General features: G+C 45.8%; 56 protein-coding genes and 1 tRNA gene (2 of these 57 running past the window's edge). 23 read left to right on the top strand and 34 right to left on the bottom strand.

The window, feature by feature from the left end; genetic code table 11:
- The 5 genes from QUA42_RS03620 to gcvH all read right to left on the bottom strand — a co-directional run.
- Positions 1-218, bottom strand: partial view of a hypothetical protein gene (locus QUA42_RS03620; RefSeq protein ID WP_333135191.1) — the 5' portion only. It extends 94 nt beyond the left edge of the window; 218 of the gene's 312 nt are visible here — the first part of the coding sequence; the start codon lies at positions 216-218; its stop codon lies off the left edge, out of view.
- Positions 219-781: 563 nt separating this feature from the next.
- On the bottom strand, positions 782-1,219 hold the full coding sequence (locus tag QUA42_RS03615) for a transposase (protein WP_333135189.1): 438 nt from the start codon (positions 1,217-1,219) through the stop codon (positions 782-784).
- 146 nt (positions 1,220-1,365) lie between these two features.
- Positions 1,366-1,704 carry a hypothetical protein gene (locus QUA42_RS03610; protein ID WP_333135186.1) on the bottom strand — a complete coding sequence of 113 codons (339 nt, stop codon included), beginning with the start codon at positions 1,702-1,704 and terminating at the stop codon, positions 1,366-1,368.
- Between the two features lie 390 nt (positions 1,705-2,094).
- Entirely contained in the window at positions 2,095-5,046 is a 2,952-nt protein-coding gene (gcvP, locus tag QUA42_RS03605; protein WP_333135185.1) for an aminomethyl-transferring glycine dehydrogenase, read from the bottom strand.
- Positions 5,047-5,443: 397 nt separating this feature from the next.
- Positions 5,444-5,833, bottom strand: coding sequence for a glycine cleavage system protein GcvH (gene gcvH, locus QUA42_RS03600; protein ID WP_333042492.1), 390 nt, complete (start codon positions 5,831-5,833; stop codon positions 5,444-5,446).
- Positions 5,834-5,892: 59 nt separating this feature from the next.
- On the opposite strand from gcvH, the gene QUA42_RS03595 reads away from it, so the two are divergent.
- The gene (locus QUA42_RS03595) at positions 5,893-6,726 is read left to right on the top strand and encodes an alpha/beta hydrolase (protein ID WP_333135183.1); all 834 of its coding nucleotides are present in this window, start codon (positions 5,893-5,895) and stop codon (positions 6,724-6,726) included.
- 111 nt (positions 6,727-6,837) lie between these two features.
- On the opposite strand, the gene gcvT is transcribed toward QUA42_RS03595, so the two are convergent.
- The 3 genes from gcvT to QUA42_RS03580 all read right to left on the bottom strand — a co-directional run bounded on the left by gcvT (position 6,838) and on the right by QUA42_RS03580 (position 8,611).
- Entirely contained in the window at positions 6,838-7,989 is a 1,152-nt protein-coding gene (gene gcvT, locus QUA42_RS03590) for a glycine cleavage system aminomethyltransferase GcvT (RefSeq protein ID WP_333135181.1), read from the bottom strand.
- A gap of 192 nt (positions 7,990-8,181) precedes the next feature.
- A tRNA-Ala gene (locus QUA42_RS03585) sits at positions 8,182-8,254 on the bottom strand.
- Between the two features lie 153 nt (positions 8,255-8,407).
- Positions 8,408-8,611: a hypothetical protein gene (locus QUA42_RS03580; RefSeq protein WP_190659577.1), complete on the bottom strand. Its 204-nt coding sequence runs from the start codon at positions 8,609-8,611 to the stop codon at positions 8,408-8,410.
- Between the two features lie 1,020 nt (positions 8,612-9,631).
- Here QUA42_RS03580 and QUA42_RS03575 point away from each other — a divergent pair.
- The gene (locus QUA42_RS03575; protein WP_333135180.1) at positions 9,632-9,967 is read left to right on the top strand and encodes a hypothetical protein; all 336 of its coding nucleotides are present in this window, start codon (positions 9,632-9,634) and stop codon (positions 9,965-9,967) included.
- A gap of 385 nt (positions 9,968-10,352) precedes the next feature.
- The gene (locus QUA42_RS03570; RefSeq protein ID WP_333135178.1) at positions 10,353-10,700 is read left to right on the top strand and encodes a transposase; all 348 of its coding nucleotides are present in this window, start codon (positions 10,353-10,355) and stop codon (positions 10,698-10,700) included.
- A gap of 175 nt (positions 10,701-10,875) precedes the next feature.
- On the opposite strand, the gene QUA42_RS03565 is transcribed toward QUA42_RS03570, so the two are convergent.
- Complete coding sequence (locus QUA42_RS03565) at positions 10,876-11,337, bottom strand: cupin domain-containing protein (protein ID WP_333135176.1); 462 nt, start codon at positions 11,335-11,337, stop codon at positions 10,876-10,878.
- A gap of 261 nt (positions 11,338-11,598) precedes the next feature.
- Here QUA42_RS03565 and QUA42_RS03560 point away from each other — a divergent pair, with 261 nt between their 5' ends.
- The 3 genes from QUA42_RS03560 to QUA42_RS03550 all read left to right on the top strand — a co-directional run bounded on the left by QUA42_RS03560 (position 11,599) and on the right by QUA42_RS03550 (position 15,804).
- Positions 11,599-13,053 carry a folate/biopterin family MFS transporter gene (locus QUA42_RS03560; RefSeq protein WP_333135174.1) on the top strand — a complete coding sequence of 485 codons (1,455 nt, stop codon included), beginning with the start codon at positions 11,599-11,601 and terminating at the stop codon, positions 13,051-13,053.
- 130 nt (positions 13,054-13,183) lie between these two features.
- Positions 13,184-14,680, top strand: a complete 1,497-nt coding sequence (locus QUA42_RS03555) for a carotenoid oxygenase family protein (protein WP_333135172.1) — start codon at positions 13,184-13,186, stop codon at positions 14,678-14,680.
- Positions 14,681-14,904: 224 nt separating this feature from the next.
- Positions 14,905-15,804, top strand: coding sequence for a DUF4436 family protein (locus QUA42_RS03550; RefSeq protein WP_333135170.1), 900 nt, complete (start codon positions 14,905-14,907; stop codon positions 15,802-15,804).
- 112 nt (positions 15,805-15,916) lie between these two features.
- Here QUA42_RS03550 and QUA42_RS03545 read toward each other — a convergent pair whose 3' ends face one another.
- A complete protein-coding gene (locus tag QUA42_RS03545) occupies positions 15,917-16,771 on the bottom strand; it encodes an SGNH/GDSL hydrolase family protein (protein WP_333135168.1) in 855 nt (284 codons plus the stop codon).
- Positions 16,772-17,128: 357 nt separating this feature from the next.
- Here QUA42_RS03545 and QUA42_RS03540 point away from each other — a divergent pair, with 357 nt between their 5' ends.
- From QUA42_RS03540 to QUA42_RS03515, 6 genes are all read left to right on the top strand, one after another.
- Positions 17,129-17,371 (top strand): DUF7219 family protein, encoded by a 243-nt coding sequence (locus QUA42_RS03540; RefSeq protein ID WP_333061297.1) that lies wholly within the window; start codon positions 17,129-17,131, stop codon positions 17,369-17,371.
- 106 nt (positions 17,372-17,477) lie between these two features.
- Positions 17,478-18,011 carry an RDD family protein gene (locus QUA42_RS03535; protein WP_333135166.1) on the top strand — a complete coding sequence of 178 codons (534 nt, stop codon included), beginning with the start codon at positions 17,478-17,480 and terminating at the stop codon, positions 18,009-18,011.
- A 38-nt stretch (positions 18,012-18,049) separates the two neighbouring features.
- A complete protein-coding gene (gene rpmG, locus QUA42_RS03530) occupies positions 18,050-18,238 on the top strand; it encodes a 50S ribosomal protein L33 (RefSeq protein WP_190658616.1) in 189 nt (62 codons plus the stop codon).
- A gap of 168 nt (positions 18,239-18,406) precedes the next feature.
- Positions 18,407-18,622, top strand: coding sequence for a 30S ribosomal protein S18 (gene rpsR, locus QUA42_RS03525; RefSeq protein WP_006631377.1), 216 nt, complete (start codon positions 18,407-18,409; stop codon positions 18,620-18,622).
- Between the two features lie 6 nt (positions 18,623-18,628).
- Positions 18,629-18,823, top strand: a complete 195-nt coding sequence (locus QUA42_RS03520) for a hypothetical protein (RefSeq protein WP_333135164.1) — start codon at positions 18,629-18,631, stop codon at positions 18,821-18,823.
- Positions 18,824-18,934: 111 nt separating this feature from the next.
- Entirely contained in the window at positions 18,935-20,941 is a 2,007-nt protein-coding gene (locus tag QUA42_RS03515; protein WP_333135162.1) for a ribonuclease R family protein, read from the top strand.
- Positions 20,942-21,141: 200 nt separating this feature from the next.
- Here QUA42_RS03515 and QUA42_RS03510 read toward each other — a convergent pair whose 3' ends face one another.
- Positions 21,142-22,347: a transposase gene (locus tag QUA42_RS03510; RefSeq protein WP_333135161.1), complete on the bottom strand. Its 1,206-nt coding sequence runs from the start codon at positions 22,345-22,347 to the stop codon at positions 21,142-21,144.
- Between the two features lie 363 nt (positions 22,348-22,710).
- Between QUA42_RS03510 and QUA42_RS03505 the strand changes: the two genes are divergently transcribed.
- From QUA42_RS03505 to QUA42_RS03495, 3 genes are all read left to right on the top strand, one after another.
- Entirely contained in the window at positions 22,711-24,150 is a 1,440-nt protein-coding gene (locus QUA42_RS03505; RefSeq protein WP_333135159.1) for a 1-acyl-sn-glycerol-3-phosphate acyltransferase, read from the top strand.
- Positions 24,151-24,307: 157 nt separating this feature from the next.
- Entirely contained in the window at positions 24,308-25,192 is an 885-nt protein-coding gene (locus QUA42_RS03500; RefSeq protein WP_333135157.1) for a histidine kinase dimerization/phospho-acceptor domain-containing protein, read from the top strand.
- A gap of 179 nt (positions 25,193-25,371) precedes the next feature.
- The gene (locus QUA42_RS03495; protein WP_333135155.1) at positions 25,372-26,835 is read left to right on the top strand and encodes an IctB family putative bicarbonate transporter; all 1,464 of its coding nucleotides are present in this window, start codon (positions 25,372-25,374) and stop codon (positions 26,833-26,835) included.
- Positions 26,836-26,961: 126 nt separating this feature from the next.
- Here the strand turns inward: QUA42_RS03495 and QUA42_RS03490 are convergent, their stop codons facing one another.
- From QUA42_RS03490 to smpB, 5 genes are all read right to left on the bottom strand, one after another.
- Positions 26,962-27,621, bottom strand: coding sequence for an ISL3 family transposase (locus tag QUA42_RS03490; protein WP_333135153.1), 660 nt, complete (start codon positions 27,619-27,621; stop codon positions 26,962-26,964).
- Positions 27,622-27,647: 26 nt separating this feature from the next.
- Complete coding sequence (locus QUA42_RS03485) at positions 27,648-28,115, bottom strand: transposase family protein (RefSeq protein WP_333135151.1); 468 nt, start codon at positions 28,113-28,115, stop codon at positions 27,648-27,650.
- Positions 28,116-28,361: 246 nt separating this feature from the next.
- Positions 28,362-28,592, bottom strand: a complete 231-nt coding sequence (locus QUA42_RS03480; RefSeq protein WP_333074252.1) for an Osc7112_2153 family protein — start codon at positions 28,590-28,592, stop codon at positions 28,362-28,364.
- Positions 28,589-29,206, bottom strand: coding sequence for a tetratricopeptide repeat protein (locus QUA42_RS03475; protein WP_333135149.1), 618 nt, complete (start codon positions 29,204-29,206; stop codon positions 28,589-28,591). Before QUA42_RS03475 ends, QUA42_RS03480 begins: the two co-directional genes overlap by 4 nt.
- Positions 29,207-30,027: 821 nt before the next feature.
- Positions 30,028-30,495: an SsrA-binding protein SmpB gene (gene smpB, locus QUA42_RS03470; RefSeq protein ID WP_006631384.1), complete on the bottom strand. Its 468-nt coding sequence runs from the start codon at positions 30,493-30,495 to the stop codon at positions 30,028-30,030.
- A 127-nt stretch (positions 30,496-30,622) separates the two neighbouring features.
- Here smpB and xrtO point away from each other — a divergent pair, with 127 nt between their 5' ends.
- Both xrtO and QUA42_RS03460 read left to right on the top strand, forming a co-directional pair.
- Positions 30,623-32,176: an exosortase O gene (gene xrtO / locus QUA42_RS03465; protein WP_333135147.1), complete on the top strand. Its 1,554-nt coding sequence runs from the start codon at positions 30,623-30,625 to the stop codon at positions 32,174-32,176.
- Positions 32,166-35,066, top strand: coding sequence for a TIGR02921 family PEP-CTERM protein (locus tag QUA42_RS03460; protein WP_333135146.1), 2,901 nt, complete (start codon positions 32,166-32,168; stop codon positions 35,064-35,066). The genes xrtO and QUA42_RS03460 overlap by 11 nt, the downstream gene beginning before the upstream one ends.
- Before the next feature lie 205 nt (positions 35,067-35,271).
- Here the strand turns inward: QUA42_RS03460 and QUA42_RS03455 are convergent, their stop codons facing one another.
- The 4 genes from QUA42_RS03455 to QUA42_RS03440 all read right to left on the bottom strand — a co-directional run bounded on the left by QUA42_RS03455 (position 35,272) and on the right by QUA42_RS03440 (position 37,919).
- Positions 35,272-35,574: a Rieske (2Fe-2S) protein gene (locus QUA42_RS03455; protein WP_333135144.1), complete on the bottom strand. Its 303-nt coding sequence runs from the start codon at positions 35,572-35,574 to the stop codon at positions 35,272-35,274.
- 143 nt (positions 35,575-35,717) lie between these two features.
- Positions 35,718-36,386 carry an HAS-barrel domain-containing protein gene (locus QUA42_RS03450; RefSeq protein WP_333040001.1) on the bottom strand — a complete coding sequence of 223 codons (669 nt, stop codon included), beginning with the start codon at positions 36,384-36,386 and terminating at the stop codon, positions 35,718-35,720.
- A gap of 139 nt (positions 36,387-36,525) precedes the next feature.
- Positions 36,526-36,717: an NAD(P)H dehydrogenase subunit NdhS gene (locus QUA42_RS03445; protein WP_015175937.1), complete on the bottom strand. Its 192-nt coding sequence runs from the start codon at positions 36,715-36,717 to the stop codon at positions 36,526-36,528.
- A gap of 131 nt (positions 36,718-36,848) precedes the next feature.
- Complete coding sequence (locus QUA42_RS03440) at positions 36,849-37,919, bottom strand: Mrp/NBP35 family ATP-binding protein (protein WP_333057242.1); 1,071 nt, start codon at positions 37,917-37,919, stop codon at positions 36,849-36,851.
- A 190-nt stretch (positions 37,920-38,109) separates the two neighbouring features.
- Between QUA42_RS03440 and hemF the strand changes: the two genes are divergently transcribed.
- Positions 38,110-39,153 carry an oxygen-dependent coproporphyrinogen oxidase gene (gene hemF, locus QUA42_RS03435; protein ID WP_333135142.1) on the top strand — a complete coding sequence of 348 codons (1,044 nt, stop codon included), beginning with the start codon at positions 38,110-38,112 and terminating at the stop codon, positions 39,151-39,153.
- 57 nt (positions 39,154-39,210) lie between these two features.
- Positions 39,211-39,573 (top strand): STAS domain-containing protein, encoded by a 363-nt coding sequence (locus tag QUA42_RS03430; RefSeq protein ID WP_006631392.1) that lies wholly within the window; start codon positions 39,211-39,213, stop codon positions 39,571-39,573.
- Between the two features lie 245 nt (positions 39,574-39,818).
- Here QUA42_RS03430 and QUA42_RS03425 read toward each other — a convergent pair whose 3' ends face one another.
- Positions 39,819-40,439, bottom strand: a complete 621-nt coding sequence (locus QUA42_RS03425) for a chromophore lyase CpcT/CpeT (RefSeq protein ID WP_333135140.1) — start codon at positions 40,437-40,439, stop codon at positions 39,819-39,821.
- Between the two features lie 338 nt (positions 40,440-40,777).
- Here QUA42_RS03425 and psb29 point away from each other — a divergent pair, with 338 nt between their 5' ends.
- Positions 40,778-41,491 (top strand): photosystem II biogenesis protein Psp29, encoded by a 714-nt coding sequence (gene psb29, locus QUA42_RS03420; RefSeq protein ID WP_333135138.1) that lies wholly within the window; start codon positions 40,778-40,780, stop codon positions 41,489-41,491.
- A 241-nt stretch (positions 41,492-41,732) separates the two neighbouring features.
- Here psb29 and QUA42_RS03415 read toward each other — a convergent pair whose 3' ends face one another.
- The 10 genes from QUA42_RS03415 to QUA42_RS03370 all read right to left on the bottom strand — a co-directional run bounded on the left by QUA42_RS03415 (position 41,733) and on the right by QUA42_RS03370 (position 50,855).
- Positions 41,733-42,269, bottom strand: coding sequence for a late competence development ComFB family protein (locus QUA42_RS03415; protein WP_006631395.1), 537 nt, complete (start codon positions 42,267-42,269; stop codon positions 41,733-41,735).
- A 208-nt stretch (positions 42,270-42,477) separates the two neighbouring features.
- The gene (locus QUA42_RS03410) at positions 42,478-43,419 is read right to left on the bottom strand and encodes a M23 family metallopeptidase (protein WP_333135136.1); all 942 of its coding nucleotides are present in this window, start codon (positions 43,417-43,419) and stop codon (positions 42,478-42,480) included.
- A gap of 489 nt (positions 43,420-43,908) precedes the next feature.
- Positions 43,909-44,136 (bottom strand): hypothetical protein, encoded by a 228-nt coding sequence (locus QUA42_RS03405; protein ID WP_333039991.1) that lies wholly within the window; start codon positions 44,134-44,136, stop codon positions 43,909-43,911.
- Between the two features lie 52 nt (positions 44,137-44,188).
- Positions 44,189-45,715, bottom strand: coding sequence for a phosphomannomutase/phosphoglucomutase (locus QUA42_RS03400; protein WP_333135134.1), 1,527 nt, complete (start codon positions 45,713-45,715; stop codon positions 44,189-44,191).
- 332 nt (positions 45,716-46,047) lie between these two features.
- Positions 46,048-46,953, bottom strand: a complete 906-nt coding sequence (locus QUA42_RS03395; protein ID WP_333135132.1) for a D-hexose-6-phosphate mutarotase — start codon at positions 46,951-46,953, stop codon at positions 46,048-46,050.
- Positions 46,954-46,981: 28 nt separating this feature from the next.
- On the bottom strand, positions 46,982-47,275 hold the full coding sequence (locus tag QUA42_RS03390) for a hypothetical protein (protein WP_333135130.1): 294 nt from the start codon (positions 47,273-47,275) through the stop codon (positions 46,982-46,984).
- Between the two features lie 64 nt (positions 47,276-47,339).
- Positions 47,340-48,077 carry an SDR family oxidoreductase gene (locus tag QUA42_RS03385; RefSeq protein WP_333135128.1) on the bottom strand — a complete coding sequence of 246 codons (738 nt, stop codon included), beginning with the start codon at positions 48,075-48,077 and terminating at the stop codon, positions 47,340-47,342.
- Between the two features lie 59 nt (positions 48,078-48,136).
- Positions 48,137-49,198, bottom strand: coding sequence for an NADH:flavin oxidoreductase/NADH oxidase (locus tag QUA42_RS03380; protein ID WP_333135126.1), 1,062 nt, complete (start codon positions 49,196-49,198; stop codon positions 48,137-48,139).
- Positions 49,199-49,233: 35 nt separating this feature from the next.
- On the bottom strand, positions 49,234-49,470 hold the full coding sequence (locus tag QUA42_RS03375) for a glutathione S-transferase domain-containing protein (RefSeq protein ID WP_333135124.1): 237 nt from the start codon (positions 49,468-49,470) through the stop codon (positions 49,234-49,236).
- Between the two features lie 290 nt (positions 49,471-49,760).
- The gene (locus QUA42_RS03370; RefSeq protein ID WP_333135122.1) at positions 49,761-50,855 is read right to left on the bottom strand and encodes an acyltransferase; all 1,095 of its coding nucleotides are present in this window, start codon (positions 50,853-50,855) and stop codon (positions 49,761-49,763) included.
- 118 nt (positions 50,856-50,973) lie between these two features.
- Between QUA42_RS03370 and QUA42_RS03365 the strand changes: the two genes are divergently transcribed.
- Entirely contained in the window at positions 50,974-53,289 is a 2,316-nt protein-coding gene (locus QUA42_RS03365; protein WP_333135121.1) for a cation:proton antiporter, read from the top strand.
- A 137-nt stretch (positions 53,290-53,426) separates the two neighbouring features.
- Here QUA42_RS03365 and QUA42_RS03360 read toward each other — a convergent pair whose 3' ends face one another.
- Positions 53,427-53,639 (bottom strand): Hfq-related RNA-binding protein, encoded by a 213-nt coding sequence (locus QUA42_RS03360; protein WP_333097600.1) that lies wholly within the window; start codon positions 53,637-53,639, stop codon positions 53,427-53,429.
- 312 nt (positions 53,640-53,951) lie between these two features.
- Here QUA42_RS03360 and dapF point away from each other — a divergent pair, with 312 nt between their 5' ends.
- Together dapF and QUA42_RS03350 are read left to right on the top strand one after the other, a co-directional pair.
- Entirely contained in the window at positions 53,952-54,791 is an 840-nt protein-coding gene (gene dapF / locus QUA42_RS03355) for a diaminopimelate epimerase (protein ID WP_333135119.1), read from the top strand.
- A gap of 319 nt (positions 54,792-55,110) precedes the next feature.
- Positions 55,111-56,253: a hypothetical protein gene (locus tag QUA42_RS03350; RefSeq protein WP_333135117.1), complete on the top strand. Its 1,143-nt coding sequence runs from the start codon at positions 55,111-55,113 to the stop codon at positions 56,251-56,253.
- 98 nt (positions 56,254-56,351) lie between these two features.
- Here the strand turns inward: QUA42_RS03350 and QUA42_RS03345 are convergent, their stop codons facing one another.
- Both QUA42_RS03345 and QUA42_RS03340 read right to left on the bottom strand, forming a co-directional pair.
- Entirely contained in the window at positions 56,352-57,533 is a 1,182-nt protein-coding gene (locus QUA42_RS03345; protein WP_333135115.1) for an aspartate aminotransferase, read from the bottom strand.
- A 99-nt stretch (positions 57,534-57,632) separates the two neighbouring features.
- A protein-coding gene (locus QUA42_RS03340) for an iron-containing alcohol dehydrogenase family protein (RefSeq protein ID WP_333135113.1) crosses the window boundary here: on the bottom strand, positions 57,633-57,671 show its end. It continues 1,107 nt past the right edge of the window; the window shows 39 of its 1,146 coding nt (coding positions 1,108-1,146); its start codon lies beyond the right edge, outside the window; its stop codon occupies positions 57,633-57,635.

Here is a 57,671-nt window from a genome sequence, read left to right as displayed (position 1 = left end):
TGTTGCGCGATAGCTAGTTCATCATTAGGCTTGGCAAAGTGAGTCATACCAATAAACACATAGCCATTTTGTGTCAGTTGGGCGATCGTACTTTGCAGAATTTTCAGCTTTTCCCCTGCAGTCGGCAAAGCAGATTCCGGCATTCGTTTCTGAACCGGTTTGAGCCAGGGAACATAGGCAAAATTAAAGACGGGAATGCGATGGGGATTTAATTGCAAGGTCTTATTTACTGTTTCCTGGAATGTGGCTTGTGTCTGGAAAGCTAAGCCGTAAATCCAATCTACATTGACACTTTCAAACTGTAGTTTAGACTAAAAAATGAGCGCAGCTAAAAGTAGCCACCTTTTAAGCTCAGGCAAGCTGTTACTCAAAAACTCAAAAACTAGAAGATTAAACAGCTAATCTTGAAGACTTTTTACGTCGAGAAACCCGTTTTTTGACAGTGGGATAGCATGGTGCCTGAGTCCGTACCTTTCCTGTTTCCCAACAGGCGTGATTTTCCCCTATGTTTAGGCAATTTCGTAGGAGTACCAATGTCAACTAAAACCGAAAACATTGATTGGGCAACACGTCCAGGGGTTAAATTGATACGCTTCAGATTGCCAAGGTAATATATTCTCGACCACTAAATCCCTAGCTAACCAGAGTTGCCAACTCATCAACGGCATTAAATCACTCCAACGTTCACATTGTTGGCTGAGTTCTCAAGTTAGGCAATGTCCAATGCAATCGTTGCTTAACAAATCGATACCAATGATCCACTCCAAAACGTCGTAAATACTTAAACCAAACAGTTTCGCTTGGGTAGAGTTCGTTCTCCCACCCAAGCCAACCATAAGGGTGGAAACGGCTGACCGTTTGACATGGGCTTCATTCTTTCGACCAGGATTAAATTGACTTTTTGTCCAGGGACACGATAAAAATGCAAGTCAAGCCATTGTCTGACTCGGACTTGTCCCAACTCTGGATGTTCGTCAATTTCGATCGCAGTATCAGCTTCGAGCCATGTGGTTGGGTCGTTGAGTCTCATTTTTTGCCCATGTTTCCGTGGTCTACCGCGACCACTATTGACCGGTGGTGCTGACCACAAGCAGGCATTCTTTCGGACTCTCATTAAACAATCAGCTTGAATGGAAGCTTGCGCTAGCGCTAATACCCAAGTTGCATTGCCATATTCTCGGTCTAAGACTGCTAATACGCTTGTTGATGCTCTGTTCACAGACAAGTTTAAGTTGGGAAGCAGCTTGAAGTATGGGTGAAGACCCACTACTTATTCTTTCATGGAGTAGGGGTAATGCCCAACTTACGCAGAGCCTCAGGTATCCACGCAATGGTACTGTACCCCTGTCCCACAATGCAGCCCCTCTAATATTCATGGGTTCTGTCTTTTAAGGTTTTGGCGAATTGTCTCCCCCATGCAGTATGATAGATCGCCACTAATATATGTTCTGTTGCAGGTACTTGCTGTTCTAATTGCTCTTGATACAACTCCATGAGTTTTTTCCGGTCTGGCCTACAGTCCTGTAAGGCTTCATAGACGCTTGGCCATTGACGCTTGAATAATGGATTGAGTGAAAATTCCGCTAAACATGACGCATTTCTGGTGGTCCACACTGCATCCATCAGCTCGAATATTGCATCCTTGGCTCGTACCAATAACTCGTATGCTGCTTGACGAAAGTCCTTTAATCGTTCACTGTTCATTTAAGGAGTGGATAGGTTTTCTTTTTCACCCTCATTCTCTCCTTAACGGTGGCTCTAGTTCTTCTTTTGCCACCGTTCTCATCTTTGGTTAGTCTAAACTACAGTTTTAATGTAAGCTGTTGTTGCCACTACCCCCAAAGCAACCAAAACACCTAACAATAAACAATAATAGGATAATCCAACGCGATTTATTTTCGGGAGCCAACCACAAAAATCGTCTATTCATTTTTTATTTTACCTGGGGATGTGGGGATTCTTGTATTACATTGTTTTCGGCGCGTTTATCTAGCTTGATAAGCTGTTATACATTTAAATTTTATTTTTTGGGCGGGCTAGAAGCACCCCACAAGAGTATATGTGTAAGGTGCCCATTGCCCCGGAGAGACTTATTTAACCTTGACTGTAAGCCTCCATTGGTAAACAAGAACAGACAAAATTGCGATCGCCAAACGCATTATCTATCCGCCCCACCGCCGGCCAAAACTTATGTTCGCGAGTCCAAGGTGCCGGATAAGCCGCTTGCGCGCGAGTATAAGGACGATTCCACTCATCAACCATCAGAGATTCTGCGGTATGCGGCGCATTTTTCAATACGTTATTTTGCGCGTCAGTCTTACCGTTTTCAATCTCCGCAATTTCCGATCGAATTGCAATCATCGCATCGCAAAAACGGTCTAATTCCTGCTTCGATTCGCTTTCGGTCGGTTCCACCATTACCGTACCAGCAACCGGCCAAGAAACCGTCGGCGCGTGATAGCCGTAATCCATCAATCGTTTAGCGATATCTTCCACTTCAATAGCCGCAGACTTTTTGAGTGCACGCAAATCTAGAATACACTCGTGCGCCACCAAACCAGCTTTCCCTTTGTACAAAACCGGATAGTAAGATTCTAAGCGTTTTGCCATGTAATTAGCATTAAGAATTGCTACTTTTGTCGCTTCAGTTAAACCTACTCCTCCCATCATCCGAATGTACATCCAAGAAATAGGCAAAATGCTAGCACTTCCCCAAGGCGCGGCGGAAACAGCACCAACTGATATTTGTTGACTGTTAACTGTTGACTGTTGACTGTTAAGAATAGAATGACTGGGCAAAAATTCTACTAAATGAGACATTACCCCAATCGGCCCCATTCCCGGCCCGCCGCCGCCGTGAGGAATACAGAAAGTTTTGTGCAAATTCAAGTGACAAACATCAGCACCAAAATCACCGGGGCGGCACAAACCAACTTGAGCATTCATATTCGCGCCGTCCATATAAACTTGTCCGCCGCAGTTGTGAACTATCTCGCAAATCTCTTTAATTTCTTCCTCAAAAACGCCATGCGTAGATGGATATGTCACCATCAAAGCTGCGAGTTCATTTTTATGTTTGTCGGCTTTTTTATGTAAATCTGCGACATCAATATTGCCCTGAGAGTCGCACTCTACAGCAACTACTTTCATCCCTGCCATCACCGCGCTAGCCGGATTTGTACCGTGGGCTGACTGGGGAATCAAACAGATGTTTCGGTGAGATTCGCCTTGGTGTTCGTGGTATTGACGAATAACTAACAAACCCGCGTATTCGCCCTGAGAACCGGCGTTTGGCTGCAAAGAAATTCCCGCAAAACCGGTGATTTCGGCCAGCCACTGTTCTAGCTGCACGAACATCATTTGATAGCCACGAGTTTGATCGCGGGGTGCAAAGGGATGTATCTTGCCAAATTCCGCCCAAGTCACTGGCATCATCTCTGCTGTGGCATTCAATTTCATTGTGCAAGAACCCAAGGGAATCATCGATGTATTTAGCGATAAGTCCTTGGCTTCTAAACGGTGCAAATAGCGCAAAAGTTCTGTTTCTGAATGGTAGCTGTTGAAAACTGGGTGGGCGAGATAGCTGCTGGTGCGATCGCAAAAATCTGGTAATGTCAAATAGCCACTCAATGCGTCGGCATCCAGCGGAATATTGAGAGCATTCTGCCCGTCCGCCCTGATATAATCGTTATCCCGGGCAAAAATTTTCCACAACTCTTGCACATCTTCAACGCTGACAGTTTCATCTAACGTGATTCCCACTGTGGAATTATCGAAAACTCGGAGATTAATTTTGCGAACTTTAGTAGCTTCTAGAATTTCTGACAGCGGTTTATCTCCCAATTCTACCCGCACAGTATCGAAGAAATGTGGAGAACCAATTTTGTATCCGAAACTTCTTAAACCGGATGCCAAAAGTGCCGTTAAACTCCATACTTTCTCAGCAATGTCTTTCAGTCCAGACGGGCCGTGATAAACAGCATACATACTCGCCATCACTGCCAGCAAAACTTGAGCAGTACAAATATTGCTAGTAGCTTTTTCGCGGCGGATGTGCTGTTCGCGAGTTTGCAAGGCCAAACGTAAAGCAGATTTGCCGTTGGCATCTTTAGAAACGCCAACAATTCGCCCCGGAACTTGCCGTTTAAACTCTTCTCGCGTGGCGAAATAGGCTGCGTGGGGCCCTCCGAATCCCATCGGCACTCCGAAGCGCTGAGTGCTTCCTACGGCTATATCCGCGCCGAATTCGCCGGGGGGTGTGAGCAAGCAAAGGCTCAATATGTCGGCGGCGACTGTGACTAATGCGCCGACTTCGTGTGCCGATCGAATAAAATCTGTATAGTCGTAAATTGCGCCGTCTGTGGCGGGGTATTGCAGGAGAGCGCCGAAGATTGTACGATCGAACTCAAAGCTTTGATGGTCGCCGACAATTACCTCAATTCCTAGGGGCTTAGCGCGAGTTTGCACCACTTCCATAGTTTGAGGGTGGCAATCTTGGGAAACAAAAAACGCTTTTGCCCCCTTTTTGCTGGCGCCGTAACTCACCGCCATTGCTTCCGCCGCCGCTGTCCCTTCATCCAGCAAAGAAGCGTTGGCAATTTCCAAACCCGTAAGGTCAATTATCATGGTTTGGAAGTTCAGCAAAGCTTCCAATCGCCCTTGAGCAATTTCGGCTTGGTAGGGAGTGTAAGCTGTATACCAGCCGGGATTTTCTAGGATATTCCGCTGGATGACGGGGGGAGTTATGCAGTCGTGATATCCAGTGCCGATGTACGATCGAAATACCTGATTTTTTGCAGCAATTTCTTTCAATTCTGACAAAGCGCTGTACTCGCTTTGCGCTGCGGGAAGTTGTAAGGGTTGAGAAATACGAATCGCCGCAGGAACCGTTTTGTCAATCAACTCATCGAGGCTGGAAATGCCCAAAACATTGAGCATTTGCTGGATTTCGCTGGGTGTCGGGCCAATGTGCCGGCCCGCAAAACCATTGATGGAGGAAAGGTTTTGCTGCTGACTGGGTTCAAGTTGAGGGCTGTAGAGTACCAAGGCGGATTCTCCTGAATAGACTTTTGCTTCTTTGTTTGTAACATTTTGCTAAGAAAACCAGGAAGATTTTCTGCGTCTATCAAAGTCCGACAGTCTGACAGGGGTTGAAACCCCTGTCTCATAGCTAAAGTCGTCGGTCGCCGACTAAGCAAGATTTTTTGCGTGTATCAAAGTCCGACAGGGGTTTCAACCCCTGTCTCATAGCTAAAGTCGTCGGTCGCCGACTGTAGATTAAGGCGCACTTATCGCAACTCCCCGCCCAACTACTTGGTATTTCAGTCGTCTTTAGACGACTTGTGCTATTAGCCAGAGGTTTCAACCCCTGGCGGATGGTGGAGGAATCGAGGAATCAACCAGTCCTAGCCCCAAATTCCAACTCCCAACCCTAAACTCATAACTACTCCCCTTCCACCATTTTTCGATACTCCGGGGCCGAGAAAGCATCGTCTGCTTCGCTGGTGTTGTCAACGCGCACTTTCAGCAGCCATCCAGCGCCATAGGGATCTTCCGCCAAATTTTCGGGAGACTCTATAATGTCATCATTGCGTTCTACAACTGTACCGGTAACTGGTGCTTTCAAGTCTTCAACGGCTTTCACTGACTCCACTGTACCGAAAGCTTCTCCCTTTTCCAACCCTGCACCGACTTCTGGCAAATCTAGAAATACGATATCGCCGAGTTGGTCAACTGCAAAGGCACTAATGCCAATGGTGGCTATTTCGCCTTCGAGTCGAATGTATTCGTGAGTGTCTAGGTATTTCAAGTCATCGGGGTATGTTAGTGCCATGTCTTTTCTCGCAATAAAAAAGTATTAGTTAAATCTTATTCAACTATGAGCCTTTAGTCATGGCTAACTCGAACAAAAAAAATATTAAACGCTTGCTTTTCGGAGATTTTTCTCTCAAACGACTTATGAAATCTCTAATTTTTATTTACGCATTTCTGTGTTTTTACGGTTTCTTTTTTTCAGAACGACTAATTTTTCAACCTCCCCCATCTAGTCAGAGTGATAGCAGGGAAGTTATCAAAGTTAGCTCAGCTAATGGCGTGAAAATTTCTGCTGTTCATTTTCCTAACCCGCAAGCTCAATATACCATACTTTACAGTCACGGAAATGCGGAAGACTTGGACGGCATTTTGTGGCTGCTCAGAGAGATTCGAGATAGCGGCTTTGCTGTGTTTGGCTATGATTATCAAGGTTACGGCACGAGTCAGGGAAAGCCTTCTGAGTATAATACTTATCGTGATATTGATGCTACTTACAATTATTTAACCCAAAAGTTGCGAGTACCTGCAAAGCAAATTATTCTTTACGGGCGTTCTGTGGGGGGTGGGCCGGCAATTGATTTGGCTTCGCGGCAAAAAGTCGGCGGTTTGGTGGTTGAAAGTTCCTTTGTTTCGGCTTTTCGGGTGTTGACGCGGATTCCGATTTTACCCTTTGATAAGTTTGTGAATCTTGATAAGATTGGCAAAGTTCGATCGCCTGTTTTGGTGATTCATGGTAAGGCTGATGAGGTGGTTCATTTTTGGCATGGACAGCAGTTGTTTGCAGCGGCGAAGCAGCCGAAATTAAATTTTTGGGTTGATGGGGCCGGTCATAATGATTTGATGGATGTGGCGGGCGATCGCTATGCTGCAACTTTGCGACAATTTGCTAAGCTAGTAGATGAGTCTTCTTGACCAAGATGAGCAACGGGCTTCTAGCCCGTTGCACAACAACACATACACTTATACTTTATTGTGAACCGTTGCTATGAGCAACGCCCCTGAATTAAGGCTTATCTGCTTAATTTAACTGGGGCGGTTTGGCGATCGATAAAATGGTTTTTTCACCACACTAGCCTGATAGTTTTTCCCGCGAATTTCGATTTCTAATTGCTGACCGATTTTAGCTAATTTTGCCGGAACAACCGCGAGGCCCACTGCCCGATTCAAAGTAGGCGATAATGTACCGCTAGTCACTTCTCCTACTTTTTCGCCTTCACATATTACGGGATAGCCGTGGCGCGCAATGTGCCGCCCCTGCATTTCTAACCCTACCAACCGCTTGGATACTCCACTCGCTTTTTGCAGTTCCAAAACCTCACGGCCAATAAAATCGCCTTTGGTGTCGAGGTGAACAACCCAACCCAATCCAGCTTCTAAAGGCGTGATATTGTCGTCGATATCTTGACCGTAAAGAGCCATTGCTGCTTCTAAACGCAACGTATCCCTCGCGCCCAAACCGCAGGGCACAACGCCAGCAGCTAACAATTTTTGCCACAGTTGTTTTCCTACTTCGGCATCCACCATGATTTCAAACCCATCTTCGCCGGTGTAACCAGTTCTCGCGATAAAACTCGGCTGTCCCAACAGATTTGTTTCTAAGTGACCGAATGCCTTAATTGGTGAGAGGTTCTCTTCCACAAAAGGCTGGAGATAGTTAAGAGCCTCTGGCCCTTGAATGGCAATTAAAACTTTATCTTCGGAGATGTCTGTAAAACAGAGTTCGCTCAATTCTAAGTGAGTGGTTATCCATGCTTTGTCTGCGATGCGAGTGGCGGCGTTGACAATGATTACTGCACGTTCTTCGCTAGTGATAGGGTCGGGTTCTTGGCAGTAGAAAATAATGTCGTCTAAGATGCAGCCTTTGGCATTTAGCAAGACTGTATATTGAGCTTGACCGGGTTGCAAGCGGCTCAAGTCTGAGGGTACTAAGGGTTGAAATTTTTCTATTACTTGTTTCCCTCTCAAACCAAATTTTCCCATGTGGGAAATGTCGAACATTCCTGCTTGCTGTCGTACTGCTTGGTGTTCGCTGCTGATGCCTCCGTACTGCACCGCCATCTCCCACCCGGAAAATGGCACCATTCGGCCTTTGATTTCTAATGATAGGTCGTACAGAGGCGTGCGGGCAAGTTGGCTCGGACTCTCTGGATTGCTGGGTTCAGTTGACTTTGCCACAGGTAGCGCTTTGGTTGCAGGTAGACTGTTTTGATTTTACGGGAAAATTGGTTTTCGCGGTGTGTGACGCGAGCGAATTTAAGGACACGCCCATGCTGTTTAGGTACAACTCGCGATCAAATTTAACCACGCGCTGGTACTGTTTTGGTACAAATTAGGACACAGCAGTGATGTATCCCTAATCTTGATTTATGGAGAATAGCGGGCTCGAACCGCTGACCCCTACAATGCCATTGTAGTGCTCTACCAACTGAGCTAATTCCCCTTTCTTTTCGCGCTCTCAATCATGCCTTAACTGACCAATATTTGTCAAGCTTTTTGAGGAAATTAGTTTTGAACCCTGGATTGGCAAGGCTTTCGGCTTTTTTTACAAAAAAGTCTCCTCGCTTCTGGACAATGGTCAATCCCCTACTATGATCTAGTAAGTGTGTTGCGATATTTCGGTCAAATGGCTCAAACAAGACCCCATGAGGAAGTAGACGACTAGCAGAGCGGCGGCTGAGACCGCAACTAGGGTGCCGGCTAGCATTAGTGAAAATTCCCGTTGCGCGATCGCCTCCTGCATTAAGTGCAAAGACCAGGCAACGAGGGCAACGTCAATTATTAAAATAGAAACCAGCATAAGTTACGATTTGTAACAGCTTACCTATTGTAACAAAACTTTTCGCTCAGTGCAGATAAGCTCAGGCGTATTTAACTTTTGCTGTAAAACCCGAAGGGAGCAGCGGAAAGCTACTGAGAAAAAATGATAGCTTTTATTGATAATTACAATATGCAAAGTAAATGAGAGCTAGCTCAGCTTTAGATGTGGCGTTTTTGACTCTTGAGCCAGCGATTAAGAGCGGGATAGCTGCACTTCACACGCTGTTTTGAGGGGTCAGGGTGCGATCGCTATTCTCGCCAAACCCTTACTTTGATAGCTTTAGCCTTTATCGACTTGTTTTGATTTCAAATTTTCCACTATTTGAGCAATCAGTGGACGATAAATGGTGTTATCTAAGTGTTCCTTGTACCACTTCTTATAATTCCCACTATTACAGCTTATTCCAGGCTTATGAAGTACACCGCGCTCTCACGGGGCTTCTTTACAGTTCTCGCATCATTAGTGATTCTGTTCAAAAAACCCGGTTGCTCGCGCTCTACATCTATAGGAAATATGCTGTATCCCTCTTCTGTGACTAAGCGGCAGAATAAAATAAGAATTCATTCTCATTTATCACGTAAGAGAAGGGATTTGGGTAAAAATTCATTAACGATCTTAATTGACCCAAGCCTGTAGATAATTGTGGAATAGGAAAAAGTTTTATCCATTTTTGTATCAAGTTAAAGCTAATTAAAGCTTGTAGTATTAATCAATACTCCGGACAGTTTTTAAAGAGGGATGCGCTCGCAATAAAGCACAAAAGCGAAAAAAGTGAGTGCAATCTGAACCCAAAATAAACAGAAAAAACGGCGGTGTTTTAGGTTGAAATATAAAAATACACAAGCTTAATAGATTGCGTTATGAAGATTATTGAATCCATCTTTAGAATAAACCCCAGGGATGAGTCAACCCCCAAAGAAGTTTTTAGTCACTTTATTTTAAACTATTTTACTTGTCTATGACAAGGTCAATTTTACCAATCTCAGTCGTTATAGTTATTTGAGCGAAAGAAACTACCGTCGTCACTTTCTCAAAAGCTTTAAATTTGCACAATTTACTCAATATTTTCTTGAACTTGCTTTGAATCCTGAACACACAGTCATTGCTGTTATTGAGGGTTGTTTTTTGAGCAAACGTGACCCAAAAACTGACGGTAAAGCTTATTTTTATAATGGTGTAGCTGGTAAATCGGAACAGGGGTGGGAAATTGCTGTGATTTCTATTGTCGAAATTGAGAGTCGTTTATATTATAGCTTAAGCGTACAGCAAACTCCATCACGTCCTCAAATAAAGCCCGTGAAAAAACTGCCCGAAAATCAGAATAATTGCTGGTAAAAAGACACTCGCAAACAACAGGAATCTCAAACTTCAAAGCCTGACATCACAAGAGTTAATGACTATGCACAAAGTTTGAAGAATACTCGTTATTTCTTCCCAACTTCTGTAGGTTATTTGGTCGCTGATTGCTATTACTATCGCTCTAAATTATGGGAGGCTGTGCGGGAGTTAAATTTAGACTTTATTAGCAAGCTAAGAGTTGATGGTAACTGACGCTATCTTTATAAAGGCGAAAAAAATAAACTGGGAACTCCTCGTAAATATGATGACAAGGTTGATTCCCATGATTGGAGTCATCTTAATTTTGTTAAATAAATAAAACCGGCAGTTTCAATCTCTACAGTGATTTTAGGCGAGTTGTTGTTTAAATTGCCAAATTAGTTTGGCTTGTATCTATGAAGTTCAAGCCAACGGCAAAATCACAAATGCTTTATTATTTAGCACTGATGTTCACCTACCTCCCGAACAAATTGTTGAATATTATCAGGCTCGTTTCCAGATTGAATTTATTTTTCGTGAGGCCAAGCAATTTACAGGATTGTCTGATTGTCAAGCTGGTCATTTACCACAGCTTGATTTTCATTTTAATGCCAGTCTTATTTCCTTAAATTTAGCCAAACATCCACTCTATAGTGGTCATTCATCTGCCAAGTCGTTTGTGTTTTCAATCTTTTCTTATAAACGGCGGGAATTCAATAAACACTTACTTTCTACTTTTATTGATAAGTGAGATTTAGATCCGGATTTGATTGACAATCATCCTGCTCTTCCTTCAGTCTTATCTTATGCTACTTTAGCTGCTTAAAAACTGTCGTATTGTTATCTCACACCTCATCTTTCTGATAAATGCGATACCACAAAGCGTGTTCCGCCGCAGTCCCAAGATTCACTTAATTCATAAATTTTCAACTCTCATAAACCTCGCCATTTTTGCGAGTAAAAATCCAACTATTCCCGTTAGCTTTCGCAATTAGATCGTCATCGGGATATTCGGCACTATCTCCCGGAGTGCGATCGCCAATTTCGAGATAAACAACATCTGCATTCGAGCGGTTGACTAAATGATGCCCATCTGCATCACCCGCCGGAAAACCCGCCGCCATACCCGGTTCCAGCACTTGCTCACCCGAATTTGTAATCAGAGTAACTTCCCCTTCCAGAACATAGATTAACTCATCTTGCCGGGTATGCCAGTGCCGGAGAGCAGAACAACTTCCCGGCGCAAGTCTCACCAAATTTACCCCAAAATTCTGCAATCCGGCAGCATCGCCCAAGCGTTTTTTAACTCTCCCCGCAACAGCATATTGGAATTGCTGAGGGTACTTGGAACCCGTAATTTCCGGCACATTTTTAGGCTCAATAATCATATAACAAAGCTGACAACAGTTGTGAGTTTTCTCTTCTTTCTCTTGCTTGGCGTCATAGGGTTTACGCGCGGCTTCGCCTAACGCGCCTTCGCGGTTCGTTTTTCTGTTTTTATTATTACAAAACACGCTTCAATTCAAGATAAATACAATTTTATAGCATTTACCATATCCACGCCACTCTCGCCTCCCACCTCCGACAGTTCCCCCAACTCATTAAGAATGTGTTATAAATATTGAGATTCATTAAGAAATATTGCTCAAATGCTCGTTTCCCCCTCCGGCGTCAGCAAACTCAAAGAATATTTAAAAGAAAAAGTATTCTTTGGGAATGAGCCAACCCCCGAACTCATAGCCATATTACTGATTTACTTCGTCCAAGGCATTCTCGGACTAGCCCGCTTAGCCGTCAGCTTCTTTCTCAAAGACGAACTAGGTATGAGTCCGGCAGAAGTCTCCGCCATGCTGGGCGTCGTAGCCCTACCTTGGATTATCAAACCCGTGTTCGGCTTCATGTCCGACGGCTTGCCGATATTCGGCTACCGCAGACGCCCTTACATCGTCCTCTCCGGGCTGCTGGGAACCTTAGCATGGGTGAGCCTCGCAACAATTGTACACACACCGCTGGCAGCTACAGGCGCGATCGCCCTGAGTTCCCTCTCCCTCGCCGTCAGCGACGTAATCGCCGACTCCCTGGTAGTGGAAAGGGCTAGAAAAGAATCCGTTACCGACGCAGGTTCCCTGCAATCGTTATCTTGGGGTGCTGCAGCCCTCGGCGGACTAATTACCGCCTACCTCAGCGGTTCCTTGCTGCAACAATTCAGCACCCACACAATATTTTTAATCACCGCATCTTTCCCGCTAATTGTATCAGCAACAGCTTTCTTAATTGCCGAAGAAAAAACCAACAAAAGAACCGACTTTGAAACAGTCAAAGACCAATTCAAACAACTACGGCAAGCTGTTACCCAAAAAACAATTTGGCTGCCCACCGCCTTTCTCTTCCTCTGGCAAGCCACCCCAAGCTCAGACTCTGCCTTCTTCTTTTTCACCACCAACGAATTAGGCTTTCAACCCGAATTTCTCGGCCGAGTACGCCTCGTTACCAGCATTGCCGCCCTCGCCGGCGTCTGGCTGTTTCAACGATTCCTCAAAACAGTTCCATTTCGAGTAATTTTTGGCTGGTCAACGGTCATTGCGACTGCTTTGGGGATGACTACTTTATTATTAGTAACTCATGCCAACCGAGCTTTAGGAATTGACGATCAATGGTTCAGCATCGGAGACAGCCTGATCCTGACAGTAATCGGACAAATTGCTTATATGCCGGTGCTGGTACTCTCCGCCCGGTTGTGTCCCCGAGGCGTCGAAGCAACTTTATTTGCGCTGCTGATGTCAATCACAAATTTAGCAGGACTTTTGTCCCACGAAGGCGGCGCACTTTTGACCCACTTGCTAGGAATTACAGATCGCAATTTCGATAACCTCTGGCTGCTAGTCGTCATCACAAACCTGTCCACACTTCTGCCCCTACCGTTCTTAAATTGGCTGCCCGCCGACAGTACAGAAAGCAACGATCCAAATTATCAAAATTCTCTTCCCGTATTAGAACCAGAAATGGGCAGTTCCAAACCTGGTGGACAGCATTTCATGCCCGAATACTTTCCCGACTTAGTACCAACAGTAAGGTCACAAAGCCGCACCGCAGACAGCAAATAAAGGAAGGCACACACGGATTTTGATACGGATACATGGATGAATTTAACTGTGTTTCCCAATTCTCCGACTATCCTTGTCTCTGCGCCCTCTGTTTTCTCTGCGGTTAAATCAATAAAAGCTTATTATACCCATGCAAAAATTACAGATTTCCCAACCTCAAACAGCAGCCACAACATCATCCTACGATCGCACAGACTGGCAGCGTGGCTACGAATCTCAACCCAACGAATCAGACTACTGGATTGACGACATAGAAGGCGAAATCCCCCCCGGCTTGCAAGGCACATTCTTTCGCAACGGGCCCGGATTATTGGATGTCAACGGCCAACGAATCCACCACCCATTTGACGGTGACGGGATGGTTTGTGCGATCGCAATATCCGAAGGCCGCGCCCATTTCCGCAACCGATTCGTCCGCACAGAAGGCTATCTCGCCGAACAAGAAGCCGGAAAAATTCTCCACCGAGGCGTTTTCGGCACACAGAAGCCAGGGGGCTGGCTAGCCAACATCTTTGATGTCAAGATCAAAAACATTGCCAACACCAACATCATTTATTGGGGCGACAAACTGCTAGCGCTTTGGGAAGCCGCAGCACCCTACAGACTCGACCCCCGCACCTTAGAAACACTCGGCTTAGACACCCTAGACGGCATTTTACAACCCGGTGAAGCCTTCGCCGCCCACCCCAGAATTGAAAAAGGGAAAAATGGCAAAGGAGACAGATTGGTAAACTTTTCTGTCAAGCCCGGTTTGTCGAGTACCATCACGATTTACGAGTTCGATGAAAGCGGCAAACTTTTGCAGCGTCACGCCCATGCAATACCGGGTTTTGCCTTCCTGCACGACATGGTAATTACCCCGAATTACTGCATATTCTTCCAAAATCCCGTCTCATTTAATCCTCTACCATTCGTGTTAGGATTGCGGAGTGCCTCTCAGTGCATTCAATTTTCGCCAAACAAGCCAACGCAAGCAATTTTAATTCCCCGCAACGGCACTGACGAGGTAAAGATATTAGAAACTGAACCTTGTTTTGTCTTCCACCACTGCAACGCTTGGGAAGAAGGAGACGAAGTTTTTATTGACTCAGTTTGTTACGAATCATTTCCAACTGTAGAAGCGGACGGCGATTTTCGCGAGGTTGATTTTGAGAGCGTTCCAGCGGGCGAATTGTGGCGCTTTAAGTTAAATTTGCAAGACAAAACCGTGCAGCATCAAGTTGTAGAAACTAGGTGCTGCGAGTTTCCCACTTTGCATCCCAATAATGTGGGACAACCTTACCGATATCTTTACATCGGTGCTGCTGATGCTCCGACGGGAAATGCTCCTTTGCAAGCTATCCTCAAAATGGATTTCGTGACTGGTGAAAGGCAAATTTGGAGTGCGGCGCCGCGCGGTTTTGCGGGGGAACCGGTGTTTGTTCTCCGTCCCGATGCTGTTGCTGAGGATGACGGCTGGCTGCTGCTTTTAATGTATGATGCAGCTAATCATCGATCGACCTTAGTGATTTTAGATGCTCGTGACATCACCAAAGGGCCCCTAGCGCGCTTGCATTTAAAACAGCACATTCCCTACGGTTTGCACGGCAGTTTTACACCAAAGGTACTGCTTCCTATCGGTTCGTAGTTGCCCTACTGTGGACCGGCACGATGCCCACCCCACAAGAAAGAAAATTGAACTTTTCAGGAATAGGCTTTCGGGCCTGTTCCTGAAAATGGTACAAGGTGTCAGTTTTCACCGATTTTAGGGATGAGACAGAAGTTTAAAGCCCTGACGGGTTGGCGGAGGGGCGGACTGGGAGACTCTGGTAAATCTTAACAACAAATCAAAAGATAAAATATCCATAATAAATGCAAACTGTCAACAAATTCAATCTCAAAAAAATACTTATTTTAATTGGCAGTCTGACCATAATTTTGGCAATTATCTTATCTATTTACTCTCACAAAGCTAACGCCCAAGAGCCTTACAATTCACCTCCAGAAAGCGCTGTATCGTCCAAAGGCTTGGTTGAAGTCAAAATGACGGTAATTGCAGTAGATCCCATTAAGAACGAATTAGAAGCCCGCTTGCAGTTTGAACTCAAAGGTATCTATAAAAAAGGGCCAACTTACCCAGCTCAAGACTTGTTAATGACAGTTAACGGCGCAAATGTACAGGATTCGGAAATTACCTTTAAAGAAGGCAAACCGATGATTGTGCCTGCATTAAAATTTAATTTGGTAAAGGGAAAGATTAACAATTATCCGTTCGACAAGCACATTGCTAAAGTAGCTATTTCGCTCGATCCGCTGGCTTCGATTGGTAAAAAGTTTGCTCCATTTCAACTAAACCCGGTTCCTCTAAAATTTAATTTTAATGCCGATGTTCCCGGTTTTGACATCAGTTATAAGCCGATGGAAGAAAATTCCTCTATTTTTATTTATATTGATGTTTCTGCAACTCGCTCAATCCCGGTGAAATTTTTTGCCTTAGTGATTATTGTTATTATGTGGGTGCTGTCAATTATGGCGCTTTTGCTAGCATTAAAAGTGATGAAATCTGGCAAGTTGCCGGAAGTGGGAATGCTGAGTTGGACTGCTGTGATGTTGTTTGCTTTTCCCGCTATTCGCAATGCTCAACCGGGGGTGCCCCCGGTGGGAACTGCAAGCGATTTTTTGTCGTTTTTTTGGACAGAAATTATTGTTGTGGTGGCGTTGGTGATTATCGGTAGCTGTTGGTTGAATCGGTATCATCCGCCGATTGAATGATATGAGATTTGAAACTTCAGATTTGAAAGATTTCCCCCAGAGATAAAGGGGCTTGTAGCCTGCATACTTTAAATTAACAATCAACAGTCAACAGCTAACTAAATTCCAAGATTCAATTTTTGACTTCTAAATTCTCAATATCCTTTGCAGGTACGCCCAAACCGCGCAAGATAGTAAAAGCAATAATTCGATATCCCGACGGATTGGGATGAACTCCATCTGCGGCTAACAAATTCAGAGTCTTGCCCGCGTGTTTTTGATACGTGCCGATAACTTCCCGACAAGGCCCATTCAAATCGATAAACAAGCACTGATTCTGCAACGCAATTTCTCGCATCGCGGCAATATACTCTTGCAACCTGCGATTTTCTGGGCCGTCGAGAATTTCGCCGATAGGAGTAGGAGAAAGCAGTACAACTCGAATTCCTGCGGCTTTTGCCGCCAACACCATTTGAGTTATTTTCTCCCGATATTCTGCCAGTGGCACTCCCTTGGGCAATTTGCCTTGCGGATAAAACTGACGGTTTTGGAAGTCGAAGAAAGCGTGCCAAACGTCGTTGACTCCGACATTAATCATCACTAAATCTGGCTTTTGGTCGATCGCATCTTTCTGGAAGCGGGCTTGCATATCCGTCGCCCTGTTACCGGAGATTCCGGCGTTGACGATTTCGATTTTGCGATCGGGATAAAGGGCATTCAGATAGCGTTGCAGCAGCCAAACGTAACCTCCAGGGTATTTCCCAGCCTCGGTGATGCTGTCGCCCACTGTCACAATTTTGCGCTTGCCGGCGAGCACGTTCTGGATTTCTGGTGGCGGCGTTGCTTCGGATACGGGTTCTTTAAACATGGGGATTAAGGAGTAAGGGATGTTGAAGGCGATAATAGCAGTAATTACGGCGATGGCAAGTCTGATTAACACTTGCCTTAGCGGGACTTTGGGACGAGGCGATCGCACATTGGGAGACATTATGCAGTTTCCTACTAAAAGTCTAACTATTTATGTCGGCAATAATATTATCCATTTTTGGTTTTTTTGTCACTTATTTCAATAAGTGACTCCTCGACTAACAAAAACCAGGTTTTTACGCCAAATCCGAAGTTATCAGCCTTAACGCAAAACCGGGTTCTTCACCTTATCTGCGTAAATTGTATACGTGAAATTACTCAATTTTTTATCGCCATCATGTCTCTGTGTAATTCCCATCACAAAAAAAATCGCCAAATGTCACATGATTTTTGCTACTTAGAGCACATCTTTAAAAGGGAAGCACGGTTTATAATATTGATATGTTCAGGGAACAAGTTTTCATGCGAGGTTAAAGCAATGGTAGCCAATTCAAATTTTTTATATCCTCAAAATCGCTATTACGGTGAAGTAAAGCCAGAGAATTTGGTATTTAATGCGAATTTACAAGAGTTTTCTCAGCGAGTGGGTTACATCAGTTCCTTGACATCTAACGGTAAAATCTCTGTGGAACAGGCATTTACTCAAATACAAAAACTTTGGGAAGAGGTGGAAAACTCGAAAAAGCAGTTGGGAATTGGCGAAAATCCCTTTTCAGCTTGAATAATTAGCGGTTGGCTTTGACGTTGAGTTACGCGCCATTGATGCCGATCGATTAATCGAGAGCTTAAAATCAAAAAGTAGCTAGTGGCGATCGACCTTTTTGCCTATGAGTTCCGATTTAGTACCTCTCCTTCCCAAAGTATCCGTCGGCCGCCGCGCCGCGGCCCTCTGCATCGACGGAATCGCAGTTTGGCTGCCCAGTTTGCTTCTTGGCAATAATGCGATCGTCCAAACCATATTTTTTGTCCTGCTGTGGCTGATCCTGCGCGTAGCCATCGTCAGGAAAAACCAAGGTCAAAGTCTGGGGCGCTGGGCCTTGGACATGAAAATTGCCGATACCAGATTCCACCGGACTCCCGGAGTGCAAGAACTTTGCAAGCGCGAAGCCTTACTGGGCTTTTGCGCCGCCTTAGCCTTCGCAGGTATAGCTGGGATCACATCTACCAACGCTGCCGTCTTGCTGCTGATCCTGCCCCTGGCGATCGACTGTAGCGTTGCCCTTACCTCCGCCGAAAGGTTTCCCCAAGCTTTCCACGATCGCATCGGCGGGACGATCGTTATCGGAACCCGCCGCGGCTACTCCCTCGACATCAAAGTTAGAAGATTGCTTGACCAAGTGCAGAGCAATGTGAGAAGATAATAAATTGTGTTTAAATTAGTCGAAATTTATTTAGAATTATGGCTAAAGGCGTCCGCATCATAATTACTCTAGAGTGTACTGAGTGCCGTACAAACGTAAGCAAACGCTCCAAAGGCGTGTCTCGGTACACCACCACCAAGAACCGTCGCAACACGACGGCGCGGCTAGAACTCAAAAAGTTCTGCCCCCACTGCAACCAGCACACTGCCCACAAAGAGATCAAGTAGTGATTAGTCATTAGTCCTTAGTCATCAGTCATCAGTTGTTGGCAATTGATATTGACCCGCGAAAAGCAGATAACTAACAAATGCTTTACTGACGGCTAGCAACTAACGGCTAATAACTAAAAACTCACAGTCAACAGTCAACAAACAACAGTCAAAAAATAACAAACCATGACTTATTTTCGCCGGCGCGTTTCGCCCATCAAACCAGGAGACCCGATCGACTACAAAGATGTTGATTTGCTCAAAAAATACGTCACAGAACGCGGTAAAATTTTGCCCCGCCGGATTACCGGTTTGACTGCAAAACAGCAGCGAGACCTGACCAGAAGCATCAAGAGAGCAAGAATTGTAGCTTTGATGCCCTTCGTAAACCAAGAAGGTTAACAGGATTTGGGATTTTGGGTTTTAGATTTTGGACTGGGAATAAGACTTGCGCAAAAAGAACGTCTTTCTGTCATTAATAGTGCAGCAAGAATGCAGCGAAATAATCGCAAAATAGGGTTAATAGTCGCCGCAGCGCAAGTCTTAATCACAAGTCAAAAGTTAAAAAAAAGCAAGAAGAAAAAACAACTTTTTAGATTTTAACTTTCACAATTGACCAGAAAAATTGCCAATATCCAAAATCTAAAATCGCAAGCTCGAAACTCGATAAGTGGCTACTGTAAAAATCCAAAATCTCAAATATAAAGCTGGCAAGTGGAGAAGGGAACGTTAGTAGAATTTAGAGTGCACGGCGACCGCCGTCTGGCAGTTGCCGATCGCCCCGACGGCAAGAAAAACTGGGTCGTGGTAGACGAAAACGGTCAACCGCACAGCATACCGCCCAAACAAATCACCTACGAAGTAGTCGGAGAAACTTACAAACCCTCCGATATTCCCAAATTTCTCAAAGAAGTAGAAGCATACTCAGATCCGTCGAGTTTGGAAGTCGCTTGGGAACTTTTAGTCGGTGACGGAGAAACAGCAGATCCCGAATCCCTGGCAATGCTGCTATTTTCGGAACGCAGTCCGGCCCAGTGTTACGCGGCTTACTGTTTGCTATCAACAGACAAACTGTATTTCAAACAAAAGGGCGATCGCTACGAACCGCGACCGGCAGCCCAAGTAGCCGAAATCAAACACCAGCAAGAAGTAGAACAGCAGCGACACCAAGAATCCCAAGGATTTTGGGATCGAGTCAAACAGCGGCTGGCAGGGGAAAATGTAGATTGGGAACACAGCGATCGAACTCGCCTTGACGCCCTAGAACGCTTTGCCCTCCTCGGAGAAGAAGCAACGCACCGCACCCCAGCCTTAGAAACTTTAGCCAGCTTACAACGATCCGAAAACCCCGAAGCAGCATTTGGCCTCCTAGTCGATCTCGGCCTGTGGAGTACCCACGAAAACCTGTTTTTGCGGCGCAGCCAAATTCCCCTACAATTCTCCGCAAAGGTATTAGAAGTGGCGCAACGCTGCCTAGACAATCCCCCAACCGACTCGGACACAAATCGTCTCGATTTAACTCACCTCAAGGTTTACACGATCGACGACGAAAGCACCACCGAAATCGACGACGGCCTCAGCTTAGAATTCCTCGAAAACGGCCAGCAGCGCCTGTGGATACACATCGCCGATCCCACCCGCTTGCTTTCCCCCGGAGACGAACTCGACCTCGAAGCCAGAAAGCGCACCACTACGGTTTATCTGCCAACGGGAATGATTCCCATGTTTCCCCCAGCTTTGGCAACCGGGCCGATGAGTTTAATTCAAGGCAAAGAGTGCAGCGCGCTCAGCTTCAGCGTCACCTTAGACGAAATCGGCGCGGCTCAAGATTACAGCATCCACATCAGCACCATAAAACCCACCTACCGCTTGACCTACGATGACGTAGACGAAATGCTGGAGTTGGGAATTGAAGCAGAACCGGAAATAGCAGCGATCGCCTCTGCAGCAAAACTGCGCCAAAAATGGCGGGAAGCCCAAGGCGCAATCAGCATTTTTATGCCAGAATCCGTCATCAAAGTCAACGGCGACGACATCAAAATCCACGTCATCGACGACTCCACAGCCCGGATGCTAGTAGCCGAAATGATGATTTTAGCAGGCGAACTAGCCGCCCGCTACGGTCAAGCTCATAGCCTGCCCATACCCTACCGCTATCAGCCACAGCCCGAACTCCCTCCTGATGAAGAACTGCTAGCTGTACCTGCTGGCCCCGCCCGTGCTTGCGCCGTGCGTCGGTGTATGCCCCGCAGCGAAATGGGCCTTACCCCCGGACGCCACGCCGGCTTGGGTTTGGAATTATACACTCAAGTTACTTCTCCGATCCGCCGCTATACCGATTTGCTGACTCACTTCCAAATCAAAGCCCACCTGCGGGGCGAACCGCTGCCTTTTTCCGCTGAAGAAATACAGGACATTGTGATGTGTCTCGGCACCGCAGTTAAAGAAGCATCCACCGTCGAACGCCAAACTAACCGCTATTGGGGATTGGAATATTTGCGGCGCAACCCCGATGAAGTTTGGGAAGCTTTAATGCTGCGCTGGCTGAGGGAAGACAGCAATCTCGGATTGATTTTATTGGAAGATTTGGGTTTAGAATTGGCAATGCGATTTGGTCGATCGGTCGAAATAGGCGATCGGCTAGAAGTCAAAGTCACCCACTGCGATCCGCGATCGGATGTCATTAACTTTCAGGAAATGATATTTGAAGCCGCACAATAGGAAGGATTTTAGATTTTGGATTGCAAAAATTTGTGTTGAAGGCGGAAACTGAGGATAAATCTCGTTTTTAATCGAGTTTCTGACCCCCTCGCATCCCCCTTGTCAAGGGCAGGGGGGTAAAAAAGATGATGGTTTCATATCTAGTCCTGTAAAATAATCTTGACATCCTCCCCGCAGTAAACGGTCGGGGATTCTAAACATCACTGTTTAGGCTTCCTCTTTCCACGACTCGACTTACATTGAGGAGTTACCTCACCAATGCAGCGGTCGATGTCTCCAGAGGCGTTTAACGTTTCCGTGTGCCCCACGGTACGAAGTCCTAACTCAAGTATGTTGATTGCTGCATTCGAGTCACGGTCTAGTACAACACCGCAGTGCTGACAGCGGTGCGTTCTTTGACTCAAAGACTTTTTAACAACTTCTCCACAGTTAGAACAATTTTGCGAAGTGTAGTGCGGAGGCACAGCGACTGTTACCACTCCAAACACTTTGCCAAAATATTCCAACCATTGCCGGAAATTAGACCATGCAGCGTCAGAAATAGACTTGGCTAACTTTCTATTTTTGACCAAATTTCGCACCTGCAAATCCTCGTAGGCTACCAAGTCGCTAGACTGGATTACGCATCTTGCCAATTTCACGGCAAAATCTTTACGCTGTCTACTTACTTTGAGGTGTTTTCTGCTTAATCGGTTTCTCGCTTTGGCTCTGTTTTTAGAGCCTTTTTTTGTTCTCGAAAAACGGTGGTTCAGTAGTTTGAGTGCTTTCTGGGACTTCCTGAGATGACGCGGGTTCTCAACTGTTCGACCATCTGAATCGGTGTAAAAGTGCGTCAAGCCAACATCCAAACCTAGTGTTTTACCAGTTGGTTTTCTCTTTTCTAACCTCTCTTGGTCTATCAAAAACTGCACATAGTAACCGTCAGCCCTACGAACTACCCGGACTCGCTTAATCTGCTTTAATTGATAGAAGTGTAGGTCGCGAGTTCCCCACAGCTTAAAGCTTCCAGCTTCAAAACCATCAGTGAAACTGATAGTACGTCTATCGAACGACAATTTATAACCTGTTGTTTTATATTCAACAGAGCCGTGGGTCTGATGTTTCTTAAAGCGCGGAAAGCCTTTTTTCCCTGGTTTGCTTTTTTTGCAGTTGTCGTAGAACCGCGCAATTGCAGACCAAGCTCTTTCAGCAGAAGCCTGACGCGCTTGCGAGTTGAGTTTAGCGGCCCAGGGAAATTCTTTGGCTAGGACAGCGCAGTAGGCACTTAACTCGTACTTGCCGATTCCCAAGTTGTCGAGCCAGTATCTGAGACAACTATTGCGAACAAAGCGAGCAGTGCGGATGGCTTCGTCTAGCCTCTCGTACTGCTGCTGCGTTCCTTCAAGTTTTGCCTCAAATACCAACATAGTTACGCCTGTCGTGTTAGCGTAAGTATAGCAAAGAAAGCCGTCCTACAAGGACGGGGCTTTAAACCAAATTATTTTGGTAATTCTTGTGTTGCCGGGTTCACCCCCAAGTTGTAATATAAGCCAGAAATCCCGTAAACCCGCCCCGACCAAAATATTGAGGTCGATCGACTCGACATCATATCCGATCCCACACGGGCAATACTTTTGACGTTAAATTGACACGCTTTGCTATCTCCTCTCTTCCTCCGTGTCCTCTGTGTCCTCTGCGGTTAATAAAAAAACTTCAGCATTCTAAAAATTGGCAGTTTTTACCCTAACCTAGTAATCTAAAATCTAAAATTTAAAATTTAAAATCCCAAAATGCCCAATTCAATTAGCCAAGTTCAGCCACCGCTGGAATTTATACCCCCAGCCTACAACCCGCTAGTGATGCAAGGTTGTAAGCAAATATTCCCCTGGTGGCTGCGATTTCGGACGAGTATCAGCCAGGTTCAAGCCGAAAACGTCGAAACCCTCGCCGAACTATTCCACCAATTTCAAAATCAGAAAGTTCGCTTCTTGCTAGCCTTCCGCCACCCTAACTCAGACGATCCCTACTGTTTGGGACAACTAATTTGGAAACTCGTTCCCCAGGCAGCGCGCGCCAAAGGCATTCCCCTGCAATTCCCGGTACATTCCCACTTTATCTACGATCGCGGCATTCCCCTGTGGGCCGGTGCGGGCGTCGGCTGGTTGTATTCCCAACTCGGTGGCACTCCGATTGTTCGCGGGAAGATCGATCGCGTCGGATTGCGATCGGCCCGCAATTTATTTGCCAACAGCCAATTCCCGATCGCCGCCGCCCCAGAAGGCGCCACCAACGGTCACAATGAAATAGTTAGCCCCCTCGAACCGGGAATTGCTCAAATGGGCTTCTGGTGCGTTGAAGATTTGCTGAAAGCCGGACGCACTGAAAAAGTTTTAATTGTGCCGATCGGCATTCAATACCGCTATGTCAACCCACCTTGGCAACCCCTAGAAAAACTTTTAACTCAATTAGAAATTGATTGCGGACTGCCACCCTTAGAACGCACCGATCTCGCTAATTTAGAGGCGGCAAATCCCGATACCGAAAACCACAATCACAAATTCCAATATCTGCGCCTGATTCGACTGGGCAGCCATTTACTAGCCGTAATGGAAGAGTTTTACAGCCGTTTTTATCATAAAAACTTACCCCCAAAAATATCTATTTTACCATCATCAATTCCCGAAAAACCGACAAATGATTTTGACAATGAAGTAATGATAGCTCGACTGCAAGCCTTGTTAGACGTGGGTTTGCAAGTAGCAGAAGAATATTTTAACTTAAAGCCCAAAGGCAGTTTAATAGACCGCTGCCGCCGTGTGGAACAAGCAGGCTGGGACTATATTTATCGAGAAGATATCAAAGATATTGCAGCACTTTCTCCCTTAGAAAGAGGATTAGCCGATCGCCTTGCTGAAGAAGCAAGTCTTCGGATGTGGCACATGAGACTTGTAGAAAGTTTCGTGTCCGTCACGGGCAGGTACGTCGCAGAACAACTGACAGCAGAACGTTTGGCAGAAACAACTTTACTGCTGTGGGACGTACTGGCTCGCATCAAAGGGGGAAATCCTTTCGGCAGACCGAAGTTGGGCAAACAGCAGGTACAAATGACCGTGGGCGAACCCATATCCGTGAGCGATCGTTGGGATCGATATCAAACCAGCCGCAGGTTAGCAGTTGCCGATCTCACTCAAGACTTGCAATCAGCTTTAGAAGCAATGATTAAATCTTAATTAGTCAGAGAAGGAAGAGCTTCTAGGGAAGAAGGAATATATATTTTTCTTCACTACGTTTTTTTGTGGTGAATTATAAACAGATTGTTATAAACTTTTGGAATAGGTCTAATGAACCGCAAACCCTCGCTCGACAATGAACCAATAAAAATTAGCGATGACTAACAAACCTATCGATTTGTCTACTAACTCAATTAAAGTAAAACTGCTCAATAATTTAGCGCAGGAATTGCTCACACCGCTCACTTCTGTCCTCGGCATGGCAAGCGTGTTGAAACAAGAAATTTATGGCCCCTTAACGAGCAAGCAAAAAGAATATATTGACGTGATCCAAGACAGCAGCCGCTCTTTGCGATCGCTAGTTGAAGAAATTTTGGAACTGGCAGAACTAGATGATTCCGCTTTCACCTTGAAGCGAACCGCAGTCGATATAGAAACTTTGTGCCAGCAGGTGGTGACAATCCTGTCGTCGGCAGCAAGTAGACGAGAGCAAGAAATTAATTTGTCGATGGGGCCCGGGTCGCGCATCTGGTTGGTAGATAAAGATAAGGTTCAGCAAATGCTGCACCACTTAATTTTTAGCATTATTCAATCTGCTGGGGCAGGCAGCGTGATTAGAGTCCACGTTTCTCGGAAAGAAGACGGTATCAACATCGGAGTTTGGGTTTTTCATCCTTGGTTAGGGGAAAGTTTGCCCCATGCGAAACTCTACACCGACTACTTGTTGAAGGCCGGATCTGATAGCGGTTCGCCATCGAGCTCCGAAATCGACTCTCCCGGAGAACCGCAACTCCCGACACAGGGTTCGCAGCGATTAACGCTGGCGTTTTCTGAGTTGGCGGCTTTGGTGGCACAGAATGCAGAGGATACCGCACCGGTGTTAGCTGGTTACGGGGCGCGGGAACGCTTGGGGCTGCTGCTTTGCTGCCAATTGGTGGAAATTCAAGGCGGTCAACTCTCAATTCAAGGAGCCCCGGAATCTGGATATCGCTACGTGCTCTGGCTGCCCTGCACAAATGCTACGGAATTGTTGGAAGGCTAAAGAAGGAAGAAGGAAGAAGGAAGAAGGAAGAAGGAAGAAGCAGTGTACAGGATTTAATGGATGAAAGAAGGAAGAAAAATCACTCAACTTTTTTCAATTATCAATTCCCCATTCCCGATTCCCAATTACCAATTCCCAATTACCAATTACCGATTACAAAGTACAAATCTAAAATAGCAATGAATTCAGTTTGGCAACAGTTAACTCTGGCAAATTTGCCGCTCTCTCAGTGGCAAAGTAGAAGTTATTTATTCAATTTGGCGATCGGCTCTTTACGCAGTTGGCGGCAGAGTAGCTGGCTGATGCAGTGGGCAGAACCCTTGGGTTTTGTTTTGCTGGGCTTGACTTTCGGTTTGGCGCCGTTTGTAAACAATGCCTTGGTGGGGGTGTTGATGGCGGCTAGCGCTGCATTTTGGGTGCTGCTGACTGTTTCGGACGATCGCGAGATCCCCTTCACGCCGATTCATTTGCTGGTTCTGCTGTACTGGGGCATAGCCACTGTCGCAACGGCGATGTCGCCGGTGAAAGTCGCCGCTGCTACTGGTTGGAGCAAGCTAACGCTGTATTTGCTGTTTTTTGCGCTGATGGCTCGGATATTGCGATCGCCCCGTTGGCGATCGTGGTTAATTGCCGTATTTTTGAACGTCTCTTTAATTGTCAGTTTCTACGGCGTGCGGCAGTGGATTGATAAAGTGCCACCATTAGCTACTTGGAACGATCCGACTTCTACTCAAGCCAATGTCACGCGAGTTTACAGCTTTCTGGGAAATCCTAACTTGCTTGGTTCGTATTTGCTGCCGGCCATTGCATTGAGCGCTGCCGCACTTTTTGTGTGGAAAGGATGGGGAACAAAAGTTTTAGCGCTGACAATGCTGGTGGTAAATTGCGCGTGTTTGCGCTACACCGACAGCCGGGGTGCTTGGATTGGTTTTGTGGCTCTACTGGTGGTATTTTTAGTGCTGCTGTGGTACTGGTACAGCCCTTTGATGCCTCGGTTCTGGCGAAATTGGGCGCTGCCGTTAGGGTTAGGAGGTTTGGCGGGAGCCTTAATTTTGGGAGTGGCTTTAGTGGAGCCTCTGCGCGATCGAGTTTCGAGTATGTTTATCGGCCGAGGTGACAGCAGCAACAATTTTCGGATTAATGTTTGGACGGCGGTGATTGACATGATTCGCGATCGACCAATTCTCGGAATTGGGCCGGGAAACACTGCTTTTAATAAAGTTTATCCGCTTTATATGAGGCCGAAATTTACTGCTTTGAGCGCTTATTCCGTGCTGCTGGAAATTGCGGTGGAAACCGGTTTTATCGGTTTAATGTGTTTCCTTTGGCTGATGACTGTCACCGTCAATCAAGGTTTGTTGCAGATCAAACATCTACGGGATTCACAATTTAAAATCTCTAGTTTAGAGGAAGAATCCCAAAATCCCCAATCTCAAATCCAAAATCTCAAATCGAATCAGGGATTTTGGTTGATTGGGGCGATCGCAACTTTAGCCGGCATGATGGCCCACGGTTTTGTCGATACAGTTTGGTACCGGCCGGAAGTTAATATGCTTTGGTGGTTGATGGTGGCGATTATTGCTAGTTTTTACAGAAACTCACACCAGCAGCCGCAAGATTCAGCTTTGACGGAGGGCGAGTAGATAGAATTGCTGGCGGGGATTTTCTCCCCGCACAGTGCGGATTCCAGCAATAGCCGATACAGCAATGATTAGGAGTTATACCAGTTCAAAAAAAGGGTTCTCCTGAACTTATGGTTATAAGTTTATTTAATCAGAAAAGCAAGCTAATACGCGATTCCTAAAATTATTAAAATTAGAAAAACCATACCCTTGTCGCATTATCAACTTAATCCTATTGTTGATTCCTTCCATGACTCCACTTGTGGTGCGATTAAGAAAGTAGTTGCAAATACCCTCAAAATGATTTTCAATTGTTGATGCAGATTCTCTAAAAAATACTTGTGCATGATTGAGCCACTCTTTGATTTTATTCTGCCCTTTTTTGACTGTCAAATTAGTCTCATATATTTCTCTAAATTTTTCTTTCATCTCATACGCAATTCTCAAACATTCTGATTTTGCTAGTGTCAATTCTAATTTATCAATCTGAAGAGGATTCAAATTTACTCGATTACTTAATAATAAATATTTACTTTGTCTATCTGTTATTCCGGCTGCTCTACGTAACTTATTTAAGTCTTTATTAACTACTTTCATTACATGAAAACGATCGATAACAACTAGGGCATTTGGGAATACTTTTTTGATAACTTTAGGGAATCCCCCCCACATATCAACACTCACTTCCTCAACTTGTTTCCGAACCTCAATCGGCTGTTTCATAAAGATTTCAATGATTTCTTCCGAGCGATGAGAATCAATCATCTCAATTAAATTACCCTCACCAATGTCACTAACAACAGTCACGAAATTCCCTTGACCTTTTCGCATACTTATCTCGTCGATAGAAATTCGTTTGGTGATTTTTCCATTAGTTTTTTTTTGCTCTTAATTACCTGCTCAAATATTCCTTTTATTTCGTCATAACTCAGTCCTTCTTCTCGTCCAATTTGCTCCATGCTCGATTGTTTTACACGCTCATAAATATTTTGTTCGTATCGTTGAGTATGCCGTCTTTTAACATCCAAAAAATCTATTCTTTCTGTGGGATACCGTTGGCAACTAGGACAGTAAAACTGCCGCCGTGGGATTTTCAAATACACAGGACGACCAAAAACCGACAAATCTCTTACTAGAATTGGTCGATTTTGATGCAGTTTTTCGGTATAATCTTTACAATGATGACAAACAATTCCTTCTGATAAAATGCTCAGTCCCAAGAAAATTGTTCCCTCAACTTGAGTACAAGTTTCAACCCTGACTCCAGGCAAGGCTAAGAGATAGTCTAGATGGAAGCTCATAACGGTAAATGTATTATTAGGTACATTTTACACCATAAACTCAGGAGAGCCAAAAAAAGAATGCAGCTTTATGCAAGCTGCAAACCATTATAGCCATAAGTTATTTCCAATTCTTCAATTATTAATCTCAAATCTCAAATGCTATAAGGTGCGGAGGGCGCACCCTGCATACTACTAATACATACTACATACCTGTTGCTGTAAAGTGGTGATGGTACACTCTACAAAATTTATTGAAAATAACTCTTATTCTTCGCTCTCCGAAGGCATGATGAATCTGGGACACGGATATTTTCCACCATCTCTATCTCTGCACCCCCTCCTCCTCGCTTGATTAGAGTCGAACGGCGTTTCGACTGATTCATTAACGGTAATTTTAACAGTCGAAGGAGTTGGCAGTGCTGTTGAGGCTTGACTTAGCTCCAGTACCGTTATAATTGCCAGTATGGTTGATGAAAACAAAACTGTGCGTTTCATTTATTTGTTTTTTCCTCGTTTAATCGTTGACGTGCCATCCCTATCCATATATCCTCATCGAATTCTTGAGAATCCGCATACTTTAGACAAATTTTCCACTGCGGTAGCGCTGCCTTAGTATTTTTCATTTTTTCTAGGACTTGCGCTTTTAAGCAGTAAGTTGCTGGTCCTTCACTATCAAGTTTAATCGCTTCATCCAGATGTTGCAATGCCTCTGAATATCGACCCTGTTCCAGGCGAGCCCATCCCAAATTTTTGAGTAAAGAATATTTTACTTGATCGTCCTCAGCTAATTTCAAACCTTGCCACAGGAAGTGAACGGCAGCCGGATAGTTTTTTTGATCAACTATATATAACCGAGCCAGATTGCTGTAAGCAGCAGGCAGACCGAGTTTTGCAGCTTGCAGATATTTTCCTTGGGCGCATTGTAAATCTTGCACCTCTTCGCAAAGCCATCCTAAATTGTAAAGAGCTGTTCGGCTTTTGGGATCTACCCAGAGCGCTAACTCATATGCTTGTTGAGTATCAGCAAATCGATTAGCTTTGTAGTTTTCAAAAGCCCTATTATTAAAAAAAGATGCCAGTTCCGGCAACCCAATTTGCCAGCCGCCCAAGCCTACTGCTAGCATCAGCAATAAGGCTCCCCACTTGGAGTTGTGAGGCTTTTTTGCTGGCTCTTTCATAGCATTGAAAATGTTAGCTAATGGTGTCATTTTTAGCATTTTTTAACTTGAGAGTTAGGCGATATTTTGTTTGCCAGTTTTAATTGCCACCCTAATGGCATCATAATCTTACGAAATGACTCATGATTGAACCCATTTCTCATAAGAGTTTGTTAGTCCACAGCCGAATCCTTGGGGAATGCTCCCACTACCCAGATGTATTCGAGCATAGGTTAATCATTCATGAGGCTCCACAAGCCATCCGGATATTTTCAGGAAAAAGGAAGCGGGAAGCAGGAAGAAGGTAAAACTCTTCCCCTTGCCTAAGTAATAATACTTGGTCAGCGGTCAGTCGATCGACAGTATGCGACTCTATGAGGAGATACAGCGTATTCCAGCTTTATGAAGTGTAGGGACTTACCCTGGACCGTTTCCGTACGGCGATAGAACGAGCTGGGGTTTAGTTCATCAACATAGAATCTGCTGTAAGATGGACTCCAGTCAAATAACTCTAATTAAGTTTGTAGTGACGATAGAAGTCCTCAAAATCCTCAAGGGGGGATTTTGAAAAATATTATGATGAGTAATGAACCGAAATGGATTTAAAATAGCCAATCATTAATCAGCAATCACCAATCATGAATCACTAATGACTCCTGACTAATAAACATCTCCATAAATTAACTTTCAACCTTCGAGTAGCAAAGGTTTGAGTTTATTTTTTGGAGATATTTAATGACTAATGACTAATGAGTGATGACTAATGACTCTGACTAAAATTGCTTCATCGCTCTTTCCATATCCCGCTTATCTTCACGTTTCTTCAAATCTTCGCGCTTGTCGTACAGTTTTTTCCCTTTACCCAAACCGATATCAAGTTTTACCCAGCCGCCTTTCAAATACATTTTTAACGGCACTAAAGTCAAGCCTTTTTCTTCCACTTTGCCGATTAATTTGCGAATTTCCTGCTTGTGCATCAGCAATTTACGGGTGCGGCGGGGTTCGTGATTAAAATAGTTGCTAGCACTTCTCCAAGGCGAAATGTGAACGTTTATCAGCCACAGTTCCCCGTTCCGAACTAAGCCATATCCGTCCCGCAAATTTGCTTTTCCTTCCCGAATAGATTTGACTTCGGTTCCCTTCAACTCGATTCCCACTTGGTATGTCTCTATAATTTCATAGAGATGGCGCGCTTGTCGGTTATCGCTAACAATTTTGTATCCTGGGCTTTTTTCGCTCATTTTTACCTCCGCTAAAATTAATTATTATAACGCTAGCTTCTCTGTAGAGAAAATCGAAGCTTGACAAAACTTAAATAATCGGTCTAGACATTACCAATTTGGCTGAGCTAAGATGTCACCAACGTGAATGTCAAGCGGTATCATGCAGCGCACCAATATCACTGATTCTGCAACTCCAGGTTCTGTTACTCCTCATCCTGCGGTTAATTTGGTTTGGCTGGCTCCTTTTCTGCTGGCGCTTGCTTGGTTTTGGGCCAATATCTTGGCAGTTAAGTGGCTGTTATCCTCGTTTATTGAGATACCCACACTGTACAAAATAGTAATTGGTTTTCTGATTGTAGCATTAGTAGTGCGATCGAGCCGGAACTCCGATCGCCCGCCGGGATTTTCACCCAATTTCGTTTTGAGGCGAGATCCGCTGCTGTTGATGTTGGGTGCGGGTATTTTCTCGATCGCCCTTCAGTACATAATTGATATCAAACAAGTTACTGTCCTGCTATTTATCCTCGGAACTTACGGGCTGTGCGGCTTATTTGGGGAGCCTAACTTTTGGCGAAAAAACTTGCCCGTTGCCGGCTTGCTGGCTTGTATTTTACCATTTAATAGTCAGTTGAATAGCGGCTTAGGTTTGCCGGCACGAGTGCTCACTGCTCAGGTAGTAGAACAGTTGCTTTCTCTGCTGCACATTGGGGCTATTTCTTCTTACGATATTATCGTTTTGGAAAACGGCATCGCTCACGTTGACGTGCCTTGCAGCGGCATTAAAACTCTCTTAGTGGGAACGCTATTTTTGCTTGCTGCTACCTGGCTAGAAGGTCGCAAATTGAGTTTAAAATGGCTTGCAGTATGCGCTGCTAACTTCTTAATGTTGGTGTCTGCTAACGCTTTGCGGGTTGCCGTGCTAGTGCTGGTTGCCCAAGTTTTCCAACAGCCAACTTATGCAGAAATGCTGCACGTACCGCTAGGAATTGTGGGTTTAATCGGCGCTTGCTTCTTAAGTTGGTTGATGCTGCAAAAAGTTCCAAAATTTCACGAAACAAAAGAAATTGATTTTAACTCGCAACGGGATTTAGAAATACTCAAAAATCAGCCTTTGGCAAAACCGGGACTAATTGTGGCGGTGGCTGTTTTGGGTGCAATTTCTCAATTGTATCATGTAGAAAGTGAAAAATTAGCGATCGCCCCCCTGAAATTTCTAGACCCGATTGTCTCCGAATCAATCCCGCTGAATCCCAGCGAAGAAAAATTCTTTGGGAATTACCCCGGCACCCAAACACAAAAAATCAGATTTGTCGCGGGCAACTTGCGCGGTTCCATGCTCACAGTAGCGAGCACATCCTGGCAAACTTACCACGCCCCCGAGTTGTGTTTTGTAGCGAGCGGAATTCCCGTCAATCGCATAGAAAAAAAACAACTAACTCCTTCAGTAACAGCGCGCTGGCTGTCTCTCAAAAACAACCAATTATCAGCAGCATACTGGCTGCAATCTGCACATATAACTACAGATAACTTCATGTCCCGTATCGGCAGCGACCTCACTCACAACAACCACAACTGGGTGCTAGTTTCCATTTTATTTGACAGTTCGCTACAAGCCGAAAACTATGAAGTAAAAAAGTTTGCTAGTAATGTATACGATACCGTTAAAGAAAGCTTACAAGGAGAAATGAATGAAAATTAAACAGGTATTTGATGGAGTTTTTAAAACAATTTTTTGGCTGTGGAATTTGACTTTTTTATCGATTGTTTACTTGGGAATCTTGCCGATTATCGGAGTGCCATTAATTATGGCGACAATCGATGGCAGCATCCCCTTAGAGTTTTCTTTGACGATGGCAGCTACGATTGCAGTACCCACTGTATGTACTGTAATAGGAGCTAGGCGTTTTAGCAAGCAACCCCTACAGCTAATGCGTTGGTTTTACGGCGTAGAAGCACCGCTATTTTTGCTGTGTTTGCTCCGCTTGTTCCTGCTGCGAGAACTAACTCCAGCTAGTTCTCAAATCATCGCTACTATTGCTTTGTGCATTGCAGCATTTTCAGTGGAAATGCTGTACGGCTATCTGGGTAGAAAAGAAAATGTTCAAAATATTTTCGATTCCCAGAATTCCCATAATAAACAGCCTCATTTTTTCAGTTTAATTGGAGAAAAGCGAAGTGCGTGGCTGCAATTAGGATGTCACACTTTAATGGTAGTAGTTGGCATTTTGGCGGCAATATTGCTGATTTATTACGCTTTACCTGTGGCCTTGTATACAGTTTATGGATTCTTATTTTTCGTTCTTCAATTTTTCAAGTTTACATGGGTTTCACCATTTCTGGAGATGTTTAAATACGGGGCGTGGGTCTGGGCTTTAATTTGGATACCGCTATCCTTTATATTGTTTGGTTTAACCTGTAGCTTGTTCGTTGTCATGCCTTCGCTGTACGGCTTTCTCTACATTCATTCCGGGCGGAAAATATGGCATAGTTTTGCTGCACAATACGGGAAAAATAAAGCGCTAATCGGAAGTTTGGGAGTCATAGCAGCTTGGCTGGCTATTTTCTCCGCTTTGCAGCAGCAGCCACAAGTGGCAGCACTAAAAATGCTGGCGACTCCCCCTGCAAACGACACGGTTCGCCAAACTTTATTAGCCAAGTCTGATATGATTCGATCCGGCTTAGTCAATGCTTATTTGTCCCCTTACCGCTACCTCAGCACTGTGGGAGAAAACAACCACATTTATGAGATATACAAAAATAGTTTGAATTTGCCTGACGGAGTGGCTCAAACTGTGCAGAACAGCTATAATGTTTTAATGTCGCCGTTTTTGTATCAAGGCTCTAGTGCTGATGTGGAAAAAGCAGAAAAACTCTACGGAGAATTCTTCGATACGGAACTGCAAAAAGGCGACACCGAAGCAGTAAAACACGCGGTACAGTCAACCTCAAACCAGGAAGAAGCTAAAGCTGGTTTGCTGAATGTCAGTGAGAAAAAAGTGTGGTTGCAGTCGCAAGAAGTGACAGTGAAAGAAAACGGCGACTGGGCTGAGGTTCAACTCTACGAAGTTTACAAAAATCAAACGCCGAACTTGCAAGAAGTATTCTACTACTTTTCGCTGCCGGAAAGCGCCGCAGTTACAGGAGTTTGGCTGGGAGACACTGGCGATTTAAACAAACGTTTTGTATTTACGGTATCGCCTAGAGGTGCCGCCCAGCAAGTCTACAATCAACAGGTAGCAGAAAGAGTAGATCCGGCTTTGTTAGAACAAATTGGCCCCAAACAATACCGCTTGCGGGCTTTTCCAATTCCGGTAAAACGAGAATTCACCCAAACAGACGGGCCAACGGAAATGCACCTGTGGCTTACTTACAAAGTCATGCGGCAGCCGCAGGGTTGGGCTATGCCTGTTTTGGCTGAAAAACGCAACATTTTTTGGAACCAAAATACTCGCCGCACGATCGCCGGAAAAGAGGTAAAATACAGCGGGAAAGAAGCAAGAGAAACTTGGCTGCCACCCTTTTTACCCGCAGTCGCACAGCAACCTCTAACAGCGCAGCAGGCGATTCTACCGGGAGGAAATATCATTTCTGCTAAGCCGCTGGCTGATGCCAATTACTCGCTACCCCAAGGCAAAAAATTTGCAGTTATTCTGGATACTTCCCGCAGCATGGCGGCGGAAAGTAAGGAAGTAAAAGAGACTTTTGAATGGTTAAAAGCTAATGCTGCAGGCAAAAATGGTGTTGATTTGTATGTCGCCAGCGCTGCGGGAATGCCACCTAAGTTTGTGGAAGATGTACGCAATTTCGATGCCGCAAAGGTGACGTTTTACGGTACAATCCAGCTCAAAGATATGCTGCAACAGTTTGCACAGTTACGGGGCGATAAAAGTTACGATACTGTATTTGTGGTGAGCGATCGCCATAGTTACGAATTGTCGGACGATCGCAAACCTAAACTTTCCATCTCTGCACCCCTATGGACAGTGCATTTGGGAGGTTTGCCCCCCGGCTACGACGACGCAACTTTAAAGGTGATTCAAGATAGCGGCGGTGGAGTTGCTACGGATATGAAAGAGGCGATGCAGCGAGTAGCAACCACAGCAGCTTCCGGCCCATCTACAGTTAGCGTTGTTGACGGCTATGCTTGGAGTTATGCCAAAACCCCGCAGTCGAAAAAAACCGCCAAATCGGCGGCAGTCGCAGATCCGAAAAATGCCGGAAATGAAGGCTTTAAACCGATTGCTGCGCGACAGTTGATAACTGCACTTAGCAAGCAGAAAAGTTCAAATCAACTGACGCAACTGGATGCGATGCACGCCGTAGCTAAAAATTTCCAAGTGGTGACGCCTTATTCTTCAATGATTGTGTTAGTTAATGACGCGCAAAGGGAGCAGCTAAAAGCAGCGGAAGCTAAGAGCGATCGATTTGAACGCGAGGTAGAATCGGGTAAGGAGGAGTTGAGTAAGCCGAATAATCCTCTGAATGTTTCGGGGGTTCCTGAACCGGAAGAATGGCTGCTTTTGGGGGTTGGTGCGATCGGGCTTTTGGTGGTTTTCCTCCGTCAGCGGGGTGCGAAAACGGTAGGTTGAAATTTAATCCGGGTTGGCTACTCCCTCAATGTTTCGGCGGTTGAAACCGCTACTACAAAAACAAAGTCTGCCTCCGCAGACTAACAGAGTGAGGGGGTATTTAAGCCGGACTTGATATCACATATTAATCTACAGTCGTCTTGAGACGACTTTAGCTATGAGACAGGGGTTTAAACCCCTGTCGGACTTAACGAATAACGAATAACTAATCTATGTCCACAAAAACGCGATCGCCCTCAATCTTTACCGGATAAGATTCCAGGGAATCGCTGGGTGCATTCAAACATTTACCAGTATCTAATTTGTACTGATACTTATGAAACGGACAGGTAATGATGCCGCTGCTTACCTTACCCATGTCGATCGGATATTCTAAATGAGTGCAAGCATTACGGTAACAAGTGACATTCATGCCTTGACGATTCAAAATCACTGAGGTTTCGTCAACTTTTACCTTCAACACACCCCATTCGGGAACTTGATTTACTGCTGTTATCTCTACCCACATAAAATATTTTTTCTCCGAAAAAACCTGACCTTGACTTACGCAGAACCTAATTATTTAGGGTGTGGATTGCGAACTTACTGCTATCCGTAGCGTGTCAAACCACTTTTTGCCTTAAGTCCTGATTATCTTACTCCAGCTTCCCCCTAGGGATGAATCTGACTCAAAATCACCCGCAACCGATCGTAATCATCCTTCAGCAAAACACTCAAACTTCTCCCCGCTTCCACCAACCAAGATCGATCGCGCATCCGCAACTGATAAATCTCCCGAATCGCCGCCGCCGTCAGCGCCTCCACCGGCGCATTAGCCACCCCCAGCAGTGTCCTCAAAAAATCCAACTGCACGGTAAAATCAATCACCTCATCCGGTTCGCAGCGATAAACCGCCTGGTGAATTTGCGGCGGGCGCGGCGGCAAATACTGATAAATTTTACCCCTTGATGGGCCGTGACCGTTCAACCTTTCCGGCGCAGCCTCATACCCAACAATCGCCACTCGAAACTCGGTTTTGAGCATCGCAAAAATCTGCGGTTGTTCTTCCCGCAACTCTTCCAGCGACAAACCCAAAGCGCGAGCTCTGTGCACCGAGTCGATCGGGCTAGTCGTAGCGTAATAAACGACGCCGTAAATTTGATTTTTCGACTCTTCATCCTCGGCCTTCACCCAACTCCCAAAAGGCGGCATCACGGGAAAGCTTAAGTCTTCCGGTTCCAAACATTGAGCCAGAAACTCTGAAGTTGCCGTCTCGATCACCTCAGCAATGCGATCGGGATGGCGCTCTTTTATAGCAAATTGGGGTAAAGGTAAACGCATAGTTTTAGTGATTAGTCATTAGTCATCAGTTATCAGTCATTAGTCATTAGTCAAGGGTTTTCATTGAGTAGCCTGGTTTTGGGTACTTTACCAATTACAAATTACAGATTACCCATTACCAATGACTAATGACCGCTGACTATTTCGCGCGGCCAGCCGTAGCATCGACAAGTTCCAACTGCGACAGGCGGAACGTAATCAGCTTGTCCCAATTCCCGCCTTCAAACAGTACCGCGACCTTTCCGTCGCTAACTCGCTGGACTTGTCCTTGAAAGGCGTAGTAAATCTCACCCTTATCTTTAACTCGAACTGCCGAACCTGGAAAAATCATAATTGTTTGAATGTTAAGTTTGCTCTTTATAGCTTACCGTTTATCGTTTCTAGTTCCCAAGCAGAGCCTGAGAACTAGGCAAATCTTCGTCAACCGGAAGACGCGAGGCAAAGCCTCGGAACGAGAGTTTGTTAGGCTAAGGCTGCTACGGAAACTTTACCGGCAATGCGGCCCGCGATCGCCCGCAACTCCCTAGCTGAAGCAGAACCCGGTTGCCCCACCACGATCGGCACCCCCGAATCGCCACCTTCCCGCAAGGGTATTTCCAGCGGAATGCGGCCTAAAAGCGGCACTCCCAACTCAGCAGCAGTCTTTTCCCCGCCACCAGAACCGAAAATATCGTATTGCTTGTCAGGCATATCCGGCGGCACAAAATAGCTCATGTTTTCCACAATTCCCAATACCGACACTCCCAACTGCTGGAACATCTTTAACCCCTTGCGGGAGTCCAACAAAGCCACAGTCTGCGGCGTCGTCACGATCACCACACCAGCCATCGGCACCGCTTGCGCCATTGTCAACTGCGCGTCTCCAGTACCCGGAGGCATATCGACAATCAGATAGTCTAAATCGCCCCAATTCACCTGATAGAGGAACTGTCGGATGATCCCGTTCAACATCGGGCCGCGCCAAATGACGGGCTGGTCTTTGTCAATTAAAAATGCCATCGACACTAATTTGACGCCGTAGTTGAAGGCGGGTTCGAGGCTTTCCCCGCTTTTCCCGTCCCTAACCATCACTTTCGCGTCCCCCAGACCCAACATATTTGGGTCGTTGGGTCCATAGATATCCGCATCCAGCAAACCCACCTTAGCGCCGGTTTGCGCCAGCGCTACTGCCACATTTACCGCCACCGTGCTTTTGCCGACGCCACCTTTGCCGCTGGAAATTGCGATAATATTTTTAACGCCTTCAATGCCTTGGCGATCGACGACTCCCTTTTGCTGCGGCGTCTCGGCTGTCACCTCCACCGCCACTTTTTCGACTCCTGGCAACTGTTTGACCGCTTTTTGGCAATCTTCGACAATAAATTCTCGCAGCGGGCAAGCAGGCGTTGTCAGCACTAAAGTAAAACTGACGACACCGCCGTCAATTTTTATGTTACGAATCATGTTCAATTCCACCAAACTCTTTTGCAGTTCGGGGTCTTGCACGGGTCGCAGGATTTCTAAGACTGAACTAACATCGAGTGTATTGGGCATTGTGTTCTCCACCATAGCTCTGCAATTGGGTTAGCGAATTTTTGATCGCAGGTTTAAGTATATTTTTATTGCTATTTTTTAATGTAACTTCATAGCGATCATTTGCAGACCTACGGTGGCATAATTACATGACGACTGGATTTGGGATTCATCGCCCATCTAAAACTCAAATCTGACAACAGAAAATTTTATGACAGTTTCTACAACACTTAAAACCGCCACTTCCCCGTTTTTGCCGCCGGCTGACTCTAGAGCTAGAGTCAGCCAATTTATGAAAAGCCTACAAGACGAAATTTGTCAATCCCTCGAACAACTCGATGGCGTTGGCAAATTTAAGGAGGACTCTTGGGAACGCTCCGAAGGTGGCGGCGGACGTTCTCGCGTCATGCGCGAAGGCAATGTTTTTGAACAAGGGGGAGTCAATTTTTCCCAAGTGTGGGGCGAAAGTTTGCCGGCTTTGATTCTGGCAAAGCACCCAGAAGCTGCAGGTCACGATTTCTATGCAACGGGCACTTCTATGGTGCTGCACCCCCGCAATCCCTACTTGCCTACGGTTCACCTAAATTACCGCTATTTTGAGGCTGGGCCGATTTGGTGGTTTGGTGGCGGTGTGGATTTGACTCCTTATTACCCGTTGGCTGAGGATGCAGCTCATTTTCACAAAACTTTGAAAGCAGCTTGCGATCGCCACCATCCCGGATATTATCCGACATTTAAACTCTGGTGCGACGAATATTTCTACCTGCCTCACCGCCAAGAAACCCGCGGCGTGGGCGGTCTGTTTTTTGACTATCAAAGCGCTCAAGGCGCGCTTTACCGCGACCATCATGTCAAAGGCAAGGCCGCTGAGTGCAGCAACAACATCGGCGTGCCGGAACCTAGGACTTGGGAGTCGCTCTTCGCCTTTGTACAGGACTGCGGTCGGGCATTTTTGCCGGCTTACACCCCCATAATTGAAAAGCACCGATCGAAAGAATACGGCGATCGCGAGCGTAATTTCCAACTTTACCGCCGCGGCCGTTACGTTGAATTTAACTTGGTGTACGATCGAGGCACGACCTTTGGTTTGCAGACCAACGGACGCACCGAATCGATTCTCATGTCCCTGCCACCTTTGGTACGCTGGGAATACTGTTACGAGCCAGAACCCAACTCTCCCGAAGCCGAACTCTACTCGAAGTTCTTAAAACCGCAAGATTGGGCGAATTGGATGCCTCAGCAGTCACCGACCTGAGTTAAACTACTGGGACAGTAACCACCGCGATAGATAATAAATTTGAGGGAAGGGTCAGTGATTCATATTGATCAAAAAACCCACACGCTTCAAGACGGTACAACAGTTATCGTCTTAGCACCGACAGGACGGTTGGACATCACTACAGCTTGGCAATTCCGCCTCAAGTTGCAAGAGTGTATTTCCAAACTTAGCCGCCATGTTGTAGTGAATCTTGGTCAGGTTAACTTTATCGATAGCTCTGGCCTGACCTCACTTGTAGCAGGTATGCGGGATGCGGATAAAGTTAAGGGAAGTTTTCGCATTTGCAATGTTCATCCCGAAGCCAAACTGGTGTTTGAAGTCACCATGATGGATTCTGTGTTTGAAATCTTTGAAACGGAAGAAGAAGCTCTAGAGGGGGTGCCGCGCGCAAGTTGACCACTCCCGCTTGCATCGGTTGCGGTGTAAGCGCAATTTAAGCTTGAGGCTCACAAAATGCGCCGGAACCCTGCACAAGAACAGGAAGCAGGTAAATTCTTGCCAGCTTCCTTATGCTTTCTTCCTTTCTTGAGAGGTTGAGAGGTTCACCAAAACACTAAAGTAGAAGAATAGGTCAAGGTAAAGTCTTGCCTTCTATCCTAGATAGCTAAATCTTTCTTCCTTGTTTCTTGTTGCTTCTTGCTTCAAACCAATATCTCAGCAGCAAAATCCTGACGCTTGACAAATCTAAAAGGGCCCATTAAAGCTCCCCAGATAGCCTTGCCTGTCGTGGGGCTTATTCCTTTGTCGTAGCTGAGAAATTCCTCGCCTGCGGCTTCAAATCCCAAGTCTACTTGGTAATTTTGCCCCCCGTAGGCAAAGCCGCAGCGAGTGCCCTCCGGCAAAGATGCGCGAAAGCGATAGCTGTTTGAGGCTAAATTTTCCACTGCAACCGACAGGGTGCAGCCGGGGAGGAGTTGGATTTGCTCCTTCGTTAGCTTTCCAAGCAAGTCGGGGTTGCAACCGGCTCCTTTGACGGCTGTAATGTCGTTGAACATATAATACTGAGCTTCAATCAGTCCTGGCGCTATCTGTGAGTGCCTCAGTTGCACGATGCGGGGGCGGTATGGCTTGTCTAATTCCAGAATGTTGGCTTGTTCGGCAAACAGGGCAATGCTGGGTTCAGAAAATAAAGGAACGGGTAGTGGTCTTTGCCACATACGAAGGTGGACGTACCACGCCGGCTCTGCTAGCGCTTGTTCCCGGTTGTCAAATTCGCCCGCCATGTACTGGGCTAAAGCTATTAATTCAGGAGAAATTGTCATGTTTTTTTGATTTTTCACGATCTGGGTTGACAAGAAAAAGTTATTGTGATATGTAAGACCATATCAAGGCTGGGCAAGTCAGAAGATTAGATTTATGAGCGATCCCAGCTAAGCTATGATTGTAAAGATACTGGGGTTTTTCCGTCCTATTGCGACATATTAATTGTTGCTGCCGATCGCGCGTAAAATCTTTTTGATAAAATTTTGTCTCGCAAGGAGGCGGCAACGCTTAAAAAACTGGCAATTTTTGTCAGCCAGATCGCAGATAGACTCCCCGACTTTACTCACGCCGCGCTGGCACGCCCGCTACGGCAAAATTATTTATCTATAAGACTCAGGTGAACAATAACCGTACTGTTTCAGATACTAAGCGAAGTTTCTATACGATTCACACTCGACCGATCAACTCAATTTACCGTCGAGTGGTGGAAGAGTTGATGGTAGAAATGCACTTGCTTTCGGCGAATGCCGATTTTCAATACGACCCGATTTATGCTTTGGGTGTAGTGACAGCTTTCGATCGATTCATGCTTGGGTACGCCCCAGAAGCAGACAGAGTTTCGATTTTTAACGCTTTGTGCAAGTCCCTAGAAGACGATCCAGAGCGCTACAAGCAAGACGCTCAGCGATTGGAAAGCTTGGCAGATAGACTTTCCGGGCAAGAGTTGCTCTCGTGGCTCGATCGCTCTACCAGCTTTGAAGATACAGCGGATTTGCAAGCGTCTTTAGGGGCGATCGCCAGCAACCCTCAATTTAAGTACAGCCGCTTGTTCGCGATCGGTTTGTTCTCGCTGTTAGAAAAAGCTGACTCTAACTTGGTAAAAGACCAAGAAACGCGAAACGACGCGATCGCTAAAGTCAGTGCGGCCTTGCACTTGCCAGAAGACAAAGTTAGCAAAGATTTAGATTTGTACCGCAGCAATTTGGAAAAAATGGCTCAAGCACGAATAGTGCTTCAAGATGTCATCCAAGCGGAACGGAAAAAACGCGAAAAGCGAGAGACAAAAGTTACTGTCGGTCCTTCGGCTGAGTCTTCTGACAGCAGCAATTAATCGTTTGAAGGAAGAAGGAAGTTCGGCAACGGATTCTATGACGGATGTAACCGATTTCAGGAACAAGGAAGAGGGAGTTTTTTATTTTTTACATAAAATAGAAAACTCTTAAATTTTAATTTTTTGTTCTTGAATTATGGCTTCTGCCTTCAGATGAATCTTACTGGCTCAGAAACTAAAAATCCCGCTTTCTGAATTGAGCGGGATCGACTTAACCATAAATAGAGCTTTTGGGGTCGTACTAAGGCTGTGGCTCAAAATTAGTGGCGTTAGCTTGCAGCCAAGTGCTTAGCTGTGAAAGAACTTCATTTCCCGAAGACTTGCCCAAAGCTGTTGGGTTTGGGGTGTCGGGCCTGTCCAAGTTGCGGGCGATCGCTGCGTTGACTTCTTTGGAAATCAAATCGTGAAGTTGCTCTTTAGCCCTAGCCCTTTGAAAGTGAGCTCCCTCTTCCGTCGTAGCGTACAGAGGTGGCAGCCTATTTAAAGCATAAGCTGCAATATCTCCCACATCCAGACTAAGGTCGCTCGTCGCTTCAATTTCGGCCACCCTAGCGATCGCATCGCTGAGTACCAACTCTTCCATCACGTTGATGAACTGTTTGCGTGGCAGAACTACAACTTCGCCAGTCAACAAAGAGCCCATCAGACGATCGAGAGCCATGTACTCTTCGATCGACAATTCCGAAGCCGTATTGCAGATCCGTCCCACCTCAGCTTCCATTGACGGCGTTAAATAGCCATCCTGCAAAGCCTGTTCAACAATTTTTTCAATACTCATATATGCGTCCCCGCTCAACGGCATCATCAATAAAGTTTTGTGAAGACGCGATTTTTAGCGTCTTGAGATTCGAGTTTTGAGAGTTGAGTTGAGAAATTTTATACAAATCCTAACTCAATACTGATCACCCATCACAGTTATCTGCACACCCTAGCCACAAACTTACCCCATAATTGACTGATAAATCCGTCAAAACCTGTAAAAACTCCTACTCAACTCCCTGAAGCCGCCAAGGTACAGGATCGACGGACTGCCCATGCACGTAAAGTCCCCAGTGCAAGTGAGGGCCTGTGGAAGCCCCTGTTGACCCCAGAGCACCGATTACTTGACCGGCTTTCACGACATCGCCTTCCTTGACATCAATCCGGCTGAGGTGCATCAAAATACTTGCTACCCCCTGACCGTGGTCGAGACCAACGACATTCCCGTGGATTTTGAAGCCTTGAGATTCGCGTCCCACTAGAGACACCCGGCCTGCTGCTGGTGCGACTACAGGGGAACCGTAAGCACCCGCGTAATCCACGCCGCGGTGGTAGTAGTCTTGAGCAAATACCCCATTATAATAGCGTCGCACCCCGTAAATAGTGGTAATTTCGCCGGAGTTGGGGCGCAACAATTTGCCGTCCCAAAATTTTTGGGGTGTCACCAGTGCTTTAAATGCGTCTACCCGATCGAATTCGGCATCTGTACCTTCCTCGTCTTTCCCAGGCGGAAGCCAGATGGATTGGGTGGGAAAATCTCGACCGCGCACTTGCACGCTCAACTTCTGCACTTGTCCATCACCTGCGACTTGAAGAAGGCGGGCACCGGGTTTCTCTACCGGCGTCGTCGGCAGCAGAGCCCGAAAGCGACCGTTGCCGATCGAAAACGCGGGGTAGTTTTTTTGCTGTAGAGAAACTGTTGGAGTTTCCCCGCCGTTACCGTCAACCTGAATCATTACTGACAGCGTATCTCCCAGTTGGGGATTTGTCGGCGTCACAACTACCTGCAAAGCTTGCACCGGCAGGGCAAAACTCAGAAAGCCAGCAACAATTCCCCCGATCGAACTGGCGGTTAGCTTGTTTGCTTTCAACTGCCCCCACCGCAAAATCCGACCTGTAATTATTTCCGTACTTAGCGCACAGTTGTCTCGATTCACAGTCATTACCATCACTAGCTGTCCTTAACCTTTGTCTCGCTGATATATTTTTAATATCTAGACTAACTATACCAATCCGCAATGATTCGAGAGAAACAGCCGTAGGTAAAAAGCTTGGTCAAATATCTGGAGATGAGAGACTAACTTAAATAAATACTTAACTTGAGGTGATAAGAATAATAAAAATTTCCGTAGAACCGGGAGGAAAGCCCGATTGAGCCAGACGCTCACACTACCGTTTCCACCCTAGCTACTATTGCATAACTTTCAACCATTGCTATTAGTTATAGTTCACGGCGCTACAACATAATTATTTTTAACTCCTCTACTTTTAAATCAATTCTTTTTTGGCAATAAGTTTATTTGCCGAGAACCTTCTTCAAATTCTCTAGTTATTGTAGCCTGTTTTGGGCAATACAGTATTTATTCCCTATTTTAAAATCTCCCCTCTAAAATGGTATGAGATAAAAATTGAGAATGGCTATAATCAATCACCTAAATTTATAGGGATTCAAAGGTAGCGGTGAAACCATTTAAGGTTAAGCATTCTTCCATAAATTCCTCTACATCATTGACATCCTCAAGCTGATATTCCATGATGCGTTGAGCATCGCCTTTCATCTTTTTGGAAGAAAGAGGTGTGGCAGGATATTTGGCAGCGATCGCTTTGAAAGCTTTGGAATGAGTATCCCAGCTTGCAGCAGAACATTTTATGATTAAAAGCCACATAATTAAATTCCTCCTTGTGTTTGGTTGATTAATAGTCTGACACGAGTAACACTTAGGTCGATAATGCCGAAAAATCAAGGGATTCTGTGGTTTGGAAAAAAGCTAAAAGCCGAGCCACTATGTGAGCAACACCACCCTTAACATTAGACTCAACATTCAAAGGCATCACCGGATCATGGAGTGATAAGCGTAACAGAAACCAGCCGGATTCGCTAGGTGACGTGCAGGAAATTCGCAGACCTTCGTAGTTATTGGGAACTATTTTCCAGTCTGCTTGCGTTGAGACAAATTGTTGCAGTTGTTCAATAACGCGCTCGCCGTAAGCCTTGAAATCATCTACACCAAGTTTAATCCGAAATTCTGCACTTTCTTCGGGTTCTTTTAAATTCGCAATTAAATCTGGCAAAGATTGGTTTGCTAACTTGGATTTAGCCAATTTAATCAATAATTTGCTGACTAAATAAGCGCCATCATCCAGAAAGTAATTTTCTTTCAAAGCTCCATGTCCCGAGGTTTCAATCGCCAGCCATGATTCCTGTCCGGCTTCATTGAGGCGAATCGACTCGTCAATCACATTTTTGTAGCCGCGTTTAAAGCGATGGTGAATCCCTTTTAAATCTTGTTCGATGAATTGTGTCAAGCCATCGGAGGTGATAGAATCAGTAACAATGGTAGAGCCTGGGTGTTCTTGTAATACGATCGCAGAAATCAACGCAATTAAGCGATTGCGATTTACTTCTTTGCCAACTTGATCGACAGCCGCACTGCGATCGACATCGGTATCAAAAATAATCCCAAAATCAGCTTGGTGTTCAATTACCGCTTGACAAATCGACTGCATTGCCTGTTTATCTTCGGGATTTGGCACATGATTGGGGAAAGTACCATCGGGTTCTAAAAACTGACTGCCCGTGGTGTCTGCACCTAAAGGTTTTAAGACTTTATCAACATAAAAACCGCCAGCACCGTTGCCTGCATCCACAACAATTTTTAGTCCTGTTAGTGGTTCCTCAAAATTATCGGGATGATTGACTGATTCCCTAATTTTTGTAACAAATTGGTTAGCATAAACTGAGATGAAATCATGCTTTGTAATCTTACCGGGCGATGAGGCTGGCTGAAAGTAATTGCTTTGGGCTAGTGTTAAGATATCTGTAATATCCTGCTTTTGTAACCCTCCTTTGGGAGTGAAAAACTTTAAACCATTTCGATTAAATGGCAAATGGCTAGCTGTGAGCATAATCGCGCCGTCGCAATCAAAACCAGGGGTAATGGTACTCATAAACATGGCGGGGGTTGAGGCCATTTTAAAGTCGTACACGGTTGCACCAACTGAGGCGATTCCCTCCATGACTGCTTGCATTAAGGTTGGTCCTGATAGGCGACTGTCACGCCCGATCGCGATCGTTAATTCTGAAGCTGGTTTATTGACTTTTTGCACCAGCCAACTGACAAAGGATTTACCTAAGATTGTCGCAATTTCGGGCGTTAGGTTGACTTTTTCATTGGGAACGCCTTCGAGGGCGATACCGCGAATGTCTGATCCATTTTGAAGTTTTGTCCAGTTGAAGTTTTGCATAATAATTGATGGTAAGTAAAAAGATCGGAGTCGGCGGTTGAAACCGATCATACAAAGTTTTGTCTGTGGCTAGACGGTTCGACTCAGCTTCGCCGAACGTCCTGCGCAGACTAAGAAATCAACAGGGGAGAAATTTGGGATTTGGTATTATTAGTCATTAGGGTGACAGAGTTTTTCAATTCAATCAGCTAATCGGCATTTAAGTTGTATTTAAAGAAACAATCCCAGTCTTGTGGGTGGGATTTCAGCAACGCCCAAAATATCCAATTGAAATGTTGAACCGCTTACTGGGAATTTTGGCTCCATCACCGCTAAAATTAAGCTCTAATTCCTTAGTCGCGTTCAACGCTGTAAATTGCCTGCAAGCGGAACTCACCATGAGGGGGAACTTCCACAATATCTGTAGCTGCATTGGTCGTTTCTACGCACAGCAAACGCTGATAATCTTCATCCTCAAGATCTGCCATATTTGCAGAAATTGTCACCCAGGGATTCCACACTACGACGGATTTACTACCCGATGATTTAATGCGAATCCGACGATTGAGGGCCCTATCGTCAATGACTAATTCATTGGTGACATCGAGATAAATGCGATCGACTTCACCTGTTACTACAACTGCACCCACTTGAGTTTTTTCGACACCACCATCCGCTTTATCAAGATAGTGGCTATTTTCTAAACCTAAAACCTGCACACGGTTGATATCCCCGACTTGGAAATAGGTGTGGAAAGCTTGCGTGAGGGGAAATGCTTTGTCGCCTAGATTGCGGGTGATTAATTCTACCGTGAGGGTGGTGCCAATCGTAATTGCGATCGCCAGTTCAAAGGCTTGGGGCCAAATTGCTCTAGTTTCATCGGTATCCTTGAGTCCTAGAGTGACTTTGGTGGCGCCGTCTGGGGTTGTGGCGGTGTCTAGCACATTCCAGAGGCGATTCCGCACAAACCCATGACTCGGACGCCCCAAGCCATCGGGATCTGGGCCAAACCAGGGCCAACAGATGGGTATACCGCCTTTGATGGCTTTCCCTTCGGCGTAGTAGGCTTTTTCGCTGACGAACATCAAGTCTGTGGCTTCGGTGGCTGGTTGAAAGGAGAGAACTTGACCGGAATACACAGAAATTAAGGCTTTGGCTTGACCGTTGTCGATGTGAATCATCGGGAAACCACCGTTTCCGGTGGCGAAGGTGAGGTTCCCGGCAATGCCGTAGTCTGTGTTTAATTGGTCAATACTCATGCTGTTGGCTTGGTGAATTGCTTTACAATTATCCGATATTATGGTTTCTAGATTGATTATCTTGTTGGGTTTGAGGGGGGAAGGTGCGATCGACACAACGATGCCCTCCGACAAACAGATTGGAAGTGCCAACCGATCGCGAGGGGATGTGCGATCGAACCCGCCGACGCACCTTGCTGAGTTCTTCGTAAGCAAGCCGATCGCGTTTAGCAGCGAGCTCGTTAAGGATGGGATGCCCCGATCGCCAGCTTCCCGCCCAACTATGAATCAGCAGCAACGGCTTACCTGTGCAACCTCGAAGGTAGTCCATTTCACCAGCCATTCGGTCTCCCGTTGAGCCATTGGGTTAAATTCACTTGAGCCGATAGACTTTCATGCGCCCCACTTCACAACTCCTGACGAGTCGGACGGATGATCATTTCGTTGACATCCACATCACCGGGTTGCTCGATGGCATAGGCAATCGCCCGGGCGATCGCATCGGCATCAATGGCGACTGAATACAACTGATTCACCCCTGATGCCGTATCACCATGAGTGATGGTACTGGTCAACTCAGTCGCAACCGCACCGGGTGAAATGTTGGTAGAACGAATTTCACCGTTTGACTCCAGGCGCAGCCCTTCGGAAATCGCTCGCACGGCATACTTGGTAGCACAGTAAACTGCCCCCGCCGGAAATACTTTATGTCCTGCAACAGACGACAAGTTGATTACGTGCCCCGACTTCTGTTGGCGCATAGTGGGCAGCACTGCTGCGATACCGTAAAGTACGCCTTTAATGTTGACATCAATCATTTGATCCCACTCATCGACCTTAATCTGGTCAAGGGGAGACAGTGGCATTAAACCCGCATTATTGACCAGCACATCAATGCGCCCATAGGTTTCCAACGTTGCGTCAGCCAATGCTTGCACCTGGGCGCGATCGGCAACATCGGTGACTCGATAGGCAACTGTGCCACCTGTTTTTTCGATTGCAGCCACCAAGTCCTTGAGTCTATCTTCGCGGCGGGCACCAAGCATGAGTTTGGCTCCGCTGGCAGCTAAACGATGAGCGGTGGCTTCACCTAAACCGCTACTTGCTCCTGTAATGATGACAACCTTGTTTTGAATCTCAGACATATTCACTCCTGTTAATTGATTAAATCTGCTCACCTAAAACCGATCGCCAATCCGCTTAATTACCAAGCGCGATCGTATTGAATAGGAGCAGGCACGGATTGACGTAGTTGCTTCGCAGCCCGCATCGGCCAATAAGGATCGCGCAGCATTTCTCTAGCAAGTAATACCATATCTGCTTGACCTGTACGGATGATGTGATCGGCCTGCGCGGGTGCAGTAATCATACCAACTGCTCCGGTGGCGATGTTCGCGGAGCGTCGAATGCGATCGGCAAAGGTAGTTTGATAACCTGCACCCGTCGGAATCTTTTCACCCGGTACAATTGCGCCTGAAGAACAATCGATTAAATCAACGCCCAGTGACTTTAATTTATAACTGAGTACAATACTTTGTTCAATGTCCCAACCATTTGGAACCCAATCGGTTGCAGAGATGCGAACCCAAAGCGGTGTTTTATCCGGCAAAACATTTCGCACCGCTTCTACGACTTCACATAAAAACCGGATGCGATTCTCAAAAGTGCCACCATAGTCATCAGTCCGTTGATTGCTCAAGGGAGACATAAATTCATGCAGTAGGTAGCCGTGAGCGGCATGAATCTCGATTACGTCAAATCCGGCTGCGAGAGCGCGTTGAGCTGCGTTGACAAAGGATGCCGTCAACTTTTGAATGTCTTCGATACTCAGAGCGAGCGGGGCGGGGCTATCGGGTTCAAATGGAATGGCGCTAGGGGCGATCGAAGTCCATCCTCCTTGAGATTCCGAAAGCACATCGCCGCCATCCCACGGAAGTGCTGTACTGGCTTTTCGACCTGCATGAGCAAGTTGAATTCCCGCAACCGCGCCGTTGCGGTGAATTAACTCGACGATTCGCGCCAACATTTCAATGTGAGCATCTTGCCACATTCCCAAATCTTGCGGCGTAATTCGTCCTTCAGGCTCGACTGCTGCTGCTTCAGTCATCACCAGCCCTGCGCCTCCTACGGCTCGACTGACGAGATGAACCAAATGCCAATCATTCGCGAATCCATCAACGCTTGAATATTGACACATGGGAGAAACTGCAATGCGATTTCGGAATGTAACACCGCGTTGATCCAATGGCTCAAATAAATGCGACATGGTTGTAAACCCTTGATTTATAAAGTGTACAGATGTCAAGCACAGACTTTCTTTACACTGGGAAGTTGACTGACCTCATTCCACCAAGTCCGCAGCTTTGAAGTTCGCGCGATCGTTGCTTCGTACTCTGGGGTTTGCGATAGGTAGGTGAAGGCGGGAATTAGGTAGAAATCGGCAATGCTCAGTTCGTGACCGAGCTCATACGGGTGTCCAGCAGTTAGGGAGTCGATCGCCTCTAGCGCAGTCTTTACAGGCGCTACTGCAGCTTTCACCTACTCCTCGTCAGTTTGACTTTCCTGGCTGGACACAATCAGACGTTCAATGGCAATTGACTCGATCGCGAGTGCATAGAGATGGCTGTGCATTATCCCCATAATCTGGGGCATCCGAGGGCTTGTCACTATAGAGTTTAAATATCTCAACTGAGTGGGTTTTTGAGGAATAAAATCACAGTTTAGGCTTGGGAGTCCGAAAGTAACAATAACCCGTTAGAAGGAGATTAATTTCACAGCAGACAGTCTCGGAATTATTAGCTTCCAAAAGCAGCCCACCTTCGGATTTTTTAAATTCCGCCTTGTACTTTGGGACGAAACATTTTTTCAACAATATTTTTCCGCATAAAAACTGTTAATGGTTTTTCTATCAAAGAGTAGAATATACAACCGAAAACTACGGCGAACAATGCCAGTAGAGCCGGAGCAAAGAAACCGTCAAAATATTTTCCTAAATTCGCCTTTTGCAGAATTTTTGTACTTGCTGAAATCAGCGGCCCGTGGGTCAAAAATATCGAGTATGAGGCATCTCCCAAGAAAATTAAAAAAGCAGGAAGTTTTGGGGAATCCTTGAGGTCTATGGAAGTGGCAGCAATGATTAACAGAGCTGCTAGCACTGCAAAAGTAGTGACGCGCTCCAAGTCTGTGTTTCCCCATGCGACGAACATTCCTAAAATAACATATCCTACATTTGCTATGCCAAATAATATCCACCTGTACTTGCTGATCTTATTATTATATTTAATCACAATATAGGCAGCCAAGCAGCCCAAAACAAATTCTAGATTCATATTGCCAAATACTTGATTTAGCAAGAAAAAAGATTTGGGAAAGTTTATAAGTTTACAAAAATTTAAAATCGTTACCAATAACCAAGCCGAAAGTATAGGCGCAGAATGTTTGGGTTTCAGCCAAATAGCTATGCTGAATAATATATAAAAATATATTTCGTAAGTTAAAGTCCAACCTACATCCAGAATGGGCTTGTCCTTTTGAGGAATCAAGAGCAGCGACACAATTACCTGTCCCAAACTTAAATCTTTATTGTTAGCAAAACCGGGAATTACTAGAAAGAAACACAAAACTGTTAGAGTTATTATCCAGTAAATCGGGTAAATTCGCACGCCACGTTTGACTAAAAACGATTTTAACTGGTCTTTTTTACCGATCGCCGATCGGTGAACATACACCATGATGAAACCGCTCAATACAAAAAAGTAATCAACACCGCTCCACCCGGCCTGAAATAAATTAAAAAAAGTAACTTGATTTAATCTTTCAGCACTCATATCGTTGAGGTGAAACATTACCACTAAAACAGCCGCAATCCCTCGATAAACTTGCAAGAGGTTAAGCTTTTTGTGAGGAGTTGAACTCTGTGCCATGAGAAAATACCTGGGTCAAGGGTGGCCGTTGTGCTTGTTCCTCAACTATAGTCAACGCCCCAAACATAGTCAACACATTAGACACTATAATATAACTTTATACTTTTTTCATAAACTTGTGCAAGAAGACTTCCGACTGATCGTTGACTTAGTTCTAGTTCTCGCTGCTGCCGCAGCAGGAGGACTCTTTGCATCGCTATTGCGACAGCCGGTAATTCTCGGGTATCTCCTGGGAGGGATCGTAGTTGGGCCGGCAGGTTTGGGGCTGATTAAAGAATTAATTCAGGTAGACACCCTGGCTGAATTCGGGGTTGCCTTTCTGTTGTTTGCCTTGGGAGTGGAATTTTCTTTCGCCGAACTCCAGAAAGTTAAAACCATTAGTTTGGGCGGGGGGGGCTTGCAAATTGTGCTGACGATCGCCATTACTACTGGAATTTCCTTGGCTGTAGGCTGGGTAGAATCGCCCGCTCAAGGGGTGTTTTTAGGAGCGATTCTGTCGCTTTCCTCGACAGCAGTTGTACTCAAGTGCTTGATGGAGCGCAATGAATCCGGTACTTCCCACGGTCAAGTCATGCTGGGAATATTAGTAGTTCAAGATTTGGCTTTGGGGCTAATGCTAGCCGTTTTGCCGGCACTCAATCAGCCAGCAGAAGAGATCGGCATGACGGTAGCGTGGGCCCTGCTGCGGATCGGGTTATTTGCTATCGGTGCTGTAGGCGCGGGCATTTGGCTTGTACCGCAGTTGCTCCGCTACCTGGCGAAAACAGAAAGTCGGGAACTGTTTTTGCTGGGAGTTGTGGTTTTGGCTTTAGGGATTGCGCTGCTGACAGAATATTTGGGTTTTTCGATCGAGATGGGCGCATTTGTGGCGGGTTTAATGATTTCGGAGGTGGAATATGCCGACCAAACTCTAACTTATGTCGAGCCTTTGCGAGATATTTTTGCATCCTTATTTTTTGTCACCATCGGAATGTTAATCGACCCGGTGTTTCTCTGGAACCATCTAGAATTAATTCTGGGACTGGTATTTCTAGTATTTGTAGGCAAATTCTTGATCATCGCCCCGATCGTCCGACTATTTGGCTATCCCCTAAAAACAGCATTAATCACAGGTTTGGGCTTAGCTCAAATAGGAGAATTCTCTTTTGTACTCGCTAGTTCCGGTCAAGTTATGGGGCTGGTTTCGCGGGACGTTTACCTGTTAATTTTAGGCACGACAGCAGTCACCCTCGTGCTGACTCCGTTTGTGTTGAGAAGCGTGCCTCAGTTATTGAAATGGGCGGAAAATTTCGGGCCTTTACAGCGCTATTTTGACGAAACATCTCAACCTGTGGCAATAGCTGAAAGTTTGCCGGAACAAAATTATGTTGTGGTTTGCGGCTACGGGCGAGTCGGTAGAATTTTAGTCAAAATGCTGCAAAGCCGCAACTGTTCAGTTGTGGTTATCGACGAGTCAGAAAGTAGAATTCAAGATTGCAGAATGCAAGGAATTCCTTACATTTACGGGAATGCTGCCAGCTTGCACGTATTGGAAGCCGCCCGGGTGGAACGGGCAAAAGCAATGGCGATCGCCCTTCCCGATCCCATGAGCACTCGCTTGTGTCTGAAACGGGCTTTAGAATTAGTCCCGGATTTGGATATTGTGGTGTGCGCGAACCAAGATAAAGACATCGAACTGCTTTACCAACTGGGGGCCTGGGAAGTCGTGCAGCCGGAGTTTGAAGCCAGTTTAGAACTGTCTTCCCACTTGCTGGCTGGCATGGGGCTCTCGGCAATGGCGATCGGGCGAGATGTGCAGCAAATTCGCAGCAGCCGCTATCTGGAATTGCGGCCACCGCGCGAACCTTTGGCGGTTTCGCGGGATTTGAAAGTGGCGGTTCGAGATATGAACAGCGAGTGGTACAACTTGCCGTCGGGTTCTCCCATTGCCAGCATGACTCTGGAAGAAACTAACCTACGCCAGTTGACAGGGGTCAGTGTGATGGCGATCGTCCGCGAGAATGGCGAGGAAATTGATTATCCTAACGGGAAGACAGCTTTGCAGCCGGGCGATCGACTTTTTGTAGTAGGAGAACCGGAAGAACTCATCAGTTTTGAGTTGCTGGCGAAGGGGGAAGTTGCAGTGCCGCAAGGCGACAGTTCTTGCCAGTGGCTGAGGCTACCAGCAAAGAGCCCTTGGGCCGGCAAAAAACTGTCAGAGGTAGATGTGCTGACCCAGTACGGGGTGAAGGTGCGGGCGATCCGCCGGGAAGGGAAATTTACTCGCTGGCCCGACGGAACTACGAATTTGCAAGAAGGCGATCGTTTGCTGCTGTGTGGCGGCTTCTACGAGCTCGGCTTGATGCAGCGGACGGCATCACCACCGGTGCCGCAACCTGCTTTAAAGCTGCCTTTGGTCAAGGCCCAAGTCATCGAAAAGCTGTTTAGCGATTAGGGAAAGAAGAAGGAAGAAGGAAGAGGGAAGAAGGAAGAAGGAAGAGGGAAGAAGGAAGATTTGTTCCACTGTCTCCCTCTCCCAATCTCTCCGTCTCCATTCTCCCACTATCCCCCTCTCCGACTCTCCCCGTCTCCTCAGCCGTTGGGTTTGAGATAAGCAATTGCTGGCCGCGAGATCAGAATTTGTGTTTCTGAGGGATCGAGGAGGCAAATGCAGCTATTATCCTGCCAAAAAATTCTGCCCGCTAGTAAGTCGCCGGTAAGGAGTTTGATCTCCACCTGTTGTTTGTCTTTGATGTAGCTTTGTATTAAGCGAACGCTGGGCAATCCGGTTTCAAATTCAGACATAGTTCAGAAAAATATAGTCAAATATTACCTTAAACCATATTCTTCTGTTTATACCGTTTAACCCGTGCTGGCAGAATTACAAGCGCCTCTACCAGATGAGGTAGAAACCCCTTGGTGGCCAGTTTTCGACCGATATTCATTGAGCCATTGACATCAGCATTAATTAGATATCCCTGGGGAGTTACAAATATTATATGGGTTTATATTTCAATAGAAAGGACTATAAATTGCATAAAGTTTTATAATACTGGGAAATGGGTAATTTGGTCATCAAATTATCTAATCAGTTTTAACCAAAAGAGGTTTGTTTTTATGCCGATCGAGTTTGCGAAGTATCACGGACTGGGAAATGATTTTATTCTGATTGACAACCGCCACTCGTCAGAACCGGTGATCACGCCAGAACAAGCTGTGGATTTGTGCGATCGACATTTCGGGATTGGCGCAGACGGTGTGATATTTGCTCTTCCGGGGCAAAACGACACTGATTATACGATGCGGATTTTTAACTCCGATGGTTCGGAACCGGAAATGTGCGGCAACGGGATTCGCTGTTTGGCTAAGTTTATCGCCGATTTGGAAGGGTCAGAGGCGAAAACTCAGTACCGCATCCACACTCTGGCTGGTGTGATTACCCCGGAATTGCGATCGGACGGTCAAGTAAAGGTGGATATGGGAGTGCCCCGGCTGCTGGCTGCGGAAATTCCAACAACTTTGGCTGCTGCGGATGCCAAAGCTATAGATGTGCCGATCGAAGTTGCTGATAAATCTTGGTCTGTTACCTGTGTCAGCATGGGCAATCCTCACTGCATTACTTTTGTAGAGGATGTTGCGGCTGTTGCTTTAGAAACTGTCGGGCCTCAATTCGAGCACAACAAAGCATTCCCGCAGCGTACCAATACGGAGTTTATTCAAGTGATACGTTCAGACTACGTAAAAATGCGGGTGTGGGAAAGAGGCGCGGGTGTTACTCTAGCTTGTGGGACTGGTGCTTGTGCTGCTGTGGTAGCTGGGGTGTTGGTAGGGAAGTGCGATCGGGTAACTGCGGTTGAACTCCCAGGCGGCGTTTTGGAAATCGAATGGGCAGAAGTTTCTGGGCGGATTTACATGACCGGGCCGGCACAGCGAGTATTTACTGGTTGTATTAGTTAGTTGACAGTTGACAGTTGACAGTTGACAGTTGACAGTTGAGAGTAGTCCAGCCGTCATCAGTAATCAGTCTTTAGAGAATTAGTTCACAAGGCGCAAGGCATTAGTCATTGAGCATTCTTCATCATTAAAGAAAAATTTTGAATTCAAGAATTTTTCTTGTTTGTCAATTCCACAAAAAACTCCTTCTGACCGATGACTAATGACCGATGACCAATGACGGCTGGACGGCAGGACAATCACTAATGACGGCTGGACTAAGCCTGAAATCTAAAATCTAAAATCTAAAATCTAAAATCTAAAATTAAGTAGGTGGGCTGGCATGGCTGGAGGTATTTATCTGATTCAGGATGACGACAGGCTGGTAGAAATGATGGAACAGCCCTACGACTCGGAAGACCAGTTACAAGATTTGCTAGTAACTTATCCCAATTTGATCGCGGGAGACCAAATCGATCGCGCTACGGCGCGGAGGTGGCTGTTAATTTCGCGGGAAGCAGCACCCAGCGATGAGGAAACAGCGGTGCAGTGGTCGCTGGATCATTTGTTTCTCGACCAAAATGCAGTTCCTACTTTGGTGGATGTGCGGCGAACTCCGAATGCCGAACTGCGGCAAAAAGTTTTGGGTCAGTCGATCGACTATGCTGCTAATGCGTTGTTTTACTGGCCCATTGATTCAATTATTGCTCTGTTTGAAGCTAATTGTCGCGATCGGGGTCGCGATCCTGAACAGATTTTTGAAGAGTTTCTCGGTGCGGATGCTAATGAAGACCTATTTTGGCAGAAAGTTAAAACTAATTTGCAAGCGGGTAAAGTTCGCTTAGTATTTGTAGCTGACGAGATTTCTGCTGAAATGCGCCGAGTTGTGGAATTTCTCAACGAACAAATGGACCCGGTTGAAGTTTTAGCCCTGGAAATTAAGCAGTATGTAAGTGAAGATGGTTTGAAAACGCTGGTTCCTAGAGTCATCGGTCAGACAGCCGAAGCACAGCAGAAAAAATCCAGCGCAACGCGCGAAAGAAGGCGCTGGGATGAATCTTCATTTTTTGCGGAAATCAAAGCTAGACGAGGCGCGGACGAGGCGCAAATGGCAAAAGCAATTTACTTGTGGGCAAAAAGTCAAGAACCCGAAGTTCAAATCCATTGGGGAACGGGGGACGCCTACGGCGGTTTCTCCGCTCAATTGCCTCACAAGGGAAGAAAACCCTATCAGTTATTCACTGTAGATATTGCTGGCAGAATGGAGATTTCTGCTGACAATTACGGTTCCCAGCCACCCTTTAATGCGGAGCTAAATTGGCTGGAATTGAGAAATAAGTTTAGTTCTATCGGTCTGTCGCTGCCTATAGAACCGGGTGAGAGAAGGTCGCCGAGTCTGGCTTTGTTTACTTTGCAAGATGAATCTGCCCTCCAGCAAGTTATGCAAACTTTTGATTGGGTGATTAAACAAATTAAAACATTATAGTCAGTTGTCAGTTGATAATTGGTTATTATCACCAACAAATAACCAATAACAACTAACAACCCACAAATAACCCATAACCACTGACTAATGACTACTGACTAATATCGAATATTAGCTTGTTTCATGCGCCGCAGGGCTTCTCCCAGCCGATCGCAATCTGCAATCAAACTAATTCTCACATATCCTTCGCCGCCCGGCCCAAAAGCATTGCCAGGAGTCACCACAACACCCGTTTGCTGCAAAACATTCAGGGCAAAATCAGTAGAACTCATGCCGCGAGTGCAGGGAACCCAAAGATACATTGCAGCCAGAGGTTTAGGAATATTCCACCCTAATTCTGCCAATCCTTCCACCATGAAATCCCGGCGAGTCCTGTAACGATTCTGCACTTCGTGCAAGTAACTGTCCGGCAATTGCAGTGCTGTTTCTGCTGCTGTTTGCAAAGCGGAAAATATACCGTAATCTAGGTTAGTTTTTAATGTCCGCAAACCTTGAATAATTTTGCTATTTCCTACTACAAAACCGACGCGCCAGCCAGCCATATTGTAGGTTTTGGACATGGTGTGAAATTCGACGCCGATTTCTTTACCGCCGGGAATTTCTAATAAACTTGTCGGTTGATAGCCGTCAAAGGCTAATTCCGCATAACACAAATCGTGAACCAGCAAAATTTGATGTTTGTGTGCGAAAGCCACAATATCTTTGTAAAATTCGCGGGGTGCAGTCGCTCCAGTCGGATTGCTGGGATAATTGAAATAAAGTATTTTGGCTTGTTCGGCTACGCTGTCGGGAATGTCCGCTAAGTCAATTACCCAGTCATTTTCCGGTTTGAGGATGATGTTGTGAACTTTTGCACCCGCGATAATCGGGCCGCGAAATAATACCGGATAAGCGGGACTTGGTACTAATATTACGTCCCCTGGATTGATATAGGCGATCGCAAAATGTGCTAAACCTTCTTTAGAACCCAACAAAGGCAATGCTTCGCTTTCTGGATCGAGTTCAACATTGTAGCGGCGGCTGTACCATTTAGTAATAGTACGGCGGAAACTGGCAGTTCCTTCAAAGGGTGGATAGCCGTGATTGGCAGTATTTTGGATGGCTGCGACAGCGGCTTCTACTACTGGTTGAGGAGTGGCACCGTCGGGGTTTCCCATTCCTAAGTCTATTAAATCTAGTCCTTGTTCGCGGGCGCGGGCTTTGAGTTCGTCGAGACGGGCAAATACGTAGGGCGGTAGTTTTTGCAACCTGTCAGCAGGGCTAATCCAATCCAAGGTCATTTATTTTTTGTCAGTTGTCAGTTTTCCTGGTTTGTAGTAAGGACTTTCGTCCTTGCTAGCACAGCCTTTTCAGGACTTTAGTCCTTACTACAAACTGTTTTAATTCTTAATCTTTAATTCTCCCACAGGTGCGGTGGT

Source organism: Microcoleus sp. Pol11C2, from assembly GCF_036701505.1.
GTDB lineage: Bacteria > Cyanobacteriota > Cyanobacteriia > Cyanobacteriales > Microcoleaceae > Microcoleus.
The sequence above is the reverse complement of the archived record's forward strand: the minus strand, read 5'-3'. Positions and strand labels throughout refer to the sequence as shown.

What these genes read in the sequence shown, in the direction of transcription:
- QUA42_RS03610 (WP_333135186.1), bottom strand. Translation starts at nt 1,704, where the DNA reads ATGAACAGTGAACGATTAAAGGACTTTCGTCAAGCAGCATACGAGTTA.
- gcvH (WP_333042492.1), bottom strand. Translation starts at nt 5,833, where the DNA reads ATGGCACTAACATACCCCGATGACTTGAAATACCTAGACACTCACGAA.
- QUA42_RS03595 (WP_333135183.1), top strand. Translation starts at nt 5,893, where the DNA reads ATGGCTAACTCGAACAAAAAAAATATTAAACGCTTGCTTTTCGGAGAT.
- QUA42_RS03580 (WP_190659577.1), bottom strand. Translation starts at nt 8,611, where the DNA reads ATGCTGGTTTCTATTTTAATAATTGACGTTGCCCTCGTTGCCTGGTCT.
- QUA42_RS03565 (WP_333135176.1), bottom strand. Translation starts at nt 11,337, where the DNA reads ATGATTATTGAGCCTAAAAATGTGCCGGAAATTACGGGTTCCAAGTAC.
- QUA42_RS03560 (WP_333135174.1), top strand. Translation starts at nt 11,599, where the DNA reads ATGCTCGTTTCCCCCTCCGGCGTCAGCAAACTCAAAGAATATTTAAAA.
- QUA42_RS03555 (WP_333135172.1), top strand. Translation starts at nt 13,184, where the DNA reads ATGCAAAAATTACAGATTTCCCAACCTCAAACAGCAGCCACAACATCA.
- QUA42_RS03550 (WP_333135170.1), top strand. Translation starts at nt 14,905, where the DNA reads ATGCAAACTGTCAACAAATTCAATCTCAAAAAAATACTTATTTTAATT.
- QUA42_RS03545 (WP_333135168.1), bottom strand. Translation starts at nt 16,771, where the DNA reads ATGTCTCCCAATGTGCGATCGCCTCGTCCCAAAGTCCCGCTAAGGCAA.
- QUA42_RS03540 (WP_333061297.1), top strand. Translation starts at nt 17,129, where the DNA reads ATGGTAGCCAATTCAAATTTTTTATATCCTCAAAATCGCTATTACGGT.
- QUA42_RS03535 (WP_333135166.1), top strand. Translation starts at nt 17,478, where the DNA reads ATGAGTTCCGATTTAGTACCTCTCCTTCCCAAAGTATCCGTCGGCCGC.
- rpmG (WP_190658616.1), top strand. Translation starts at nt 18,050, where the DNA reads ATGGCTAAAGGCGTCCGCATCATAATTACTCTAGAGTGTACTGAGTGC.
- rpsR (WP_006631377.1), top strand. Translation starts at nt 18,407, where the DNA reads ATGACTTATTTTCGCCGGCGCGTTTCGCCCATCAAACCAGGAGACCCG.
- QUA42_RS03510 (WP_333135161.1), bottom strand. Translation starts at nt 22,347, where the DNA reads ATGTTGGTATTTGAGGCAAAACTTGAAGGAACGCAGCAGCAGTACGAG.
- QUA42_RS03505 (WP_333135159.1), top strand. Translation starts at nt 22,711, where the DNA reads ATGCCCAATTCAATTAGCCAAGTTCAGCCACCGCTGGAATTTATACCC.
- QUA42_RS03500 (WP_333135157.1), top strand. Translation starts at nt 24,308, where the DNA reads ATGACTAACAAACCTATCGATTTGTCTACTAACTCAATTAAAGTAAAA.
- QUA42_RS03495 (WP_333135155.1), top strand. Translation starts at nt 25,372, where the DNA reads ATGAATTCAGTTTGGCAACAGTTAACTCTGGCAAATTTGCCGCTCTCT.
- QUA42_RS03485 (WP_333135151.1), bottom strand. Translation starts at nt 28,115, where the DNA reads ATGAGCTTCCATCTAGACTATCTCTTAGCCTTGCCTGGAGTCAGGGTT.
- QUA42_RS03480 (WP_333074252.1), bottom strand. Translation starts at nt 28,592, where the DNA reads ATGAAACGCACAGTTTTGTTTTCATCAACCATACTGGCAATTATAACG.
- smpB (WP_006631384.1), bottom strand. Translation starts at nt 30,495, where the DNA reads ATGAGCGAAAAAAGCCCAGGATACAAAATTGTTAGCGATAACCGACAA.
- xrtO (WP_333135147.1), top strand. Translation starts at nt 30,623, where the DNA reads ATGTCAAGCGGTATCATGCAGCGCACCAATATCACTGATTCTGCAACT.
- QUA42_RS03460 (WP_333135146.1), top strand. Translation starts at nt 32,166, where the DNA reads ATGAAAATTAAACAGGTATTTGATGGAGTTTTTAAAACAATTTTTTGG.
- QUA42_RS03455 (WP_333135144.1), bottom strand. Translation starts at nt 35,574, where the DNA reads ATGTGGGTAGAGATAACAGCAGTAAATCAAGTTCCCGAATGGGGTGTG.
- QUA42_RS03450 (WP_333040001.1), bottom strand. Translation starts at nt 36,386, where the DNA reads ATGCGTTTACCTTTACCCCAATTTGCTATAAAAGAGCGCCATCCCGAT.
- QUA42_RS03445 (WP_015175937.1), bottom strand. Translation starts at nt 36,717, where the DNA reads ATGATTTTTCCAGGTTCGGCAGTTCGAGTTAAAGATAAGGGTGAGATT.
- QUA42_RS03440 (WP_333057242.1), bottom strand. Translation starts at nt 37,919, where the DNA reads ATGCCCAATACACTCGATGTTAGTTCAGTCTTAGAAATCCTGCGACCC.
- hemF (WP_333135142.1), top strand. Translation starts at nt 38,110, where the DNA reads ATGACAGTTTCTACAACACTTAAAACCGCCACTTCCCCGTTTTTGCCG.
- QUA42_RS03425 (WP_333135140.1), bottom strand. Translation starts at nt 40,439, where the DNA reads ATGACAATTTCTCCTGAATTAATAGCTTTAGCCCAGTACATGGCGGGC.
- QUA42_RS03415 (WP_006631395.1), bottom strand. Translation starts at nt 42,269, where the DNA reads ATGAGTATTGAAAAAATTGTTGAACAGGCTTTGCAGGATGGCTATTTA.
- QUA42_RS03410 (WP_333135136.1), bottom strand. Translation starts at nt 43,419, where the DNA reads ATGGTAATGACTGTGAATCGAGACAACTGTGCGCTAAGTACGGAAATA.
- QUA42_RS03405 (WP_333039991.1), bottom strand. Translation starts at nt 44,136, where the DNA reads ATGTGGCTTTTAATCATAAAATGTTCTGCTGCAAGCTGGGATACTCAT.
- QUA42_RS03400 (WP_333135134.1), bottom strand. Translation starts at nt 45,715, where the DNA reads ATGCAAAACTTCAACTGGACAAAACTTCAAAATGGATCAGACATTCGC.
- QUA42_RS03395 (WP_333135132.1), bottom strand. Translation starts at nt 46,953, where the DNA reads ATGAGTATTGACCAATTAAACACAGACTACGGCATTGCCGGGAACCTC.
- QUA42_RS03390 (WP_333135130.1), bottom strand. Translation starts at nt 47,275, where the DNA reads ATGGCTGGTGAAATGGACTACCTTCGAGGTTGCACAGGTAAGCCGTTG.
- QUA42_RS03385 (WP_333135128.1), bottom strand. Translation starts at nt 48,077, where the DNA reads ATGTCTGAGATTCAAAACAAGGTTGTCATCATTACAGGAGCAAGTAGC.
- QUA42_RS03380 (WP_333135126.1), bottom strand. Translation starts at nt 49,198, where the DNA reads ATGTCGCATTTATTTGAGCCATTGGATCAACGCGGTGTTACATTCCGA.
- QUA42_RS03370 (WP_333135122.1), bottom strand. Translation starts at nt 50,855, where the DNA reads ATGGCACAGAGTTCAACTCCTCACAAAAAGCTTAACCTCTTGCAAGTT.
- QUA42_RS03360 (WP_333097600.1), bottom strand. Translation starts at nt 53,639, where the DNA reads ATGTCTGAATTTGAAACCGGATTGCCCAGCGTTCGCTTAATACAAAGC.
- dapF (WP_333135119.1), top strand. Translation starts at nt 53,952, where the DNA reads ATGCCGATCGAGTTTGCGAAGTATCACGGACTGGGAAATGATTTTATT.
- QUA42_RS03350 (WP_333135117.1), top strand. Translation starts at nt 55,111, where the DNA reads ATGGCTGGAGGTATTTATCTGATTCAGGATGACGACAGGCTGGTAGAA.
- QUA42_RS03345 (WP_333135115.1), bottom strand. Translation starts at nt 57,533, where the DNA reads ATGACCTTGGATTGGATTAGCCCTGCTGACAGGTTGCAAAAACTACCG.